This window comes from Martinezella sp. CNPSo 3732 (genome assembly GCF_057784515.1).
On the sequence record NZ_JBXSOO010000001.1, the window covers coordinates 1 to 57671 of the forward strand.

The 57671-nt window shown below is 59.3% G+C and carries 50 protein-coding genes (1 of these 50 running past the window's edge); 21 read left to right on the forward strand and 29 right to left on the reverse strand.

Annotated elements, in window-relative coordinates:
- Positions 1-295: 295 nt before the first annotated feature.
- The 6 genes from glnT to AC13RM_RS00030 all read right to left on the reverse strand — a co-directional run bounded on the left by glnT (position 296) and on the right by AC13RM_RS00030 (position 6465).
- Entirely contained in the window at positions 296-1603 is a 1308-nt protein-coding gene (gene glnT / locus AC13RM_RS00005; protein WP_440479006.1) for a type III glutamate--ammonia ligase, read from the reverse strand.
- A gap of 77 nt (positions 1604-1680) precedes the next feature.
- Positions 1681-3009 (reverse strand): FMN-binding glutamate synthase family protein, encoded by a 1329-nt coding sequence (locus AC13RM_RS00010; protein WP_113232288.1) that lies wholly within the window; start codon positions 3007-3009, stop codon positions 1681-1683.
- A 15-nt stretch (positions 3010-3024) separates the two neighbouring features.
- Complete coding sequence (locus AC13RM_RS00015) at positions 3025-3711, reverse strand: GltB/FmdC/FwdC-like GXGXG domain-containing protein (RefSeq protein ID WP_440479007.1); 687 nt, start codon at positions 3709-3711, stop codon at positions 3025-3027.
- A gap of 31 nt (positions 3712-3742) precedes the next feature.
- Complete coding sequence (locus AC13RM_RS00020; RefSeq protein WP_440479008.1) at positions 3743-4651, reverse strand: class II glutamine amidotransferase; 909 nt, start codon at positions 4649-4651, stop codon at positions 3743-3745.
- Between the two features lie 93 nt (positions 4652-4744).
- A complete protein-coding gene (locus AC13RM_RS00025; RefSeq protein ID WP_440479009.1) occupies positions 4745-5428 on the reverse strand; it encodes a helix-turn-helix domain-containing protein in 684 nt (227 codons plus the stop codon).
- Between the two features lie 77 nt (positions 5429-5505).
- Positions 5506-6465 (reverse strand): GlxA family transcriptional regulator, encoded by a 960-nt coding sequence (locus AC13RM_RS00030; RefSeq protein ID WP_440479010.1) that lies wholly within the window; start codon positions 6463-6465, stop codon positions 5506-5508.
- Positions 6466-6553: 88 nt separating this feature from the next.
- Here AC13RM_RS00030 and AC13RM_RS00035 point away from each other — a divergent pair, with 88 nt between their 5' ends.
- The 5 genes from AC13RM_RS00035 (at position 6554) to AC13RM_RS00055 (ending at position 13484) form a co-directional block, all read left to right on the forward strand.
- Positions 6554-7804 (forward strand): sarcosine oxidase subunit beta family protein, encoded by a 1251-nt coding sequence (locus AC13RM_RS00035; protein WP_440479011.1) that lies wholly within the window; start codon positions 6554-6556, stop codon positions 7802-7804.
- 12 nt (positions 7805-7816) lie between these two features.
- Complete coding sequence (locus AC13RM_RS00040; RefSeq protein WP_285177589.1) at positions 7817-8095, forward strand: sarcosine oxidase subunit delta; 279 nt, start codon at positions 7817-7819, stop codon at positions 8093-8095.
- The gene (locus tag AC13RM_RS00045) at positions 8092-11022 is read left to right on the forward strand and encodes a sarcosine oxidase subunit alpha family protein (RefSeq protein WP_374824529.1); all 2931 of its coding nucleotides are present in this window, start codon (positions 8092-8094) and stop codon (positions 11020-11022) included. Before AC13RM_RS00040 ends, AC13RM_RS00045 begins: the two co-directional genes overlap by 4 nt.
- Complete coding sequence (locus AC13RM_RS00050) at positions 11015-11560, forward strand: sarcosine oxidase subunit gamma family protein (protein WP_374824532.1); 546 nt, start codon at positions 11015-11017, stop codon at positions 11558-11560. Before AC13RM_RS00045 ends, AC13RM_RS00050 begins: the two co-directional genes overlap by 8 nt.
- A 202-nt stretch (positions 11561-11762) precedes the next feature.
- A complete protein-coding gene (locus AC13RM_RS00055) occupies positions 11763-13484 on the forward strand; it encodes a peptidoglycan D,D-transpeptidase FtsI family protein (RefSeq protein ID WP_488554408.1) in 1722 nt (573 codons plus the stop codon).
- An 88-nt stretch (positions 13485-13572) separates the two neighbouring features.
- Here AC13RM_RS00055 and AC13RM_RS00060 read toward each other — a convergent pair whose 3' ends face one another.
- Complete coding sequence (locus tag AC13RM_RS00060; protein ID WP_158225485.1) at positions 13573-14253, reverse strand: TetR/AcrR family transcriptional regulator; 681 nt, start codon at positions 14251-14253, stop codon at positions 13573-13575.
- 156 nt (positions 14254-14409) lie between these two features.
- Between AC13RM_RS00060 and AC13RM_RS00065 the strand changes: the two genes are divergently transcribed.
- From AC13RM_RS00065 to AC13RM_RS00080, 4 genes are all read left to right on the forward strand, one after another.
- Positions 14410-15669, forward strand: coding sequence for an HlyD family secretion protein (locus AC13RM_RS00065; RefSeq protein ID WP_488554409.1), 1260 nt, complete (start codon positions 14410-14412; stop codon positions 15667-15669).
- Positions 15666-17249, forward strand: coding sequence for a DHA2 family efflux MFS transporter permease subunit (locus AC13RM_RS00070; protein WP_488554410.1), 1584 nt, complete (start codon positions 15666-15668; stop codon positions 17247-17249). The genes AC13RM_RS00065 and AC13RM_RS00070 overlap by 4 nt, the downstream gene beginning before the upstream one ends.
- A 607-nt stretch (positions 17250-17856) precedes the next feature.
- Complete coding sequence (locus AC13RM_RS00075; RefSeq protein ID WP_488554411.1) at positions 17857-18354, forward strand: HIT family protein; 498 nt, start codon at positions 17857-17859, stop codon at positions 18352-18354.
- A gap of 575 nt (positions 18355-18929) precedes the next feature.
- Complete coding sequence (locus AC13RM_RS00080) at positions 18930-19100, forward strand: hypothetical protein (RefSeq protein ID WP_173004651.1); 171 nt, start codon at positions 18930-18932, stop codon at positions 19098-19100.
- 181 nt (positions 19101-19281) lie between these two features.
- Here the strand turns inward: AC13RM_RS00080 and repC are convergent, their stop codons facing one another.
- The 5 genes from repC to AC13RM_RS00105 all read right to left on the reverse strand — a co-directional run bounded on the left by repC (position 19282) and on the right by AC13RM_RS00105 (position 24728).
- The gene (gene repC / locus AC13RM_RS00085; RefSeq protein WP_488554412.1) at positions 19282-20505 is read right to left on the reverse strand and encodes a plasmid replication protein RepC; all 1224 of its coding nucleotides are present in this window, start codon (positions 20503-20505) and stop codon (positions 19282-19284) included.
- A gap of 187 nt (positions 20506-20692) precedes the next feature.
- The gene (gene repB / locus AC13RM_RS00090) at positions 20693-21727 is read right to left on the reverse strand and encodes a plasmid partitioning protein RepB (protein ID WP_374824550.1); all 1035 of its coding nucleotides are present in this window, start codon (positions 21725-21727) and stop codon (positions 20693-20695) included.
- Entirely contained in the window at positions 21724-22947 is a 1224-nt protein-coding gene (repA, locus tag AC13RM_RS00095; RefSeq protein ID WP_488554413.1) for a plasmid partitioning protein RepA, read from the reverse strand. Before repA ends, repB begins: the two co-directional genes overlap by 4 nt.
- Positions 22948-23557: 610 nt before the next feature.
- Positions 23558-23797, reverse strand: coding sequence for a hypothetical protein (locus AC13RM_RS00100; RefSeq protein WP_374824556.1), 240 nt, complete (start codon positions 23795-23797; stop codon positions 23558-23560).
- Between the two features lie 25 nt (positions 23798-23822).
- Positions 23823-24728 (reverse strand): LysR family transcriptional regulator, encoded by a 906-nt coding sequence (locus AC13RM_RS00105; protein ID WP_374824559.1) that lies wholly within the window; start codon positions 24726-24728, stop codon positions 23823-23825.
- A 90-nt stretch (positions 24729-24818) separates the two neighbouring features.
- On the opposite strand from AC13RM_RS00105, the gene AC13RM_RS00110 reads away from it, so the two are divergent.
- Complete coding sequence (locus AC13RM_RS00110; RefSeq protein ID WP_374824562.1) at positions 24819-25790, forward strand: nitrilase family protein; 972 nt, start codon at positions 24819-24821, stop codon at positions 25788-25790.
- Positions 25791-25817: 27 nt separating this feature from the next.
- Here AC13RM_RS00110 and AC13RM_RS00115 read toward each other — a convergent pair whose 3' ends face one another.
- Positions 25818-26438 carry a class GN sortase gene (locus tag AC13RM_RS00115; RefSeq protein ID WP_374824565.1) on the reverse strand — a complete coding sequence of 207 codons (621 nt, stop codon included), beginning with the start codon at positions 26436-26438 and terminating at the stop codon, positions 25818-25820.
- Positions 26435-28693 carry a marine proteobacterial sortase target protein gene (locus AC13RM_RS00120; protein WP_374824568.1) on the reverse strand — a complete coding sequence of 753 codons (2259 nt, stop codon included), beginning with the start codon at positions 28691-28693 and terminating at the stop codon, positions 26435-26437. The genes AC13RM_RS00115 and AC13RM_RS00120 overlap by 4 nt, the downstream gene beginning before the upstream one ends.
- Before the next feature lie 171 nt (positions 28694-28864).
- Between AC13RM_RS00120 and AC13RM_RS00125 the strand changes: the two genes are divergently transcribed.
- Positions 28865-29626 carry a helix-turn-helix domain-containing protein gene (locus AC13RM_RS00125; protein WP_374824571.1) on the forward strand — a complete coding sequence of 254 codons (762 nt, stop codon included), beginning with the start codon at positions 28865-28867 and terminating at the stop codon, positions 29624-29626.
- Between the two features lie 7 nt (positions 29627-29633).
- On the opposite strand, the gene AC13RM_RS00130 is transcribed toward AC13RM_RS00125, so the two are convergent.
- Positions 29634-30383, reverse strand: coding sequence for a 2OG-Fe(II) oxygenase (locus AC13RM_RS00130; protein WP_374824574.1), 750 nt, complete (start codon positions 30381-30383; stop codon positions 29634-29636).
- Between the two features lie 196 nt (positions 30384-30579).
- On the opposite strand from AC13RM_RS00130, the gene AC13RM_RS00135 reads away from it, so the two are divergent.
- Entirely contained in the window at positions 30580-31089 is a 510-nt protein-coding gene (locus tag AC13RM_RS00135) for a cytochrome P460 family protein (RefSeq protein WP_374824577.1), read from the forward strand.
- Between the two features lie 476 nt (positions 31090-31565).
- Positions 31566-32852, forward strand: a complete 1287-nt coding sequence (locus AC13RM_RS00140; protein ID WP_374824580.1) for an epoxide hydrolase family protein — start codon at positions 31566-31568, stop codon at positions 32850-32852.
- Positions 32853-33008: 156 nt separating this feature from the next.
- On the opposite strand, the gene AC13RM_RS00145 is transcribed toward AC13RM_RS00140, so the two are convergent.
- Entirely contained in the window at positions 33009-34160 is a 1152-nt protein-coding gene (locus AC13RM_RS00145; protein ID WP_374824583.1) for an MFS transporter, read from the reverse strand.
- A 292-nt stretch (positions 34161-34452) separates the two neighbouring features.
- On the opposite strand from AC13RM_RS00145, the gene AC13RM_RS00150 reads away from it, so the two are divergent.
- Positions 34453-35367: a hypothetical protein gene (locus AC13RM_RS00150; protein WP_374824586.1), complete on the forward strand. Its 915-nt coding sequence runs from the start codon at positions 34453-34455 to the stop codon at positions 35365-35367.
- Positions 35368-35482: 115 nt separating this feature from the next.
- Here AC13RM_RS00150 and AC13RM_RS00155 read toward each other — a convergent pair whose 3' ends face one another.
- Positions 35483-36694 carry an MFS transporter gene (locus AC13RM_RS00155; protein WP_488554414.1) on the reverse strand — a complete coding sequence of 404 codons (1212 nt, stop codon included), beginning with the start codon at positions 36692-36694 and terminating at the stop codon, positions 35483-35485.
- A gap of 11 nt (positions 36695-36705) precedes the next feature.
- On the reverse strand, positions 36706-37530 hold the full coding sequence (locus AC13RM_RS00160; protein ID WP_374824592.1) for an aldo/keto reductase: 825 nt from the start codon (positions 37528-37530) through the stop codon (positions 36706-36708).
- Between the two features lie 168 nt (positions 37531-37698).
- Between AC13RM_RS00160 and AC13RM_RS00165 the strand changes: the two genes are divergently transcribed.
- Positions 37699-38607 carry a LysR family transcriptional regulator gene (locus tag AC13RM_RS00165; protein ID WP_374824595.1) on the forward strand — a complete coding sequence of 303 codons (909 nt, stop codon included), beginning with the start codon at positions 37699-37701 and terminating at the stop codon, positions 38605-38607.
- 75 nt (positions 38608-38682) lie between these two features.
- Here AC13RM_RS00165 and cueR read toward each other — a convergent pair whose 3' ends face one another.
- The gene (gene cueR / locus AC13RM_RS00170; protein ID WP_374824598.1) at positions 38683-39132 is read right to left on the reverse strand and encodes a Cu(I)-responsive transcriptional regulator; all 450 of its coding nucleotides are present in this window, start codon (positions 39130-39132) and stop codon (positions 38683-38685) included.
- Between the two features lie 149 nt (positions 39133-39281).
- Here cueR and AC13RM_RS00175 point away from each other — a divergent pair, with 149 nt between their 5' ends.
- The 3 genes from AC13RM_RS00175 to AC13RM_RS00185 all read left to right on the forward strand — a co-directional run bounded on the left by AC13RM_RS00175 (position 39282) and on the right by AC13RM_RS00185 (position 42568).
- On the forward strand, positions 39282-39470 hold the full coding sequence (locus AC13RM_RS00175; RefSeq protein ID WP_374824601.1) for a heavy-metal-associated domain-containing protein: 189 nt from the start codon (positions 39282-39284) through the stop codon (positions 39468-39470).
- A complete protein-coding gene (locus AC13RM_RS00180; protein WP_374824604.1) occupies positions 39457-40929 on the forward strand; it encodes a multicopper oxidase family protein in 1473 nt (490 codons plus the stop codon). Before AC13RM_RS00175 ends, AC13RM_RS00180 begins: the two co-directional genes overlap by 14 nt.
- A gap of 304 nt (positions 40930-41233) precedes the next feature.
- Positions 41234-42568, forward strand: a complete 1335-nt coding sequence (locus tag AC13RM_RS00185; protein ID WP_374824607.1) for an acetyl-CoA hydrolase/transferase family protein — start codon at positions 41234-41236, stop codon at positions 42566-42568.
- Between the two features lie 157 nt (positions 42569-42725).
- Here AC13RM_RS00185 and AC13RM_RS00190 read toward each other — a convergent pair whose 3' ends face one another.
- The 4 genes from AC13RM_RS00190 to AC13RM_RS00205 all read right to left on the reverse strand — a co-directional run bounded on the left by AC13RM_RS00190 (position 42726) and on the right by AC13RM_RS00205 (position 48369).
- Positions 42726-43817 (reverse strand): porin, encoded by a 1092-nt coding sequence (locus AC13RM_RS00190; RefSeq protein ID WP_488554415.1) that lies wholly within the window; start codon positions 43815-43817, stop codon positions 42726-42728.
- Between the two features lie 389 nt (positions 43818-44206).
- A complete protein-coding gene (locus tag AC13RM_RS00195) occupies positions 44207-45394 on the reverse strand; it encodes an adenylate/guanylate cyclase domain-containing protein (RefSeq protein ID WP_374823267.1) in 1188 nt (395 codons plus the stop codon).
- Positions 45395-45442: 48 nt separating this feature from the next.
- Positions 45443-47065, reverse strand: a complete 1623-nt coding sequence (locus tag AC13RM_RS00200) for an MDR family MFS transporter (RefSeq protein ID WP_374823081.1) — start codon at positions 47063-47065, stop codon at positions 45443-45445.
- Between the two features lie 77 nt (positions 47066-47142).
- Complete coding sequence (locus tag AC13RM_RS00205) at positions 47143-48369, reverse strand: HlyD family secretion protein (RefSeq protein ID WP_374823084.1); 1227 nt, start codon at positions 48367-48369, stop codon at positions 47143-47145.
- Between the two features lie 136 nt (positions 48370-48505).
- Here AC13RM_RS00205 and AC13RM_RS00210 point away from each other — a divergent pair, with 136 nt between their 5' ends.
- Complete coding sequence (locus tag AC13RM_RS00210; RefSeq protein ID WP_374823087.1) at positions 48506-49408, forward strand: LysR family transcriptional regulator; 903 nt, start codon at positions 48506-48508, stop codon at positions 49406-49408.
- A gap of 30 nt (positions 49409-49438) precedes the next feature.
- On the opposite strand, the gene AC13RM_RS00215 is transcribed toward AC13RM_RS00210, so the two are convergent.
- The 3 genes from AC13RM_RS00215 to AC13RM_RS00225 all read right to left on the reverse strand — a co-directional run bounded on the left by AC13RM_RS00215 (position 49439) and on the right by AC13RM_RS00225 (position 53167).
- Complete coding sequence (locus tag AC13RM_RS00215) at positions 49439-50446, reverse strand: ABC transporter permease (RefSeq protein ID WP_374823090.1); 1008 nt, start codon at positions 50444-50446, stop codon at positions 49439-49441.
- Positions 50447-50566: 120 nt separating this feature from the next.
- Positions 50567-52108 carry a sugar ABC transporter ATP-binding protein gene (locus tag AC13RM_RS00220; protein WP_488554416.1) on the reverse strand — a complete coding sequence of 514 codons (1542 nt, stop codon included), beginning with the start codon at positions 52106-52108 and terminating at the stop codon, positions 50567-50569.
- Between the two features lie 102 nt (positions 52109-52210).
- The gene (locus AC13RM_RS00225) at positions 52211-53167 is read right to left on the reverse strand and encodes a sugar-binding protein (protein ID WP_113232299.1); all 957 of its coding nucleotides are present in this window, start codon (positions 53165-53167) and stop codon (positions 52211-52213) included.
- Between the two features lie 373 nt (positions 53168-53540).
- Between AC13RM_RS00225 and AC13RM_RS00230 the strand changes: the two genes are divergently transcribed.
- Together AC13RM_RS00230 and AC13RM_RS00235 are read left to right on the forward strand one after the other, a co-directional pair.
- Positions 53541-54683 carry a LacI family DNA-binding transcriptional regulator gene (locus AC13RM_RS00230; RefSeq protein WP_374823096.1) on the forward strand — a complete coding sequence of 381 codons (1143 nt, stop codon included), beginning with the start codon at positions 53541-53543 and terminating at the stop codon, positions 54681-54683.
- 91 nt (positions 54684-54774) lie between these two features.
- The gene (locus AC13RM_RS00235; RefSeq protein ID WP_374823099.1) at positions 54775-56070 is read left to right on the forward strand and encodes a hypothetical protein; all 1296 of its coding nucleotides are present in this window, start codon (positions 54775-54777) and stop codon (positions 56068-56070) included.
- 33 nt (positions 56071-56103) lie between these two features.
- Here AC13RM_RS00235 and AC13RM_RS00240 read toward each other — a convergent pair whose 3' ends face one another.
- The 3 genes in view from AC13RM_RS00240 to AC13RM_RS00250 are tightly spaced (each overlapping or abutting the next) and all read right to left on the reverse strand, a layout consistent with a single transcriptional unit that may run on beyond the window.
- Entirely contained in the window at positions 56104-56676 is a 573-nt protein-coding gene (locus AC13RM_RS00240; RefSeq protein ID WP_374823102.1) for a hypothetical protein, read from the reverse strand.
- Positions 56666-57229: a DUF4352 domain-containing protein gene (locus AC13RM_RS00245; protein ID WP_374823105.1), complete on the reverse strand. Its 564-nt coding sequence runs from the start codon at positions 57227-57229 to the stop codon at positions 56666-56668. Before AC13RM_RS00245 ends, AC13RM_RS00240 begins: the two co-directional genes overlap by 11 nt.
- Positions 57226-57671, reverse strand: the 3' portion of a protein-coding gene (locus AC13RM_RS00250; RefSeq protein ID WP_374823108.1) for a hypothetical protein. 145 nt of this gene lie beyond the right edge of the window; only the last 446 of its 591 coding nucleotides appear in the window; its start codon lies beyond the right edge, outside the window; its stop codon occupies positions 57226-57228. Before AC13RM_RS00250 ends, AC13RM_RS00245 begins: the two co-directional genes overlap by 4 nt.

Sequence of the window (57671 nt, forward strand, 5' to 3'; positions counted from 1 at the left end):
CTGATTTTCCTCCGCCGTCCGCGGCCAAAACTCCGCCTCATGTGTCCCAGGCAATCGCATATGGGGCAGGTACGCTGCCGCACACCCCTTCTCCCCAGCGGGAAGAGGGTGCCGTCAGGCGGGTGAGGGGGTACCCGCCACGAGCACGAAAGTCCATGAATTCAAATCGGAAAGCCCCCTCATCCGGCCCTTCGGGCCACCTTCTCCCCGCTGGGGAGAAGGAGTTTCCGAGGATGATCCCGCCATATGCGATAAAGCGCGGCATTTGGGTCAATTCTCGTGTCTTTTTGCGCACTCAGATATCGAGCGTGCTGTCGCGCTCCCACTGCGTGAAGTGCGAGCAGTAGGCGTTCCATTCCTGGTGCTTGAGCTTCAGATAGGCTTCGGAGAATTCCGAGCCGATCGCCTGCTTCAGCCCCTCGTCCTCGTCATAGGCCCGCAGCGCATCGAGCAGATTGAGCGGCAGGCGCGGTGCATTCTTCACCAGGTGACCCTCAGCATACATGTCGATATCGTGATGAGGTCCGGGATCGGCCATGCTGCGCAGGCCATCCAGGCCGGCAGCGATAATCACCGCCTGCAGCAGGTATGGATTGACGGCACCATCGGGCAGGCGCAGCTCGAAGCGGCCGGGACCGGGCACGCGCACCATATGGGTGCGGTTGTTGCCGGTCCACGTCACGGTATTGGGAGACCAGGTGGCGCCCGATGTCGTGCGCGGCGCATTGATGCGCTTGTAGGAATTGACCGTCGGGTTGGTGATCGCCGCCAGCGATGAGGCATGTTTCATGATGCCGCCGAGGAAATGCTTGCCTTCGACCGACAGGCCGAATTCGGCTTCCCTGTCGGCAAAGACATTGGTCCTGCCGTCATTGCTCCATACGGAAATATGGCAATGGCAGCCGTTGCCTGTCAGGCCCTTGAAGGGCTTCGGCATGAATGTCGCCCTGAGACCGTGCTTTTCGGCGATCGACTTGACCATGAACTTGAAGAAGGAGTGCTTGTCCGCCGTCTTCAAGGCATCGTCGAATTCCCAGTTCATCTCGAACTGGCCGTTGGCATCCTCGTGGTCGTTCTGATAGGCGCCCCAGCCGAGCTCCAGCATATAGTCGCAGATCTCGGCGATGACGTCATAACGGCGCATGACGGCCTGCTGGTCGTAGCAGGGTTTTTCAGCGGTGTCGTATTCGTCCGAGATCTTCGAGCCATCGGCGGTGATCAGGAAGAATTCGGCTTCGACGCCGGTCTTCACCCGCTTGCCTTCGGCCTCGGCTTGGCTGACGAGCTTCTTCAGCACGTTGCGCGGCGCCTGGGCGACGATCTCGCCATCCATCAGCAAATCGGCGGCGACCCAGGCAACATCCTTCTTCCATGGGAGCTGGATGACGGAGGAAGCATCGGGTACGGCAAAAAGATCGGGATGGGCGGGTGTCATGTCGAGCCAGGTCGCGAAACCGGCAAAGCCGGCGCCCTCTTCCTGCATCCCGGCAATTGCCTGCGCCGGCACGAGCTTGGCGCGCTGACCGGAAAAAAGATCCGTATAACTGATCATGAAATATTTGATGCCTTTGTCCTTTGCAAAGGCAGCAAGATCCAGTGTCATTCTCGTTCCCCTTTGGATTTCTTCGAGACACTTCGATGATGCATGCAGCGGCCGGGCCTCTTAGCCCGGCCGAAATCTTAAAAACCTCCCTTGCCCGGGTACCAATTGGTGCCCGCAAGTGGAATCTGCGCCATGGCGGCAGCTTCCATCGTCAGCGCACAGAGGTCCTCAGGTTCCAGATTGTGCAGGTGATTTTTGCCGCAAGCGCGCGCGATCGTCTGCGCTTCCAGCGTCATCACCTTGAGGTAATTGGCAAGGCGCCGGCCCGCAGCAATCGGATCGAGCCGGCTTGCCAGTTCCGGGTCCTGCGTCGTGATACCGGCCGGGTCCTTGCCCTCGTGCCAGTCGTCATAGGCGCCGGCCGTCGTGCCGAGCTTCTGGTACTCTTCTTCCCACTTGGGATCGTTGTCACCGAGCGCAACCAGCGCCGCCGTGCCGATAGCGACCGCATCGGCACCGAGCGCCAAAGCCTTCGCCACATCGGCGCCAGAGCGGATGCCGCCCGAGATGATGAGCTGCACCTTGCGATGCATGCCGAGATCCTGCAGCGCCTGAACGGCGGGACGGATACAGGCAAGCGTCGGCATGCCGACATTCTCGATGAAGACATCCTGGGTCGCGGCCGTGCCGCCCTGCATGCCGTCAAGCACAACGACATCGGCACCGGCCTTCACGGCAAGCGCCGTGTCGTAATAGGGCCGCGCACCGCCGACCTTGACGTAGATCGGCTTTTCCCAATCGGTGATCTCGCGCAGCTCCATGATCTTGATTTCGAGATCGTCGGGGCCGGTCCAATCCGGATGGCGGCAGGCCGAGCGCTGGTCGATGCCCTTCGGCAGGTTGCGCATATTAGCGACGCGATCGGAGATTTTCTGGCCGAGCAGCATGCCGCCGCCGCCGGGTTTGGCGCCTTGGCCAACCACGACTTCGATTGCGTCGGCGCGGCGCAGATCTCTAGGGTTCATACCGTAACGCGACGGGAGGTACTGATAGACCAGCGTCTGCGAATGGCCGCGCTCTTCATCGGTCATGCCGCCGTCGCCTGTCGTGGTCGAGGTCCCTGCGATCGTCGCACCGCGGCCCAGTGCTTCCTTGGCGTTGCCGGAAAGCGCACCGAAACTCATGCCGGCAATGGTGATCGGGGTCTTCAGCGTGATCGGCTTCTTGGCAAAACGGCTGCCGAGGACGACGGTCGTATCGCATTTTTCGCGATAGCCTTCGAGCGGATAGCGCGAGATCGACGCGCCGAGAAAGAGCAGATCATCAAAATGCGGCACCTTGCGCTTCGTGCCGGCGCCACGGATATCGTAGATACCGGTTGCCGCCGCACGGCGGATTTCCGCGAGCGTATGATCATCGAAGGTCGCCGACTTGCGGGGTGGCGTATATGGATTGTGGTAGCTCATGAGGTCCCCTTCGTCTCAATACGCATCGGCATTGTCGATGTTGAAATTGTAGAGTTTGCGGGCCGATCCGTAGCGCTTAAATTCCTCAGGCTTGACCCCGCGCACGCCGGCCTTCTCGAGAAGCTCGGCAAGCTTCTCCAGATGCTCCGGGCGCATTTCCTTTTCGATGCAGTCCGAACCGAGGCTTTTCACCGAACCACGAACGAAAAGCTTGGCTTCATAGAGGCTGTCGCCCAGAGCATCGCCGGCATCGCCCAGCACGACGAGATGACCGGACTGGCCCATGAAAGCGGACATATGGCCGATATTGCCGTAGACGACGATGTCGATGCCCTTCATCGAGATGCCGCAGCGCGACGCCGCATTGCCCTTGATGACAAGCAGGCCGCCGCGGCCGGTCGCGCCGGCATACTGGCTGGCATCGCCTTCGATGACGACGCTGCCGGACATCATGTTTTCGGCGACGCCGGGACCGGCGGAGCCATGCACGGTGACGTTACCACCGTCGTTCATGCCGGCACAGTAGTAGCCGACCGAACCCCTGATATCGACAGTAACGGGCGCATCGATACCGGCGGCGACGGCATGATGGCCGCGCGGGTTGACGACTTCGAAGGCGAGATCGTTGGCGCCCGGGGGAAGGCCATGAAGAGCGCTGTTGAGTTCGCGCAGCGGTGTGACGGATAGGTCGAAAACTGGCATGTAAGATCTCTCTCGATTGCGGCGCTTCTGATCAAGCAGCCTTTTCGTGATCCCAGAAATAGACGGTCGCCGGCTCCGGCTCCCAGATGCGGGCATTTTCGATGCCAGGCAGGTTGACCAGCGCCCGGTACTCCGAGCCGAAGGCGACATACTGATCGGTTTCGGCCATGACCGCCGGCTTGCAGGCGATGGGGTCGCGAACGACGCCGAAACCGGACTTGGTGCCGACGACGAAGGTGAAGAAGCCATCGAGATCGTCAACCGCGCCTTCCAATGCCGCGCCGAGATCCTTGCCCTTTGCCATTTCAGCCGTCAGATAGGCGGCCGCGACCTCGGTATCATTTTCCGTCTCGAAGGTCATGCCGACGCGCTTAAGCTCGCGACGCAGGTTGTTGTGGTTCGAGAGCGAACCATTGTGAACCAGGCACTGGTCCGAACCTGTCGAGAAGGGATGAGCGCCAAGCGTCGTGACGGCCGACTCGGTCGCCATACGGGTATGGCCGATGCCATGCGTGCCGGACATGGCAGCGACGCCAAAGCGCGAGACCACATCCTTCGGCAGGCCGACTTCCTTGTAGATCTCGACGGTATCGCCGCTACTCATGACGCGGATATTCGGCCGCGAGGCCGTCAGGGCCACCCTGCCCTCGTCCAGCTTATCCTTGGCAAGAGTGATGACCGCATGCGTGCTCTTGACCACGACAGATACCGGGACGTCGAGCGCGCGCCGGAGTTCATATTCCAGCCCGTCGAAATCCTTGAGCGGATCGGCTGACTGGACGGTTATCTTCGCCGTGTTGCCATTATCGTTGCCATAGATCGCAATGCCCGCGCTATCAGGTCCGCGATCGGTCATCGTGATCAGCATGGAGGATAGAAGCGCGCCAAGTTTCGGCTCCAGCGCCTTATCCTTCAAGAAGAGACCGACAATTCCGCACATGCCCAAACCCTCCGTTTTCGCATCTGCAAAAATGGCTATCAGGTCCAATGCGGTTTTTCAACTCAAAAGAATAAATTTTTCTTTTTAGGCAAGTTAATCAGTCTTGCCCCGCTGTGGATAGCTGATGATCGACAGGTATTTCGCCGGCAGTTTCACCAGCACTTCCGGTCCATGCGGCGCATCTGCATCGAAGAAGAGGCTGTCGCCCGGCTGCATGGGATAGAGCTGGTCGCCATGACGGTACATCACCTCGCCCTCGAGCATATAGAGGAACTCCATGCCCTCATGCTGGAAAGTGGGGAAGACATCGGAATCGGCCGTCAGCGTAATGAGATAGGGCTCGACGATGACGCCGCTCGAATTGTTGTCGATATGGCCGAGCACATTATACTGATGGCCGGCACGCGTGCCGCGGCGTTCGAGTTCGACGCCTTGGCCAGCCTTGACGAAGACAGCGTTGCGCGGCTCTTCGTAACGACGGAAGAAAGCTGTCAGCGGCACGCCGAGTGCGCGCGACAGCGATTGCAGCGTCGTCAGCGACGGCGAGATATTGCCATTTTCGATCTTCGACAGCATGCCGAGCGAGATGCCAGTTGCGGCGGCAAGGTCCGTCACGGTGATTCCGAGCTTCTTGCGATAGGCGCGAACCTCGTGGCCGATCGCCATCTCGAGATTGTTTTCCTTCGGCTCGCGCACCGCATGCGGATTTTGTGAAAAAGCTGACCGTCCGCCATGAGACTGGTCGTCGGCCGATATGTTGTCTGCCTTGGTTTTCATTTATGATCCTTTTTGCCGGCAGGGCTTGCTGCGGCGATCCTATCCTCCGAGTGAAATTTTCTCAACTGCGGCGAAAATCACGCCTGACGGGTATCACCGGGCGCAATCCCATAAAGAGAGCGATAGGCCCGGGCAAAATGCGCGCCGCTTGAAAAGCCGGTGGCGATGGCGATTTCGGAAATTGAAAGCGGGCTCTGCTCGAGGAGCCGCCGGGCATGCTGCAGCCGTATTCGCCGATATTGCTCGAGAAACGTCGAGCCGAGGTGAGCGGCAAACAGCCGGTCGAGATGACGCGGCGTGACGCCGGCAATGCGCGCCATGGCGGCACGATCGAGCGGCATCTCGATCGTTTCCTCCATTTTTTCGAGCACGCCCAGCAAACCCGGATGGTGAACGCCGTAACGCTCGGCGAGCGAACCGCGTTGCGGCGCAGTCGGCTCGCTCACCTCCGTATGCAGGTACCAGTCGCTGACGCGGCGAGCAAAATCGGCGCCCATGCGCTCTGATATCAGCACATGCATCATGTCCAGCGGCGCAATACCGCCGCCGCAGGTGATACGACTGCCGTCGATGACGAAGCGTGCCTGACGTGGCGCAAGTGCCGGAAAGGCTTCCAGCAGAGCCGGAGCATGTTCCCAATGAATGGTGAAATCGCGCTCGGCCAGAAGACCGGCGGCGGCCAATAGATAAGGACCGCCCGAGATGCCGCCGATGCGCACGCCCTCGCGTGCGAGCTGGCGCAGGCAGGCAAGAACCGCTGGATAGTGCCAATCGCGCGGCGAGCCGCCGGCGCAGACGAAAACCGTGCCAAGACCTGAGCCTCGACCAGGAAGAGGTTCGGCCGGCACCGGCACACCGCCCGACGAGACCGCCGGGGTGCCGTCCGGCGAGAAGATCGACAATCGATAGATTTCCCGCCCGGCCAGGAGATTGGCCGCCCGCAACGGCTCGCTTGCCGAGGCAAAGGACATCAAGGCGAATCCCGGGATCAGGATGAAACCAATATTCTGGCTATTTTTGCTATCGATCGCCGTCATGTCCCTTTTCTATCGAAATAGGTCCTAATTTTGCAAGTCGGCGTTTTCCGCTCTGTCATCATGAACGCAATTCAAAGCGGACCTGACCATGCGCTATTCGGCTTTTTCTGTTTTTCTCAACGGCCTTCGCGGCAATACCGGCTGGGCGCCTGCCTGGCGCCAGCCGGAGCCGAAGCCACATTATGACGTCATCATCGTCGGTGGCGGCGGCCATGGGCTGGCGACTGCCTACTATCTCGCCAAGACCTTCGGCATCACCAATGTCGCCGTTCTGGAAAAGGGCTATCTCGGCTCGGGCAATATCGGCCGCAATACGACGATCATCCGCTCGAACTACCTACTTCCCGGCAATAATCCCTTCTACGAGCTATCGATGAAGCTTTGGGAAGGGCTGGAGCAGGATTTCAACTTCAACGCCATGGTCTCGCAGCGCGGCGTGCTCAATCTCTTTCATTCGGATGCGCAGCGCGATGCCTATACGCGACGCGGCAATGCCATGCGCCTGCATGGAGTCGATGCCGAATTGCTCGATCGCGAAGCCGTTCGCAAAAAGCTGCCCTTCCTGGATTTCGAAAACGCACGATTCCCGATCATGGGCGGCCTGCTGCAGCAGCGCGGCGGCACGGTGCGCCACGACGCAGTCGCCTGGGGCTATGCACGCGGAGCCGATAGCCGTGGTGTCGACATCATCACCGGCTGTGAAGTCACAGGCATCCGCACCGACCAGGGTCGCGTGACAGGTGTCGAGACGACGAAGGGGTTTCTCGGTTGCGGCAAGCTTGCGCTGGCGGCGGCCGGCAATTCCACCGTCGTCGCCGACATGGCGGGGCTGCGTTTGCCGATCGAAAGTCATGTGCTGCAGGCTTTCGTCTCGGAAGGCCTGAAGCCGTTCATCGACTGCGTCGTCACCTTCGGCGCCGGACATTTCTATGTCTCGCAATCCGACAAGGGCGGCCTTGTCTTCGGCGGCGATATCGACGGCTACAATTCCTATGCCCAGCGCGGCAATCTCGCGACTGTCGAACACGTCGCCGAAGCCGGCGTTGCGATGATCCCGGCACTGACCCGCGTGCGCTACCTGCGCACATGGGGTGGCGTCATGGATATGAGCATGGACGGCTCCCCGATCATCGACCGGACCCACATCGACAATCTCTATCTGAACGCCGGCTGGTGTTACGGCGGCTTCAAGGCCACGCCGGCCTCGGGCTACTGCTACGCCCATCTGATCGCCCGCAACGAGCCGCATGAAACGGCGACACAGCTGCGCCTCGACCGATTCCGACGTGGCTTTCAGATCGATGAAAAGGGCGTCGGCGCCCAGCCGAACCTGCATTGAGGACATGACGACATGGCAAGCCTTATTTCCTGCCCTCACTGCGGCACACGTCCCAAGGAAGAATTCACCATCAAGGGGGATGCAAGTATCAGCCGCCCTGCCCCAAATGCCGACGCTGAAGATTGGTACGACTACGTCTATCTGCGCGACAACCCCAGGGGGCGGCACAAGGAATTTTGGCACCATTCTTCCGGCTGCCGCCGCTGGCTGATCGTCGAGCGCGACACGGTCACTCACAAGGTTCACGGCGTCAGCGACGCGGCACTTGCCAAGCTCGGAGGTGAGGCATGAGCAGCTATCGCCTCTCCTCCGGCGGCCGGATCGACCGCTCCAAAACCGTTGCCTTCAGTTTCGATGGCCGAGATTTGACCGGCCATCCGGGCGACACGCTTGCCTCCGCGCTTCTTGCCAACGGCATCCAGCTTGTCGGCCGCAGCTTCAAATATCACCGGCCGCGCGGCATCCTGACAGCGGGTGCCGCCGAACCCAATGCGCTCGTCACGACCGGCACAGGCGGCCGCACCGAGGCCAACAGCCGTGCCACGATGATCGAGCTTCATGACGGGCTGATCGCCCGCAGCCAGAACCGCTGGCCGTCGCTTGCCTTCGATTTTGGCGCCGTCAACGGGCTGCTCTCGCCATTCCTGAGCGCCGGCTTCTACTACAAGACCTTCATGTGGCCGGCCGCCTTCTGGGAGAAGGTCTACGAACCGCTGATCCGCAAGGCCGCCGGTCTCGGCAAGGCCTCCTATGAAGCCGATCCAGACTCCTACGAGAAGTGCTGGGCACATTGCGATCTGCTCGTGATCGGCGCTGGGCCCACGGGCCTTGCCGCGGCGCTGACAGCGGGACGTGCCGGAGCGCGCGTCATTCTCGTGGACGAAGGCTTCGCTCTCGGCGGCAGTTTGCTCTCGGAGAGCAGCTCGTCACTCAAGGATATGTTGGACGAACTCGACAGCCTGCCGAACGTGCAACGACTGCCGCGCACGACTGTTATCGGCTGGTATGACGATAACGTCTTCGGTGCGGTCGAGCGCGTCCAGAAGCATGTGGCAGCGCCCGACCCGAGCCAGCCGGTCGAACGCCTGTGGCGCATCATCGCCAAGCAGGCGATCCTTGCGACCGGCGCCGAGGAGCGGCCGCTTGTCTTCGGCGGCAACGATATTCCAGGCGTCATGATATCAGGCGCCATGCGCAGTTATCTTAATCGCCAGGCTGTCGCGCCCGGCAAACGTACGGTCGTCTTCACGACCAACAGTTCCGGCTATCGCACTGCCGCCGACCTTGAGGCCGCAGGCATTGACGTCGCCGCCATCGTCGATACGCGCACCACAGGTGAACACTGGAACGGCAAGGCGCGGGTGCTGACCGGTGCATGCGTTCTCGATGCGGTCGGCCCCAAGCAGGTCCGCGGGGTCAAGATTGCGAGCGGCTCGGGCATGCAGGAGATCGATGCGGATGCTTTGGCCATGTCCGGCGGCTGGAGCCCGATCATTCACCTTGCCTGCCATCGCGGCGCCAAGCCGGTCTGGTCGGAAAAGCATGCAGCCTTCCTCGCGCCGGAAAAACAGGAAGGGTTGACGATCGCAGGTGCCGCCGCCGGTCTTGCCTCCACCGAAGCATGCCTCGGCGATGGCGCCAGCAAGGCCGTCGCGGCGCTCGAGGCAATTGGTCTTGCCAAAGTGGAACCGGCTTTTGCGTCGGTCGACGATACGAAACAAGCCGCATCGCCTCTCTGGTTCGTCAAGGGCGGCAAGGGCAAAGCCTTCGTCGACTACCAGAACGACGTGAACCTGAAAGATCTGGGGCTCGCCGTGCGCGAAGGTTATGGCGATGTCGAGCTTGCCAAACGCTATACGACAAACGGCATGGCGACCGACCAGGGCAAGCTTTCCAACATCAATGCCATCGGCATTCTGGCCGAGGCCCGTGGTGTTTCCCCGGCCGAGGTCGGCACCACGACATTTCGGCCGTTCTATACCCCTGTTTCCTTCGGTGCTTTGACAGGTACTTCGCGGGCTAAGCATTTTCAGCCGGCGCGAAAATCCCCCTTGCACGAATGGGCAAAGAAGAACGGCGCAGTCTTCGTCGAGACCGGCCTCTGGTACCGCTCCTCCTGGTTCCCGCGCGAAGGCGAGAAGACCTGGCGCGAAAGTGTCGATCGCGAAGTCCTGAACATTCGAAAAAATGCCGGCATCTGCGATGTTTCGACGCTCGGCAAGATCGAGATCTTCGGCAGGGACGCCGCCACCTTCCTCGACCGTATCTATTGCAACGGCTTTGCCAAGCTGCCCGTCGGCAAGGCGCGCTACGGTATCATGCTGCGCGAAGACGGCATGATCTATGACGACGGCACCACCAGCCGCTTGAGCGAAGACCATTTCTTCATGACCACGACGACGGCGCTGGCGGCCGGCGTGCTCACCCATTTGGAGTTCTGCGCCCAGACTCTATGGCCCGAGCTGGAGGTCTATTTTGCGTCGTCAACCGATCAATGGGCTCAGATGGCGGTCGCCGGACCGAAATCGCGGACGATCCTCTCCGAGATCGTCGACGAAGATATTTCCGACGCCGCCTTCCCGTTCATGAGCGCGCGCGCGGTCTCATTGTTCGGCGGCGAGCTTGAAGGCCGCCTCTTCCGGATATCCTTTTCGGGCGAGCTCGCTTACGAGCTCGGCGTGCCGGCGGCCTATGGAGAGTTCGTCGCCGACGCCATCATGGAGGCGGGTCAAAAACATGAAATCTGTGCCTATGGCGCCGAGGCGCTTGGCGTCATGCGTATTGAGAAGGGCCATGTCACCCATGCCGAGATCAACGGCACGGTAACACCAGGCGATCTTGGCTTTGCCCGCATGGTTTCGGCAACGAAGCCCGATTTCATCGGCAAGGCGATGCTCGCGCGCGAAGGTCTCCAGGCCGCCGATCGGCCTCGCCTCGTCGGTGTCAAACCGATAGACCCGGCGACCAGCTTCCGTACCGGTGCTCATATCCTCGCGGAAGATGCGGCGGCGACGCTCGAAAACGATCAGGGCTATGTGACATCGAGCGCCTTTTCCCCCAGCCTCGGCCATACGATCGGGCTCGCTCTTATCAAGAACGGACCGGCGCGCGTCGGCGAAAAGGTCGTCGTCTGGAACGGGCTTAGAAACGAATACACGGATGCAGTGATCTGCAGCCCGGTCTTCATCGACCCCCAGAATGAGAAACTCCATGCCTGATTTGCCGATATCAAAGCCGGTCCTTGCCGGAAAGGCCGTTCTGCAAGGCGGGACCATCCGGCTTGAAGCCCTGCCCGAGGGCCATCTCCTGCATGTGATGGGCGCAACCACGAGCGAAGAGCTTGCGGCCAATCTTCCCGCGGCCGGCCTCAAGCAAAGTTCCGTACGCCCGGCGGGATACCGGCAATGGTTCATTGCCGGCAATGAGCCGCTCGCCGAATCCGAAAGGCAGGCTCTTGCCGATGCCCTGGCCGGCCGTGCCTTCATCTGCGACCAGAGCCACGGCCGTATCCGCATCCTCATTTCCGGCCCGAACGCCCCCCAGGTGCTCAACAAAGGTACGGCCGTCGATCTGCATCCATCGAGCTTCCCGGAGGGGTGCAGTGCCGTGACGCTTTTCGGTCATATCTCGGTGCAGCTCACGCGCACCAACATGAACGATTTCGAGCTGACTGTGCTGCGCAGCTTTGCGGAATCTCTTTATGAGGAGCTCGAGGCTCTGGTTCGATCTCAGGGTGCCGAGCAGCTCGCGGTCTGAACCACATCCAAACAGTTCTGGCGCGGATATAGTCAGGCAAGCCGTCTGGCTGGCAATCGTCATGCGCGCAACGCGCGAGGTACGCCTCAAACACAACGTTAGTAAGAAAAACTTATAATTAGGCCCCTGTTAACCATCTTGAGCTTAGAGATTGTTGATCCAGAGGCACGTCCGCCTTCCCCGTTTTGCGAATAAATCGTTCATGTCGATCATCCACGCCCTCGGCGCAAATAGCGGTCGCCTCATCAGAATCACCTTTGGTCCTGGCGGACGCGAGCGCCCGCCGGTACGCGCGACGGGCCAAGCAAAACTCGCCAAAGCGCGCATCATGATGCTCGCGGGTGGGTTGCTCGTCTGTTATGTGGCGATCTTTGCCAGGCTTACCTATTTCGATATGGAGCCGAGGACCGACACCTCGGCGATTCCACCGGATCATGTCAGCGCCGCGCGCCCGGATATCGTCGACAGAAACGGCGAACTGCTCGCAACCGATATCCGCACCGTCTCGATGTTTGCCGAGCCCAACCGCGTGATCGATCCGGACGAGGCAGTGGAAAAAATCGCCTCGATCTTTCCCGATATCGATCGCAAGTCCCTTTATAAGAAGCTTGCCGATCGCCGCTCGCATTTTGCCTGGTTGCGCCGGCAGCTGACGCCGAAGGAACAGAGCGAAATCCTGGCGCTCGGCATTCCGGCGATCGGTTTTCGGCCCGAGGTCAAGCGCTTCTATCCGGGCGGGCGAACCGCCGCCCATATTCTCGGCTATGTCGATATCGACAATCATGGCGTTGCCGGCATGGAGAAATATCTCGACATGCAGGGCCTGTCGGATCTCGCTTCCACGGGTCTGACGAGCCGCGACCAGCTGGAACCGGTGCGGCTTTCGATCGACCTGCGCGTCCAGAATGTCGTCCACGACGTGGTGTCGGATGCGATCGGCCGCTATCAAAGTCAGGCGGCCGGCGCCGTCATTCTCGACATTCATACCGGTGAAGTCCTGGCCATGGCCTCGGCCCCCGATTTCGATCCGAACGATCCGCAGGCTGATGTCAAAGGCTGGCTGAACCGCATGTCGAACGGCACAGACGAGATGGGCTCGGTGTTCAAGACCTTCTCGATCGCAATGGCCATCGACACGGGTATGGTCAAGCTGACGGACACCTTCGACGCCAGCTCTCCCTTGCATTACGGCGGCTTCACTATCCATGACGACCGCGACGTGCCGCGGCGTATTCTGTCGATCCCTGAAATCTTCCGCTATTCGTCCAACATCGGCACGGCCAAGATGATGGACAAGGTGGGCATGGCCATCCAGAAGAGCTATCTGACCCGCTTCGGGCTGTTGACGAAGATGCAAACCGAACTGCCCGAGGTGAAGGCGCCCAGCCAACCAAAGGTTTGGAAGAAGCTCAACTCCATAACCATCGCCTTCGGCCACGGCGTCGCCACCACGCCGATGCAGACCGCCGTTGCCGGCGCAGCCCTCATTGACGGCGGCAAGCTGATCGAACCCTCCTTTCTTCCGCGCACGCAGGAAGAGGCGGAAAAGACCGAGACGATGATCGTCAAGAAGAGCACCAGCGACACGATCCGCTATCTCTTCCGGCTGAACGGCGAACAGGGCACAGGCCGAGCCGCCGACGTCCCCGGCTATCATGTCGGCGGGAAGACGGGCACCGCAAACAAGGTCATTCACGGCGTTTACTCGCACAAGCTCAGCTTCAATTCGTTCCTGGCCGCATTCCCTATGGATAACCCGAAATACGTGGTGCTGGCCTTCATCGATCAGCCGCTGACGGGCGTGCACAACCTGAACCTCGCTGCAGAAACAGCAGCACCCATGGTCCATGATATCATCAGCCACGCCGCGCCGCTGCTCGGCGTCGAGCCCGATTTCGGGTCGAACTTGCTCGCCGCCTATTGAAGATTGGAGCAGTTCCAGGAAGAGAGCGCAGCGATTTTCCGTCCCGAATTGCTTGAAAACAAAGAGCTGGAGCGGTTTGGAGAATCCGTCAAACGCCGCTATAGCCACAGCCGCGCAAGAAAAAAGTGGCAGCCTCGCGTGCATGATCTTCCATCTGCGACTTCACGGGCGTCAGATCGGCATGAAACAGCGAGGATATCATCATCGGCAGCAACACCAGATCGATGAAGTATCGAGTGGTGGCTTCAAGGTTAGCCGGCGCGAAGGCAGGCAATGGCTTGAGTTCTTCGGCCTCCGCCAATTCTGCCACGAGTTTCATTGCGGTAGCCGTTCCATGTGCCCGCATGGCATAGTGGATCGTCGTTGCTAGATCCGGATGGCGGGTCGCTTCACCGATCACGCTGCGTATGAGCCCGATGGTCTCCGACCTTATGGCGCGCTGGACGATCAAGACACCTGCGGATTGGAAGCGTTCAAGGATGCTGCCCGACGTGGCTGAGGCCACCATTTCACCGGATTTTTGCGCCCAGCGGATGACGACTTCTCTGAACAAGGTCTCCTTGTTGATGAAGCGCGCATAGATGCTCGGCTTGCCGGCTCTCGCCACCTCGGCAATCTCGTCAATACTGGCGCCCTCATAACCTCGGGCGATGAAGACCTGGAGGGCGGCCTGCAGAATTCTGTCCTCGACCTCTCCGGCCCTCTCCCGCGGCGGACGGCCACGTCGCGTTGCATTTGTCTTTGCCGGCGTAATCTGGGGTTTTGCCATTTCTCGCGGCATGACGGACCTCACTGCTTTTTGATCGGCTTGGACGCGGTTTAGCACCCTCTGCAGCTCTTGACTAACATCCCGATCAGTTCTACGTCAATATTTAAATTGAACGTTTCGTTTCAATTTATACCCTTGTGATAGAAGAGGTAGAAGATGAGCACGCCTCAGGATGAGACTCTCGGAAAATTGATCGTGCTGGAGCCGAAGGCGCCTGGCGGCGGCAAGGTAAATCATGAGCAAGGCGGCCTCTCGGCCCCACAGGAAAGGGCAGAAGCGCCGCAACCCGGCGACAAAACCCGAATTCCCGACGAAACCGAGACGCCGGATGATCCCGGCCAGAAGGACGCGACTGGCAGCCCCTCCCGACGCCTGCGTATGCTCCTGATCGGCGGAGGTGCGCTCGCTGCCGCAGCCGTGGTGACCTTTATCTATTGGGACAACGCCTCTCATTATGAGAGCACCGACGATGCCTTCATCGCTGCGCGGCAATATGCCATCACTTCGCGGGTAGCCGGTTATATTTCTTCCGTCCCTGTCACCGACAACCAGCACGTCACGAGCGGCGAAGTGATCGCCCGGATCGATGATCGTGACTATCAAACAGCTCTGGAGCAGGCACAGGCTCAGGTCGCTGCCGCAAACGCCAACATCCAGAATACAGAGGCGCAGAAGCGGGTTCAGGAAGCGAATGTGGAAGAGGCCAAGGCTCAGGTCGCGCAGGCCCAAGCCAATCTCGTCTTCGCCCAGCAGCAAAACGACCGCTATCAGGGGCTGGTAAAGAGCGGCTCCGGCACTCTCCAGGAAGCGCAGCAATATACCTCGCAATTGCACCAGCAACAGGCTGCACTGAACACCGATCAAGCCTCGCTGACCGCTGCGCAGCGTCAGCTCGATGCCTATGACTTCCAGATTGCCAACGTTCAGGCCACTCTCAAGCAAGATCAAGCCCAGCTCGACCAGGCCAAGCTCAATTTTTCCTACACGACGATGACAGCAGCTCAGCCCGGTCGAGTAGTGCAGCTGTCGGCCGGCGACGGCGAATATGTGCAGACGGGCACGAATCTGGCGATGTTCGTGCCGGACAAGCTCTGGGTCACGGCCAACTTCAAGGAAACCCAGCTCGATCATATGCGCCCGGGCCAGCCGGTAACGCTGACTATCGACGCTTATGGCGGCCGCACGATCTATGGCCATGTCGCGAGCGTGCAGCCGGGATCGGGAACGGCATTCTCATTGCTTCCGGCAGAAAATGCCACCGGCAACTATGTAAAGATCGTCCAGCGCGTTCCCGTGAAGATCGAGCTTGATGACGTGCCGAGCGATGTCGCATTGGGCCCGGGCATGTCCGTCGTCCCGACGGTCCGCACCGACGCCAGCCCCTCCTTATGGGAAAGCTTGAGGAACGTGTTGTGAGCACGAACGCTGTCGTCAGATCGGTGACAAACCCCTGGATCATTGCGATCGTCGTCGCGCTTGCCAGCTTCATGGAAGTGCTTGACACAACCATCGCCAACGTCGCCCTGAATTATATTTCCGGCGGCCTCGGCGTCAGCCAGGACGAAGCGTCCTGGGTCGTCACCACCTACCTCGTTTCCAACGCCGTGATCGTGACGGCCACAAGCTATCTCGTGCGTCTTCTCGGGCGCCGTACTTTCTTTCTCAGCTGCCTTGCGCTCTTCACCATCAGCTCCGTCATGTGCGGCTTTGCGCCCAATCTGCAATTCCTGCTGCTCGCCCGGATCCTGCAGGGCATCGGTGGCGGCGGCATGGTGCCGGTTGCGCAATCCATTCTGGCCGACAGCTTTCCACCTGAGAAACGAGGGCAGGGCTTTGCCCTGTTCGGCGTCGCCGTCGTCGTTGCTCCTGTGGTCGGGCCGACATTGGGCGGGTGGCTTTCGGATAATTTCTCATGGCACTGGTGCTTTCTGATCAACGGCCCCGTCGGCATCCTGACGCTTGCCGCCGTTGCCATGCTGATCAAGGAACCGGCAGGAGCAGCGCAAGAGCGCGCACAGAAGCGCAGCCACGAGCCCGGCTTCGATTGGATCGGCTTTGGACTCGTCGCCACCTTTCTTGGAATGCTGGAGCTGATGCTCGACCGAGGCTTGGAAGACGATTGGTTCGGCTCCAGCTTCATCGTTGCGGCAGCCGTGATCTGCGCGCTTGCCTCCCTGCTGATGATCCCCTGGGAACTGAAGCACAAGAATCCGGCCGTCGATATCAGGATGCTGGTCAGCCGCCAGTTCGGCACCTGCTTTCTGGTGATGATGGCGACGGGCGCGCTGCTGCTCGCCACGACGCAGTATCTGCCGCAGCTGGTTCAGCAGAATCTCGGCTACACCGCAACCTGGGCGGGGCTGATGCTGTCTCCCGGCGGTGTGGTCACCATGGTGATGATGTTCGTGGTCGGCTTCCTATCATCGAAAGTACAGCCGAAATATCTGATCGCGATCGGTGCTGGCTTCGTTGCCCTGTCGATGTATCAGGTGACCAGCGTCTACAGCGCCGTGGGCTTCTGGTATCTCGCAGAGGCCCGCATGCTGCAGGGGATCGGCCTGCCATTCATCTTCCTGCCGATCACCTCGGCTTCCTATGACGGGATTCCTGCCAGCAAGACCGACCAGGCGTCCGCGCTGCTGAACGCCGCTCGCAATACCGGCGGATCAATTGGCGTGTCGCTCATATCGAACGTCATCACCCATCGCGAACAGTTCCATCAAAGCCGCCTGGTCGAACATATCATCCCGTCGAGCGGTTCCTATCAGGATACCTACGGCCAATTGAGCAACTATTTCATGGCGCAAGGAAGCTCACTTCCGACCTCCCACCAACAGGCGCTTGCCTGGATCGATCAGCAGATACAGAGCCAAGCTTCGTTTCTCTCTTATGTCGATGCCTTCTGGGTCCTGACGCTGATCTCGCTCGCTGCTATCCCCCTTGCCTTGACGCTGCGTAACGTAACGCTCGGCAAGAAGGCATCCATGGGACATTGATGGACTGACTTTCCCAGTCGGAGCTTTCGATACGATGGAAGTCCCGACCGGGAAAGGAGCGGCCACCCCCACCGCCAGCTACGGCAATCCATCCCACGATCGCGATGCGTCAACGGAACCCCGCGGGCCAAAACCCTGACAGCTGTCAGGCTTTTGCCTGCACTTGCGGGAGGGGTAACGCAACGTATATTGCCTCTCCGCCAGTCGCCGGGCGAGACAAATCTCATGAGACTGCCTCTCCAACATCCGCTACTTGGAAAACCCTGACAGCTGTCAGGGTTTCCTGGCGAACACCGAAAGCGGATTAGGCTGACTGCCAGCGGCAAAGAGCTTCCCGATTGGGCGCTGAAGGTCTTCCCGCCCATCCACCAAGACCGTCGCTTGCGGATATTGCCATCACCGCTACCTTCCACTCCAAGGAGTTCCGACTGCCGCCAGCTTGCCATGGGTTAGACAAGCTTCGTACTCAACATATTTGCTTGCCCCCTCAGCTGGGGCCATCGAAAAGCGACGAAAACTTCAACTTTCTGGCCATCGGCGATATTATTTTTGGCATGGCAGGATGCGTAGGTAGCCGACGAATAATAGCTAGCATCAAGGAGAGGAAATGACGACTGCTCCACAATTTCTCATTGCTGAGAGCGACGAATGGCTTGTGAGCCATCGTGCAAATTCGGCCCTCCCCGGCTATCTCATCATTGCGTCCAAAAGATCCGCCAATGATCTCTTCGATTTACCCGATGGCGCCCAGCGCGAGATCGGTCCACTGCTGGCACTATCTCAAGCAATCTTGAAACAGGAGCTGAGCGCTTCACGCGTCTATATCGGTCGGTATGGCCACATTTCCGGCCTTGCCTTTCACCTCCATATCATCCCCATTTACGATTGGGTGGAGAAACTTTTCTGGCAAGATGCCCGGTATCGGATCCTTCAACAATTTGCCGAAGGGGAGTGGGAGACAGAAACGGACGGTGCGGAACTGACCCTGTTCGTCTGGCGGGAATTCTGCGAACGCCGGCAGCCGCCTCCAATCGAAGGACCGAGCGTACCCGAGACCGTTGAGCTCTTGCGCAAGGCGATGCATTCCCGTCTGCAGCCCATTTGACCGAGCTTGTTGACCGACAATTCTCTTGACTAATCGGTCCGCTTAGCGTGCTATATTGCATGAAACAGACGAAATGCTTTGCTTTTCATGCCCAACTTCGGCGCTGTCTAAATATCGAATATTTCAAGGAAAATTTTTGATTGTGAAGCTATATTGGTATTAGCTTCCACCAGCCGTACAGTGTTGCTGGAGCTTTCGAGCCTGGGAAAGGTAGCGTTCCGCAAGAGGCGATCTTGCCTTTAGGAACAGGGTAAAGCATCCTCCGGATGAGCGTTTTGATCAGCTTTTCGGATGAGTTTCCCGCCTAGATTTGCCGATCACGAAATATCCAGAACCAATAGGATCTCCGGGAAGCTCGCGACTGCGGCCCCGCTGAGCCGGGCCTAGTCTATCTAGCTCAAAGCCAAAGTTAGCTGCTCTCGCATTTGCCGCGAATGGGCTCCTCAAATGGCGGCGATCTCCGAAACGCATTACAAAATTGTAAGGGTGCTATTCATTTTCGGTTAAGTCTCAATCGGTCATCAAATTCATGCGTAAACACGCAGCATCAACCCCCAATGCTTACGAGGTTTAACATGAAAAGCCTGCTTCTTTCTTCCGTTATCGCCCTTGCTTCGGTTGTCGCCGTCAGCGCTCCCTCTCAGGCAGCTCCCTTCCATCGTCACCATCACGATTGCTTTGTGAAAACCGTGAAGCACAAGGTTCATGGCCACTGGGTCATCCGTAAGGAACGCGTCTGCCGTTAATCCAACGCGCAGGTCACGCCGCCGGCAATGTTCGACGGTCAATGGACGGCCATAGCTGAAGGATTGGCTTTGGCCGTATCATTTTATGGAAATAGCACATCTCGCTGCCTGTTCGTTCGGTAGCGCCTGAGGCTTATTCCAATTCCAGATCGTCGATATGCTGGAAAGCGATGCAATCCCATCATGAAACCCTCAATATGACATCGCTGTCTCCGCCGTTCGCTCGAAGTAATGCCATAAGCGCGGGCCTGAGCGAAAATTCGCCGCGTTTCGCCTTGGATGTAAGATCCCGCAGATAAGCGCCAGCCGAATTGATATGCCCTGATCGCTCGAGAATACAAGCCATCGTCGCGGCAGCGTTTTCCGGCCCCATTATCTCGCAAGCATACTGATAGGCCGAAGCACTGACGCCCAGCATCGATCGTACAACGACAGCCGCAGACATCAGGTCCCGCCAGTTGTTGATAATGCGCGTCGGTCCGTAGGAACTTATTTCCGGGCATGCCTTCAACACGAGAGCTAACGGGAAGATCTGCATGGGTTCTTTCTGCGACCCGCCTCTTTGCGAGGATCTCATTTCCAGCTTTGTTCGAAAGCTTGGTTCAAGTTCATTAAGGGATTCGGGATTCGAACTCTGTATGTGCTGCTCATTATGGGCGTCATTGGTGCTACAATTTTCAATTTTTTGCTGGGTTTCCAGAAGGTTGATGATCTCGCCACGAAGAAGTTTCATCTCTTCGAGAACGGAGATGATGTCGGACATTGTTGGGGAACGAGGAATGCGTGCCACAAGGGCGTCATAGCTGTCTTCGATCAGCGCCCACTTGCCCCCGATGCCTTCCGTGACTGCCGCCGTAATCAATTTGCGGACGTCGCGCCGGCAGATTGTCAGGCTTTCTTTGGCACGGCGGAATGCGATCCGCTCTGCTACGACCTGCTGAGCCATGATCGCAAGCTCCTCGGCACGCAGCAGCAGCGGTGAGACATCGAAGCCGAATGCATGCTCGATCTCGCCGGTCCTGCCTTTTCTCGCGTAGCGCTTGCCGTTAGCGCTATCCTTTCTGACGATCAGGCCAGCCTCGACAAGAAGCGCAAGATGCCTGCGAAGTGTAGCGCCCGCAATGCCGTGAGCACGCAAAGTCAGCTGCGCATTAGACGGAAAGACAACGAGCTGCGCGTCCGGCCGGAGTTCATTTTCGGGATAGAAGCTCAACAGAGCGTCAAGCACAGCAAGGCTACGATCCTGCAATCCGAGCTTTTGCCGTGCTTCGGATGCATCGCGAAAGACCTTCCATTTATCGACCGACTTGTTGGGCTCGATCCTGGTCACGGCGATCTGTTGCCGAAGCAGGGCAAGCGTCATCGGCCGCCGCCCAAAAGGCGTCGTTACACTTCCATTCTGCATTTTCCTCACCTTCAAGAGGCAAAAGAAATACGATCACCAAAAACGGTGCCAAAGACTCTTGACTGTGATTCGGGGAAATGCGATTCTTCAGTTGCTACATTGAAGAGAAGGCTTCCACGACGGCAACGTTTGGGGGCCTTTTTTCTTTTGCTAGGTTTCCTTTCCAATCAGAAAACCCTGACAGCTGTCAGGGGTTGCGTTTGTTTCTGGAGTGAGTGAAGCGCTCGACAAGATCGGGCAGCTCTTCCTCGATAAATCTTACGAATTCCGTACCCAGTTTGCCCTCGGCAGAGATCCGAACCTCCCGAGGCGACGTCATAAACACACCCAGCCTGGTTCCTGATGTATCGGAAATCGCGATCTGGGTGTTGCGCGCTTCAGGCGGAGGCTTGATTGCCTTCAACGCCACCTGAAAGCGTTGGTCAGAAGTTTCATTGGCCTCATTCGCGTCTGAGAGAGCGGCGCGCACCACTTTAAGAGCATTGGGCGCGGCGGATATTGTCTTCGCTAGGTCCAGCCAACGCGGCCGACCGACCTTCGGAGCCCTGCCGATCGCTTCAATGATATCCGCCGGAATCGTGCGGTAGACGCTCCGCATTCTCGCGAGCTCCGCATCTTCGATAGAAAGAGCCGCATAGATGTGGCGTGCCTTGATGCCCGCATCGTCCATGCGCGAGGCAAACAAGGCGCGTTCAATCCATGTCAGATCTTGACGGCCCGCATTTTCAATACCCTGAGCCAGAACCAGATCGAGATCGGATATCTCGACCTCTATGGCACGGACGGTACGGCCGAGCTCCAGAGCGGCCCGCCATCTGCGATGGCCATAGACAACCTGATACCGATCGCTTGAAGAAGGGTGCCGTCGAACCTGGATCGGAACCTTCTGGCCTTCCTCCTCGATGGAGCGCTTGAATCTCTCGAAATCATGGGGATCGTCGTCGGGCAGGCGATCCGGATAGGGCGACGCATCGATCACATGCGGATCGAGATCCTGAATCCAGCCTTCGCCGGATTCGACAATGGCGCGCAGCCGATCGCGCTCGGCGCGTATGTCGCCGATTGCGCGATGTGCGGCGCCGATCACGCCAGCACCGACGCGTCCTGACTGCGCAGGGGAGGGAGTGGGGGGCGCCGGGTCTGGTTTGTTTTCGCTGCTTTCCAATTCGGCTGATAGCAGGCCGAAACTGGCGACGATGGATTTTCTCGGGCTTTTGCTCATCCACGCCCCCAACTTGTATTGATGAGATGAACGATGGCTTCGTTGACGGCGTCTACCGCCTCGCGGGCGCGCTTGTGTGTGTCTCGGCCGATCTGCCCCATTTCAAGTTCGTAGAGGGAGCGCTTGGCAAGCCCGGCAGCCTCGACCGCGGTGCTCTCAATTGCCGTCGGCAAGAGGACATCAGTGCCGAAGAGATGGCGCAGCATCGCAACGACTTGCGATTGCGGCGCATCGTTCGGGTCGTGGCGCGTGATCAGATAGCGGATGAAATCCTGATCGAGCTGCGCGCCGCTTTCGTCGAGCACGCTGATAAGGTCGCCCATCATGAGCAGGAACTGGCTCATCGATGCCACATCGAGCATGGCCGGATGCACCGTGATGATCATGCTTGTAGCGGCGTAGATGGCGCTAAGGGTCAGAAATCCGAGCGACGGCGGCGTGTCGAGGATGACGATGTCGTAATCCTCTTCGACCTCGGCAAGCGCCAGCTTGAGGCGCTCGAAAAAGATGGCGCCGGAGCCGGATCTTTGGGCAAGAACGCGTGGCGTCTCGTGCTCATACTCCATGACCTCCAGGTTGCCCGGAACGAGATCAATGCCGTCAAAATAGGTTTTGCGGATGATTTCGCGGATCGAGCGCCTCTCGGTCGCGTCGTATCTGAGCGCCGCATAAATGGTTTCGTTGGCGCCGACATCGATTTCCGGCTGAGCGCCGAACATAGCCGAAAGCGAGGCCTGCGGATCGAGATCGAGTGCGAGCACGCGATAGCCATGCAGCGCAAGATAATGTGCGAGGTGAACGCAAGTGGTCGTCTTGGCGCTGCCACCCTTGAAGTTGGCGATCGCCATCACCTGCAGATGCTCGCCCGGCCGACGCCGAGGCAGGAAGCGAAGGGCTTCCGCTGGCTTCTGCTTGGCAAACAGCTCCCGCAATTCGTTGATCTGGGCAAGCGTATAGACCCGATGATTGTTCTCCAACCGGCTGGGAACAGGACCGCGGCCTTCGCTCGACATCAGCTTCAGGGTCGAATCCGGGATCGAAGTCAGCTTGGACACTTCGTTGGTCAGGAACTGGCGCAGCATCTTCTCGGATTTCGGCGGATACATCCGCGTTCTGAGCTGCTGGAGCTGACCAGACAACACCGTTGCATGCCGCGCGATTTTGCTGGCTGCATTTTCCTTCGAAGGAGCTACAGTCTCCGTGCGGTTCGCTATCGCCATTTGTCCCTCTTGGCGGCCTGTCGCCGGTTTGCCGACCTTTGCCCGCCAGAAGATAGAACACGATTCTGTCAGGCCGTCCAGAGATTAACGGTTAATGACCGGTTAACGTGTGACAGCCAAGACTCTGTCCTTCGCCACTTAATATGCTGCTTTTCCTATATTTTCTGCAGTAAGTCGCCGAAGGCGGCCGCAGCGATGACTCACACCTTTTGATAGCAAGTGCGATTACCATCGATCGCCCGACGCCTACCCGGCTAAGATTAGCGACGATTGTCGCAATGAAAATCACTATATCGGTCCGGGTGAGTCGACCCACTACGGGGGATCTCCCGCGAAATCTCAGCCTTCCTTCGCGGCCGATACAGGTGAAACGCATGGTGAAGAATCGCGTCGTTCGGCATCCGGGACGCTCAGGCGCGACAGTCTGCCTTTCTGCACCAACGGTTTCTCCCGAGGGTTTTCTCCTGGCCATCAGATGGTTTCGACATCGCCTTAGTCGAAGTATCGCGGAAATATCCGTTGTGGACGAATCATCACCATCCCTTGTCGAAAAGCGGGTCGGCTCTAGTTTGCGAATCATTAATGATTTGTGAGGGTTAGTGATTTTGAGTTATGATTGGAGCGGCGTCAGGACACGACGCATCAAAGCGATCAAGATGGCAGTTTCGGTGATGATTGCCGTTGCAATTCTCGGCACCCCAACAATGCTTTGGCTGCACGGTTCGTTTTGACCATCAAGCGGCTTGAACTGTCCGCTGACAACGTCGGGTAGGTTCATGTTTAGTGCCTTTCGGACAATGGGGTTGAAATGCATAACCCCATTGTCGGCGATGAGAGCGATCGCTTGCATCGCAGAACGCCGATGCGTCAGGCCTTTATCTCGATTGCCACTCGGCCTGCGAGCGGTCGAATTTCAGATTCTTCGATACATGATCGATGAAGCGGGCCAGCAGGGGGCTCGCATGTTTGCGGTGCCAGCAGATTCCAACCGGCCATCTTGATTCTGGTCCTGAGAGAGACTGCTTGTGGCTGGATCCTGCCAATGCCTGCACGCCACGCCAGGGCAGGAATGCGGCGCCCAGGCCGGCAGAAACGATAGCATGCACCGTCAGTATATCGTCGGCATATTGAACGATGCGAGGCTCGAAATCGGCAAACGAACACCAGCGTCTGATCTGATCATCCAGTCCCGGTCCGCGCGAGGGCGAAAGTGCCACAAAGCCGAGTTCATTCAGCTCCGTCAGCCGATCCTGGGTCGGCATTGCCATCCCACTCGGGAGTACAAGGGCCAGATGCTCTTCGAGCACGGGCATGAACGCCAGACCGCTATCGTCTTCCGGCGCCCGGCAGAAGCCGATATCAAGCCGGCCGTCGAGCAGGCGCTGATGCTGTTCTCGCGATGGCATGTCATTGAGCGTGATGCCGCAATCCGGCGTCGCTGCACGAAAGCCGGCAATCAGCTGCGGCGCGACGACGAGGGTCGATATTCCAAACCCGATATCGAGGTATCCGGTAAGGCCGGCCATCGCGCGATGCATCTTCCGGTCGACATCGTCGTTCAATTGAAGAAGCGGGCGTGCTTCGCGCTGCAGGAGCTCTCCTAGCGGCGTCAGCTTCGCACCATGACGACCACGTTCGAACAACGCTCCGCCCATTGCGGCTTCCAAAGCTTGAATCTGCTTGGTCAGGGTCGATTGGGTGACGAACAGTTTTGCCGAAGCCTTGCCGTAGTGGCCGGTGTCGATCAATTGAACGAAGGATCGGAGGAGCTTTATTTCCATTCTATCCAGGAATAATTTCAATCGATAAAGTCATTTTACGAAAGAGAGGTCGCATGGTCAAATTGCTTCATGGCGAAAGGAGCAATCGACATGGCGCTCAAAATTTCATCCGTGCAGTTTCAGCATCGGGCCAATGACAAGGCCTACAATCTCTCGCGTATAGAGCATTTCACGGAAGAAGCCGTTCAGGCTGATAATCAGCTCGTCGTCTTTCCCGAAATGTGCATCTGCGGATATTGGCATGTTCCCAAGCTCGATGGTCCCGCGCTGCAGGCGCTGGCGGAGCCGCTCTCGGGGCCTTGGATCAATCGGGTCGCCGCCCTGGCGCGGGAGAAGGGCATTGCGATCGGTGCCGGTTTCCTGGAGTTGGGTGAAAACGGAAAGCTCTATAACAGTTACGCGGTCTGCATGCCGGATGGGAGCGTCCATTGCCATCGCAAACTGCATGCCTGGGAGCATCGCCTCATTTCCAGCGGTGATGCCTTCACGGTCTTCGATACACCTTGGGGAATTCGTGCTGGCATCCTGATCTGCTGGGACAATAATCTGGTCGAGAATGCGCGCGCCACCGCATTGCTCGGCGCCGAATTGCTGATCGCGCCGCATCAGGCCGGCGGCGGGCATTCGGTTAGTCCGCACGGGCTGAAGCGAATACCGGTCGAAAAATGGATCAATCGCCACGAAGATCCAGAGGCGATCGAGGCCGAATTTCGAGGTCCGAACGGCCGGGAGTGGTTCATGCGCTGGCTGCCGTCGCGCGCCCATGACAACGGAATGTTCCTCGTCTTCAGCAATGGTGTCGGCCAGGATGAAGACGAGGTGCGCACCGGTAATGCCATGATCCTCGATCCCTATGGTCGGATCCTGGCCGAAACCTGGGCGGCCGCCGATGCGAGGGTGAGCGCTGAAATCGACCTGGCCTTGCTCGACAAGTGTACGGGCCAGCGCTGGATAAGAGGCCGCCGCCCCGAACTCTATGGTATCCTGACACAACCCAACGCCAACGGCCTCGCGCCCATGGACGCGCGTTACTCGGAAGCGTCTACCCGCACCGGCGGGTAGGGGAGGCTCCATATGGCTGGCCATGGTCTATTTCGCCATCGTGTCTTCGAGATCGGCATAGACCAGATAGCGGAGCGGCCCCGAGGTCACGGCGTCGAAGGGAAAGCACGTCGCCAGCACGAGATGGACGCCATTGGCATCGGGGTCGATTTCCGCCTCGTCCCAGCGGGCAACGGCCATGTGGGTCACGCGGAAAGTGAAGGCCCTGCCATCGCGGCGTGTAATGCGGATGCGGTCGTTCTCCTTTATGTCTCTCAGGAAGGTAAAATGGGTATCGCGGTGTGCCGCATAGACCGCTGTACCCTCTTCGCCGGCCTGCGGCGTGTTGTCGAGATGGCCGGGGCCGAAGGCAAGCGCCTGTCCGCTTGCACCCTTTAGCGCGATAGCGGAAACGCCAAGTCGCGGAACCTCGATACGCGCCACCGGCCAGGTGTCGGCCCAGCTCCATGGCTTGACCGGTGCGCCTGATGTCACGCTTTCGGCGAAGGCACGTTCCAGCAGGACTTGCGCCAAAGCCGCTTTGGCGTAGATCCATCCTCCTTGTGCGGCGAGGAAGAGACCGGCGGCGATGAAAATGCCGGCCGCAAAAATCAGAAGGGAGCGCGCTGGCGCGCTCCCGATGGTTTGGAGGCGAGTGGCGGCGATCATGCCCGGCTCCTTCGCGATGCTAGGAACAGCAGCGAAGCTCCGCACAGGAGAGCAAGCAGTCCCTGGAGGATGAGAAGCATTCCCGGCGTTGCCGTCTGAGGTAGCGGAACGCTGGCCTGAGCCGGTGCGGAGATGGGTTCAAGCTCCGCATCGCCATCGGCACCCTGCAACTTATCAGCTGTCTGCTGATGTTTGCTGTCGGCTTTCGCATCCCGCGTTGCACCGATGCCGAGGAGCTTGTTGTAATCCCAGCCCGCGGGAAGCTGCAATGGAATGTCGGCCTGTGTCAGCGGCGCGTTTGTCGGCCGTAGGCGCTTGGTGTCGACTGCGACGAGACTTGTGAGGCGTGTGACCAGATGATGGTCGAGTGCCAATTGCAGGATGCGCTTGTCGGCATCGGCCTGCGAGATCTTGCCGAGCGTGAGATTGATCTCGGCATCATCGATCTGGCGCCGCGCCCAGATCTTGGAGATACCCTTGGCATTGCTTGCCTGATCAAGCGGCAGGGAGATCGTCCATGGCCGATTGCCGACCATGCCGCTGACGGTGAGCGAGCCGACAGCTTTGCCCATCCGGGCGGCAAGCACCAGCGGTTCGCCATGGTAGATGTCGGGCAGGAGGTTGGGTGACAGGCTGACATTCCTCTCCGAAAAGGCAGCCGCGACATCGGTGACGGCCGGATTCTCCAGCCTGTCGAACAGGGCGCGCATGCGCTCGTTCACTTCGGCGACCGAACCGATGTGGGTGAAGCTGCCACGGCCAAGTTCCGCGGCGCGGCTCATCAGGTACGTATTCGGCGCCGAGCCGATGCCAACCATGAAGATGCGAGAGCGTCCGCGCGACTTCGTGATGGCATCGAGAAGCTGCTGCTCGTTGCTGACTTCGCCGTCGGTCAGGAACACGACCTGGCGCAATCCGTTGGCCTGGTGGCTGTCGTCGAGTGCTGCTTGGAGCGGCGGCAGCATTTCCGTTCCGCCTGCAGCTTCCAGTCCGGTGACGAAGCGGCGGGCCGAGGCGATATTTTCAGCCGTCGCCATGACCGAATCGGGGAAGAATTTGGTCATCGTGTTGTCGAAGCGGATAACGTTGAAGCGATCGTTCGGCTCGAGCCGGGACAGGGCATAATCGAGGCTCGCCCTTGCCTGTTCGATTGAGGTGCCGCCCATCGACCCGGAATTGTCGATGACGAAGACCACTTCGCGACCCGCCTTCTGCGGCGTTGCCACCGCCGGCGGCATCACATAGGCAAGCATATAGTCATCCTTGCCGACATGCTCACGGAAGAGACCGACGCTCGGCATATTGCTTGCGACCGCGCTCCATTCGAGCACGAAGTCGCGATCGGCAGTCGCATCACGGTCCAGGACGATCCGGCGCGCGCTATCGCTTACTTTGTCGATCTTGACCACGTGATAGAGGCTTTTGACGTCATCAAGAGGAAAGCCGGCGTTGAGATTGACCTTGAGGGTGACAGGGTTGGCGCGGTCGCCGCCGGGGGCCATGAGCGGCGCGGAGATGGGCTGGTCGCTGTCCTTGCGCGATGGGCTCTGTTTGGTTTGACCCCAGCCGGCTTTCAGGTCGGCCTGCTGGGTGATGGGCGACGCGTCCTGCGGGCTGTAGCGCGGCGCGACGACCAGCGGCACCCGCAGGGAGAAGCGGCCGTCCGCCAGGCGGACCGACTGCTGATATTCGATCTGAACGACGATCTTTTCATGCGGGCCAATGTTTGCGACCGCATTGGTAAAGACATTCGGGCGCTGCTGTTCGACAAGGGACGCCTTTTTTCCTTCCCTGCGCGCTTTCTCGTAGATGGCGCGCGCAGCCTGCTTCTCCTTGATATCGGCGACAACGACCCGGTTGCCGACGATCATCTTCAGGGAATAGACGGCGCTGTCTTCCGGAAGAGGAAATACGTAGAGGGCTTCGACCCACTTGTCGGTCGTGTTCTGGAAGGCTTGCGTGAGGACTGCGCGTGCCGTCGGTCCATTGACGTCGAGATCGACATCGGTCGCAAGGCGGGGCGCCTCGATATATTTTCCGTCTTCCTTGGTCTGAAGAAGAAGGCTGCCGGTGCCCATTTCGTTCGGCGTGACGAAGGCTGTTGGTTGCGCGTGCGATTCCAGGGGATGCAGCAGTGCGAAAATGACGGCAAGCACCGGCAGCAGGATGGCATTGCTGAACCAGAGCAACAGGCCGAATCTGATGAGGAAATTTTGCCGCTTCTGGTAGCGCGAGACGTTTGGCGAGGCTGACATGACAGGCTCCTTATTCGCTGGTGGAATGACTGAAGCCATTGTGAACAAAGGCTATTTTCTCGCCAGCGTAAGCTTTGCCCTGTTTCGTCCGCATCTTGCCGCAAACGGTCTTGCCGGTTACGGCCATGTGTGGAATTGTGAAGAAAATTACGCAAACAGGAAAACGAATGAATGGTCCAGGGCGACCCTTATTTGTCCGACAGTCAGAACAGTGCCGTGGCGGCGCGAGTTCGCGAAGAGATCGCCCGACGGCGCATTTCGAGGCAGCGTCTTGCCAATGACGCGCGCATCAGTCTTTCGACGCTGGAGAAGGCTCTTTCCGGTCATCGCCCTTTTACTCTTGCCACCCTTATTCGCCTGGAGCAGGCGTTGGGCGTCGTCCTGCGGGAACCGAGCGGAACGCAAGCACCTGTCGTCAACGACAAGCCCGGCCATGCTCCTGAAGAACTCGGTGCCTATTCCCGCGCGTCGGTTTCCTGGCTGGAAGGTACCTACCTGACGCTTCGTCCGTCCTTCGGCGATGCGAATGCGATTTTCGCCTATTGCACCGAGATCGCCTGGGATGGAGAACGGACCTGTCTGAGTTTCCGGGAACGCGAGCGCAGCGATGCCTCTTTTTCACAGCAGGGCTCGGTGTCGGTGCCGCACCTGTCGGGGCATATCTATCTGGTGACGAATTCCTCCGGGCAATATCGCATGGCGATATTGTCGAAGCCTAGTATCACCGGCGAAATGTTCGGTCTGCTGACGACATTGCGCGCGGGGCAGGGCTCACATCTCACACCCGTTTCGACGCCGCTCGCCCTCCTGCCTATGTCGGCTTTGGCGCAGCCGTCGCTGGGGCGTGTCCTGGCGGGCGACCAGAATCATGAGGCATACTCGGCCATCATGCACAGAATTACCGGAGAAAATTACGCCGGCTTCGTCGGATAGCGATGCCTCAGCGGGCGTCGTGAAAGATGATGCCGACGGTGTGGCGCATGCCGGAGCGGACGCGGCTTACCCCGTGCCTGAGATTGACGCGGTAGCTTCCCTTCGTTCCCCGCACGGGGCGATTGTGGACCGCAAAAGCGACGGCATCGCCCTGTCGAAGCGGCACGACTTCCACGCGGCTTTGCATGCGCGGCCGCTGCTCGGTCAGGACAAACTCGCCGCCGGTGAAATCCCGTCCCGGCTCGGAAAGCAGAATGGCCACCTGAATCGGAAAGGCAAGCTCGCCGTAGAGGTCCTGGTGCAGGCAATTGAAGTCTCCCGGCACATATTGCAGCAGCAGCGGTGTCGGGCGCCTCTGACCGAGCTCATGGCATTGCCTCAGGAAGGCTGCATGTTCATCGGGATAGCGTTCCTCGACGCCCATGCGTTCATTCCACCGGTTTGCGATGCCGGCGAGGTGGGGATAGAGCGCTGTGCGCAATCCACCGAGAAGCCACGGCAGCGGATAGTTGAAATAGCGATATTCACCTCTTCCGAAGCCGTGACGCGCCATGATGATGTGGCTGCGGAAATGACGTTCCTCGGAGTAGAGCCCGGAGACCGCAGCGCATTCATCGGGTGCCAGAAGCTTCGGAAGGACGGCGCAGCCGAAGCCGTCAAGCTCTCTTGCCAGCGACGGCCAATCATAGGCGTCGATCCGAGCCTCTATAGAGTTTTCCGTGAAAGCCGGTGCGGAAGTGGAGATCGATGTGTTCATGTCGGGTCCTCGGAAGCCGTGATAAGCTGAAGCCTAGCGTCCGAACCGGAGCGGTAGCCACCCGATTTCCGATGAGCAGCTCACACGAATGGGTTTCCCTGGCTACATTGCGATACAATCGAGCCGTTTCCTGAAATTTAGCGGATACAATTCCCGGCGATCTTCTGCGGGATCATCCGTCAGGCAGGAGTCTAAAATGAAATTTGCATTCCTCGGTGCATTTGCCGTCTCAAGCCTTGCCGTCGGCATCGCCGCGTCTCAATCGGCAGGTTCTGCAACGCCGCCGGAAAATGCATCGCCGATCTACGGCGTGACCATACCGGAAGGCTATCGGGACTGGAAATTCATTGCGCCGGCGCAGGAGGCTCCGCCGCTCGACGAGCTTCGCGCCGTGCTCGGCAACGATATCGCCGTTGACACCTATAAGAAGGGCACCCTGCCTTTTCCCGACGGCTCGGTCCTCGTCAAACTGGCCTATAAGCGCAAGCAATCGACGGAGTTCGCGCCGGCAACCGTGCCGGGTGCGCCGACCACGGTGCAGGTCATGGTGAAGGATTCCAAGAAATATCCCGATAGTCACGGCTGGGGCTTCGGGCGGTTCGTCGATGGCAAGCCGGTCGATATTGCTCAACATGAAACCTGTCTCAGCTGCCATGTCGGCAACGTCAGGGATCACGACTACGTCTTTACGCGCTATGCGCCGTAAGGCGCTGCAACGCGATTAAGTGAAATTTGCCGGCCTTATCTCATCATATCGCGGCCGGCCGGCTATCCATGGTTTCTCCTCCCGCCAGGATAGCCGCCCTTATTTTACCCATAGACGAGCGCAGCTTCGAGCAGGTAGCCATCGAGCCGTTTCCATCATCATGGAAGAGGAACTTCGTAAGCCCGCGCCATCTCTATGGGGTCGCCGCAGGGCTTGGCAGCCCCGCATTGCCTCATCTCGCACCCCAAGATTCTCCAAAAATTCTTCTTCACTGGCTACTCGGCCAAGTTCCATATTTTTCGGGTGCATTTTGCCGCTGCCAAAGTCAAAGCGCGGAGTTCTATATTCTATTGTAGCCTCGGTCGATCCGGACACGGAAAGATACAATTTGACGCGGTTGAGGACACAACCGGGATACACGCCGAAAGCAAAACTTCGCGGCATTCAACAAACCTCCCAAACATTTGGAGATTCTGATGTCGCCTTTATCCTTCTCAATGAACAGACGCGCCTTTGTGACTGCGGCCGCTGTCGCTGGAGCGGCCTCGCTCTTGAAGCCTGCCATGTCCTTTGCCGCATCGGACACCTTGCCCGACGGTGTGAAGCCGTTCAAGGTCCATATTCCCGACAGCGCGATTGCCGAGTTGAAGCACAGGCTTGCGACGGCACGCTGGCCGCTCAAGGAAAATGTCGCTGACGACTCCCAGGGCGTGCAACTCGAACGCCTGCGCGATCTCGTTGGATATTGGGCCGACGGTTATGATTGGCGAAAGGTGGAACAGAAGCTCAATTCTCTGCCGATGTTCATGACCGAAATCGATGGGCTGGATATTCACTTCATTCACGTTCGCTCCCCACACGAAAACGCAATGCCGCTGATCATGACCCATGGTTGGCCGGGCTCGATTCTGGAGATGCTCAAGGTCATCGATCCCTTGACGAATCCCACCGCTCATGGCGGCAAGGCCGAAGACGCCTTTCATCTCGTGGTGCCATCGATCCCCGGTTTCGGCTTCTCCGGCAAGCCGACGACGCAGGGCTGGGGTTCGGATCATATCGGTCGGGCATGGGGCACGCTGATGAATCGGCTCGGATATGAGAAGTTCGTCTCGCAAGGTGGTGATTGCGGCTCGGTCATCTCCGAGCGCATGGCGCATCAAAAGGTGCCGGGATTGCTGGGCATTCATCTCAACATGCCTGCGATCGTTCCAAAAGAAATCGTGCCGATTTTGGCTGCAGGTGCCCCGGCGCCCGCAGGTCTCACTGCGGACGAACGGGCTTGCTTCGACAAGCTCGCGATTTTCTACCGAGACAGCGCTGCCTACGCGCAAATGATGGTTACGCGTCCGCAGACGATCGGTTACTCGCTCGTCGATTCACCGATCGGAATGGCCGCGTGGATGTACGACAAGTTTGCCGAGTGGACGTATAGCAACAAGCAGCCGGAAAAGGTTCTCACTCGGGACGAGATGTTGGATGACATTTCTCTCTATTGGTTCACGGAGACCGGTACCTCGGCAGCCCAGATCTATTGGGAAGACCACACCAACAATTTCAACGCTCTCGAAAGGATCCCTTCCGTGCCGGTCGCGGTTAGTGTCTTTCCGGGAGAAATCTATCAGGCACCCAAGTCGTGGACGGAGCGTGCCTTCGGCAATCTGATCTACTTCAACAAAACCGAGAACGGCGGGCATTTTGCGGCCTGGGAGCAGCCGGCGATTTTCACCAACGAAGTCAGGGCGGCATTCCGCTCGCTGCGTTAAGCGAGCCAAGGCTTCTGACTCGGTGAAAGCACTGCAGGCGAGCGATGCCCCACGCTCGACTGCGGAAGAGGGGGAAGCGTACAGCATTCCCCCTCACAACGAATAAGGGATCCCGGCGAATTTAATGCAGGAGACTTTTGCCGGATCGCAGAGTCCTTACGCGAAGGCGCTGCGACGGGCCGAAAGCGACCCGATGCCCATCAAGGCGGCGAGGATGACCGGGATGCAGACAAGGTAGGCCGTGCGAATCCCCGCATGTTCGGCAACGAATCCCAGCAGCGGCGGAGCCAGGAAGAAGACGACGAAGGACATTTGTCCAAGTGCTGCAACATTGACATGGGCCGGACGGTCGGTGCGTTGGGCGGCCGCCGAAACCGCCAGCGGATAGACCGCGCTGCAGCCGGCGCCCATGAAGGCGAAGCCGAGTAGCGCCACATTGGGGTGAGGCGCCAGCCAGACGGCGCAGAGACCGGCAGCTGAAAGAAGCAGTAGGGAGAGTGCAACGGAGCGGGAGCCGAAGTGATCGACGAACCGGTCCGCAAACAATCTTGCCAGCGCCATGAAGAAGGTGAACAGCGTCAATCCGAGCCCGCCGACGAACGGTTCGACGTGAAAGACGTCGCGCATATAGATCGCCGACCAGTCGATGCCCGCGCCCTCGACCAGGAAGGCAGCAATGCCAATGACACAGAGAGGCAGCAGGCCGAGTGTCGGCAGCGCGACATGCCCGGCCTCCGGATGATCCTGTGCCGGGCGGGCGGGCGCATTGCGCATGCCGGCAATGACAAGCGAACCCACGATCAGCACGAAGGTAAATGTCAGGGCAAGGTGCAGCTGCATCGAAATGCCGGCCTGGCGGATCGCCGACGATACGAGGGCGGTGACGAAAAAGCCGAGGCTCCAGAATCCATGGGCGCGGTTCATCACGCCCCGGCCAAGCTGCGCCTCGATGCGATCGATCTCGACGTTGAGATTGATTTCAAGCGCTCCGGCCAGCAGACCTTCACAAAGCAGGATGGCAAAGACAAGCGGAGCAACGCCCATCCAGGGCACGAGCGCCAGGGATGCGGACGTTCCAAGCACGGTGATGAATGCGGTCTTGCGCGCGCCGAGACGTGCGACGATCGGGGAGGCGAAGGTGAGCGATATCAGCGCGCCGATAGCCGCGCCGATCAGCGTCAGGCCGAGCTCCGATTTGTCGATCTGCAAGGCGTCCTGCAGATCGGGGAGGCGCGACAGCATTGCGCCCATCGATACCGCAAAGAGGAAGAAGCAGACATAAATTCGCTGCTGCGGTTCAAGACGCATTTTTATGCTCCGGAAAATCTGAACACAGATGAGATGGAGAGGGTCTATCCGAAAGCAACTAGTGCTGGCAATACGAGCCCATGTCAAATGATCAGACGGTTAGGGCCAAAAGCCGATTTTGTCAGCCTGGTCCCACGCCACCAGAAACAAAATCGACCGTCTGGACAAATAAGTTCGCCGACCTAACTCCCCCGGTTGGACACGCATAAATCGTATCGCCGCTGCCTTTCAGCGGCATGGCGATTTGGGAATTTCATCCTTCGTCAACGGATCAGGAAACGGCAGATCAGATATGGGATTAGCACCGCTCACAAGGCCGACGGGCCAGACGCCGCAAACGGATTTGAACAGCTACAGGCTGATACCGCTCTCCAGCTGCCCCATCCTCGGGAGTAGTGCGGCATCGGGACTGCCGTCCGGCGTGCTTTTTTCCGGCCGGTCCTTCGAAGCGGTGAGCGACAACGCACTGTCCTGCTGCGGTCGCTATAATCTGAGGAACAGCCTGCATCAGGGCGTAGCCGCAATTGGCGATGACGGGCATCTGATCTTTGCCGTCAATAGCTGGGTGAGTGGCCAGCGCTGCACGGTCATGGGTGCCTTCGACCCCATGGGTAAGCCCGTTGCGCCGACCAAGCCTCAGCAGGATTTGCTTGGAAAATACTTCCAGTCGCCCGAGCGTCCGATCGTTCTCGATTCAAAGGCGAAGAGCGACATCGGCTTCAAGACGAATGGGCTCAATCCGAACGTCGGCGTCTATGTCGGCAACAAGACGATCATTTTCGACGTCAACGCACGGTCGTTTGATGGTAATATCGAAGGCAGCGCCACGATAACCACCGATTTCAACGGCAAGGTTCAGGATCAGCTTTATAAATTGTCGACCAAGGATAAAAATTCCTCGCTGAGCGGCAGCTATGAGCGCAAGGGCACCGAGACAACCGAAACCGTGGCGGCGTCATGGGAAAAATGGTCCTTGGCGGGCAAGCATTCCCGGGATGGTGCAAGCAGGAGCCGCGAGCTTGATCTTTCCTATCGCGCCACCGACAAAATAACGATCAAGGCGTCCTGGAGACCGGACGTGAAGCCGCCATCCACGGCTCCGCGCATAACCGATTATTCAATCTTCTCGGCCACTAGCCCTAACCTCCCGCCGGCCCCGCCCAATTACAGCAACTATATGATCACGCTTGAAATCAAGCTGCCTTGAGCATGGCTGTTTCAATTGGATCGAGCCGTCTGCGGCGACGGACCGTAGACGGCTCGATTTCTGTTGATAGGACATCCGGAAACCCTGACGCCTTTAGGGGCCGCCGGCGGATTGATCAGGCATTGCAATTTGCCGGCAGCGACGATGATCTGCGCGTGCCGATCAACACCAGTACCAGGCCGGCGGCGGCGAGCAGCCCTCCGGCGATCGCAACCGCTGCATAGCCGAAGCCAAGGCTGATCACGGCGGCACCGGCTGCGGCACCCAAGGCATTGCCGAGGTTGAACGCCCCGACATTCATGGAGGAGGCAAGACCAGGCGCTTCGGCTGCCGCTTCCATGACGCGCATCTGTACCGGCGGAACGATCGCAAACGCTGCGCCGCCCCAGACGAGAAGACCGATGGCCGCCCCGATGTGGCTGGTCATTGCCAGCGGCAGCACGAACATGATCGCGGCAAGCAGGCCAAGGAAGATCTTGGTTGCGCCATCAAGCGACCAGTCGGCCAGACGGCCGCCCAGCCAGTTGCCGATCGTGAAGCCGACGCCGATCAACACCAGTCCCAACGTTACGAAGCTGTTGGAGGCGCCTGTCAGTTCGGTGAGCGCCGGAGCGACATAGGTATAGAGTGCAAACATCGCGCCTGCGCCCATGACGGTCGTTGCCATTGCGAGCAGTACCGTCGGATGGGTAAGCACGGCGAGTTCACGCCGGACATTCGGCATCGCGCCGCGCTCGCCTTTCGGTAGGGCGAACCATAGCGCTGCAATGGCGGCAATACCGATCAGCGCCGTTCCTGCGAAAGCCATGCGCCAGCCGATCGCCTGACCAACCCAGGTGGCGGCCGGCACGCCGCCGATATTGGCGATCGTCAGCCCCATGAACATGGCGGCAACGGCGCTTGCCTGCTTTTCCTTCGGCACCACGCTTGCCGCCACGACGGCGCCCAGACCGAAGAAGGCGCCGTGGTTAAGGCTGGTAACGAGCCGGGCGAGCAGCAACGTGAAGTAGCCTGGGGCCATGGCCGACATGAGATTGCCGACGGTGAAGACGCTCATCAGCAGCATCAGCGCCGTGCGCTTGCCGAAGCGGCTGAAGGCGAGCGTCATGAAGGGCGCGCCGACCATGACGCCGATCGCATAAGCGCTGATCAGGAGGCCGGCGGTCGGGATCGAGACGTCGACCCCCTTGGCGATGACCGGGAGAAGTCCCATCGGCGAAAACTCGGTCGTGCCGATACCGAAGGCTCCGATCGCCAGGGCGAGAAGCGCCCACCGTGCGTGAGAAGATGTTTGGGCCTTTTCGGCCGTCGAGATCCTGGTGTCCATGTTAAAACTCCTTAGGCGTCCCATTCGGGCGCGAGGCCGGGCGGGCTGACGATCCGGCCATCCGGGCGAGCGAGAGTGGCGATGGCGGCCATATCCGCCTCGTCGAGATTGAAGTCGAAGATCGCGATGTTCTCCTTGACGCGCTCCGGATTGGCCGTCTTGGACAAAGCGATGTGGCCTTGTTGGATCAGCCAGCGAAGACCGACCTGCGCGGCGCTTTTGCCGTATCTGGCGCCGATCCGCTGCAGCACCGAATCCTTCGGCACCGCACCGTCGGCCATGCCGTAATAGGCGGTGATTGCAACATCATTCGCTTTCGCCGCTGCGGTAAGGGCATGTTGGGACAGATAGGGATGGATCTCGACCTGATTGGTCACGATCGGCGTGCTGGAAAGTCTGACCGATTCCCGCATCTGCGCGATATTCTGGTTGCTGACGCCGACGAAGCGGGTCTTGCCGGCGGCCTGGACGGCATTCAGCATTTCGATCTGCTCCGCGATCGGAACCTTGTCGCCCGGCCAATGCAGAAGGAGAAGATCGACGCGGTCAGTCTTCAGCCTGTCGAGGCTTTCGTCGACCGAAGCTGCGAACTTCTCGTTGCTGTAATTGTCGACCCAGACCTTGGTGGTCAGGAACAGTTCGTCCCGTCGCGCGCCGGCGGCCTGGAGGGCCTGTCCAAGCGCTTCCTCGTTCTGGTAGATCTGTCCGGTGTCGAAATGACGGAAACCGGCCTCCAGTGCGGCCGGGATGACGCGTTCCACTTCCGCGTCCGACATGCGGAAGACGCCGAAGCCGAGCGCGGGAATTGCAGCGCCCTGGGCGGTAACGGTGAGCATCGAAAACTCCTTTTTGAATACCTCGGCGGCTTTGGCCGCCCTGAATGGGTGACGCGCCGGATTTGAAGGCGCAATCTCTTCGGCCTATGAAATAGAGAGAGCATACGCACTTGATAATTGGGTAGCTTTTCACATTATTTGTGAAATTAAATCAAAAATGGGTGCTCCATGGACAATCGCGTCGGCGAGATGCAGGTATTTCTTCGCGTGGTGGAAGCAGGCAGCTTTTCCGAAGCAGCGCGCCTGTTGCGCATGACGCCCTCCACCGTCAGCAAGCTGATCTCACGTATCGAATCCCGGCTCGGCGTGCGGCTTGTCGAACGCTCGACACGACGGCTATCGCTGACCCTGGAGGGCCGGATCTACTATGAGCGCAGCCAGGCCCTGCTGCATGATCTCGACCAGGTCGAACAGGAACTGGCACAGGGTGCGACGACGACGGGCGGCACGGTCCGCGTCAATATTTCCGTTGCCCTGGGCGTACTCGGCCTCGAACCTCTCTTGCCGGAATTTTGGCAGACCTATCCCAATGTTGTCGTCGATCTGTCGCTGTCCGATGAAATCGTCGATCTTTATCTCGACCGCACCGACGTTGCTTTTCGGGTTGGGGCTTTGCCGGCTTCAGGCATGATTGCACGCCGCCTCGGCATTGCTCGCCGCAAGATCGTCGCCGCGCCCAGCTATCTCGATCGCCATGGAATACCACTGAGTGTTGATGACCTCTCCCGGCACAATTGCCTGGGATTCAATTTCCGCCGTCTTGCGCCCGTCTGGCCGGTGAGGGAAAGCGGCCGCATCGTCGATCGCGCCATGCCGAGTTCGCTGCTTGCCAATAATGGCGAAACCGTGCGGCGCATGGCGCTGGCAGGTGTGGGGCTTGCGCGTATGGGTGATTATCACGTCCGCGCCGACCTCGCGGCGGGTCGTCTCATCGAGGTGCTCGCCGATGTCGTCGAGCCGGATGAGGAGCAGATTCACGCGGTCTTCCTGGGAGGGGCTCGCATGCCGCAGCGCGTGCGCGTCTTCCTTGATTTCGTCGTGCCGCGCCTCCGGCAATTCCTTGACGGGGAAGCCTGAGCAGCCTTGGCGGGGATTTATCCCGAGCAAGCTATGATGTCGGTGCCGCGCCGCAAAGAGGTCGGCGGGCAGAGATCACTGCAAGGGCCGCGATATCGCGCCGGGTCGAGGCTGGATCGGCAGATTTTCGTCTTCCTGATCGGTCTCGAGCCGCTGCAGGATCGGGCAATGCGGACGATGGTCGCCCTGACAGGAATTAACGAGCATGCTGAGTGTGTGCTCCATGTCCTGCAGGTCGGCGATCTTTTTCTTCAGTGCCGCGATGTGACCCTGAGCGAGGCGCTTGACCTCGGCGCTCTGGCGGCTTTCGTCGCGCCAGAGTTCCAAAAGCTCGCTGATTTCCGCAACGGCAAAGCCGAGATCGCGCGCTCGGCGGATGAAGCGCAGCATGTGCACGTCGGTATCCGAATAGTCGCGATAACCCGATGCCGTTCTGCCGGCTGCCGGAATGAGGCCGGTCTCTTCGTAATAGCGGATCATCTTGGCCGAAACGCCCGATGCCTTTGCTGCCTGTCCGATATTCATGAATGTTCTCCTGACAGGCACCGCCTGATGTTGCCGATGGAAGATGGGCCTTCCAACCATGGGAAGGTCAATAGCATATTTTTGGCTGTAGGACACTTGACCTTACCATGGTTGGAACCCCCACCTTAAGCATCATGAGATCAAAACAGATGAGAGTTCTCCTGGAGCTGAGACTTGAAAACATGACCTGCGGCTGCTGCTTGAGATCCGTCACCGAAGCAATCCAATCCGTCGATCCAGACGCCGGGATCGAGACCAGTCTGGATGCGCGCACGGTGGTGAGCGGCCTTAATGAGGATATCGCTCAGCAAGAGGAAGCAATCGATGTACAGACGTAATTTTCTTGCGGGGCTGGCGGGCCTTGCGATTTCCGGGCCTGCCTCGGCCCAGATGATGCACGACATGGGCAACATGAACGGCGCTCACAATATGATGCCTGTCGCCGGCAACAAGCCCGTCCTGCCGGAAGGGCAGCCTCTACGGGAGCTGCCGCGTTTGATGAACGAGGCCGGCGAAGCCGGTTTGTTCAAGACAAGACTTACCGCAGAGCAGGGGCTAGCTCGCTTCGCCGAAGGGCTCGATACGCCCGTGCTCCTCTATAACAGCGGAAATCCCGTGATCGAGGCGCATGAGGGTGACAGGATCGAGATCAGCTTCAGGAACGGCATTCCCGGCGAACCGACGACGGTCCATTGGCATGGGATGCCGGTGCCGGCCGATCAGGATGGCAGCCCCATGGAACCCGTCGCTTCGGGCAGCGAGCGCCTCTATGCTTTCGATCTGCCGCAAGGCAGCGCCGCATCCTATTGGTTCCATCCCCATCCGCATGGTCTCACTGCCGCACAGGTTTATCGCGGGCTCGCAGGCATCTTTCTCGTGAAACCCAAGGATGATCCGATCCCTGCCGAATATGGCGATACGGTCCTGATGTTCACCGATCTTCGGATCGCCGAAGATGGAAGCATGCCGGCGAGCAACATGATCGATCTGATGAACGGGCGTGTCGGCGATCATATTCTGGTCAATGGTCAGAAGAATCCGGTCCTGGCCGTCGCGAAAGGGGAAAAGCGTCGTGTGCGCCTCTTCAATGCGACCAATGCGCGATTCCTGCGGTTGACGTTCGAGAATGCCGCCATGATGCTCGTCGGAACGGATGGCGGCCTTATCGAGGCTCCCGTCGGCATCGACGATTTGCTGCTTGCGCCCGCCGAGCGCGTCGAACTCATCATCTCCTTCGACAGGCCGGGAGCGGCAAAGCTCGTCACACTCGCTTATGAGCGCGGATGGATGGGGCCGGGCAAGCCCGATGAAGCCGGCATGACCTTGCTGACGGCAAGTATTTCAGAGGAAGCTGCACCTATTGCGCCTCCGCTTCCCGCGAAGCTGCGCACCATTGACAGCCTCGCAGAGCCGTCAGTCACGCGTCGCTTTGTCCTGACCGAATCCATGGACGGCATGGAGATGAAGTTCCTCATCAACGGCGCCAGTTTCGATATGACGCGCATCGACGCAGTTTCGAAGGTCGGGCAGATCGAGCTATGGGAAATCGTCAACCAGGCGGATATGGACCATCCGTTTCACGTGCATGGGACGCAGTTCCAGCTTGTCGAACGGGAAAAGGATGGCGCGGTCACCAAGCCATCCTACCGGGCCTGGAAAGACACTGTGAACGTTGCCGCCGGCGAGACGGTACGCATCCTGCTGCGACAGGATTTGCCGGGGCAGCGCATGTATCACTGCCACATCCTCGAGCATGAAGATCTCGGCATGATGGGCACGGTCGACGTCAAGGCCTGACGAGCTCCATCATCAATCGCAGCCGTGGAAGGAAAATTGATAGTGTCCTTCCCTTTATCCTCGAGTCTCGAAGCTTGCGCTCTATGAGTTGCGGCGTCGATGCCGATTCGAGGGTTGAGGCCGATTTCGCTTTTGCCGGTGTGAGCATGATGTTCGGGTCTTGCGCAAACAGCAGGTTAGGCGCTTTTATGTAAGTGCGTCCTACTGCAGCGAAGGCGTTCGCAGCAGCCTCGGAGGAGGGCTGTATGCGATCACGCAGTGGAGGCCAAATTGTGCTGACGGTGGCATTCAAGGGGAGGACTCGATGGCCGCTAATCATCAGACGCAATACCGCGAACGCGTGCGCTCTGCCTATGAGGCCGTTGCCTTGATACCATCCGGCGCGAAGATCGCCATGCCGATCGCTGCAGGCCAGCCGCCTGCAATCCTTGCGGCATTGGCCGAACGCGCGCGGGCCGGAGCGGTGGACAACGTCCGGCTTTATTACCTGCTCTGCACGGGTGTCGCCGGCTCCAGCGTGCTCGACTTCGATCTGCGCGACCGCATCGTTCCCATGAGCTATTTTCATGGAGCGGTGGATCGTGCCTTGGATAAACGGCGAATGGCGGAGATGCTGCCCGCCGCCGAGATCGTGCCGTGCCATTTCAGTCAGGTGCCGCGCTCGCTGGTGGAGCATGTCGGCGTCGATACATTGATCGCTACCGTCTCGCCCATGGATGCGGACGGGAATTTCAGCCTTGGCGCCAGTACCGATTATGCCCTGGCGGTTGCCCGCAAGCCCGGCGCTCGCCTCATCCTCGAAGTCAATCCCAGCATGCCCTATGTGCGGGGCAATTGCATGATCCCGGTCTCGAGCGTCACGGTTGTTGTCGAGAATGACGCAAGCCTGCCGGCGCTCGCGGCGGCGCCTCGCTCAGAAGTCGATGATGCGATCGGCGCCATCGTCGCGGGGCTTGTGGATGATGGCGATTGCCTGCAGATGGGCATCGGTGCGCTGCCTGACGCTGTTTGCGCCGGTCTCTCACAGCACCGCCACCTGGGCATTCATACAGAAATGATGACATCGGGACTTGCCGCTCTGGTCAGAGCTGGCGTGGTCGACAATAGCCGCAAACAGATACATCTCGGGCGCACCATCTTCACCTTTGCGCTGGGAGACAAGCCGCTTTACGACTTCCTGAACGATAATCCCGATGTCGAAGCGCATCCCGTTGACTATGTGAACAATCCGTTCGTCATTGCGCAAAATGACCGGATGGTGTCGGTCAATGCGACGCTGCAGATCGATCTCAATGGCGCGTGCAATTCCGAATTCGTCAATGGACGGCAATTCAGCGGCTCGGGCGGGCAGGTGGATTTCGTCCGTGGCGCCTATGGCTCACGCGGCGGCCGCTCGATCATCGCCTGTCATGCGACGGCGGCCAAAGGAACGCTTTCGCGTATCGTTCCGACGCTGACAGGTCCAGTAACGACGTCGCGTAACGATATCCATATCGTTGTTACGGAATATGGCTGGGTGAACCTCAAGGGCAAATCGGTGGCAGAGCGGGCAAAGGCGATGATTGCGCTTGCCCATCCCGATTTCCGGGAGGAGCTGGATCGGGCTGCCCACCAGGCGGGATTCTACGCGCCGGATTGACGTAATCATCGTTGATCTTGCAGGGGGATAAGAAGGACCCGGAGGGAAATCGGATCCTTCCGGTTTCGATCGGAGGTCAACCGATCGCTTTGAGAAGCCTGATGGATCGATACATCAGGCTTCCCGTACCTGGCCCCAGGAGACCAGGTAAGCACTATCAGAAGCTACGCTGGAAGCGCAGGATACCAGCCCACTGATCCTGGTTCACAGAATCGAAGTTGGTGTAGGAAACTTCCGGCTCGATGAGCAGGTTCTTGACCGGGTTCCACTTGACGTTCGTCGTGGCGGCAAAGATCTTCGAGTCGGTGTAGGCGAGCTGGAGGTTCCACTTCAGCTTTTCGTTGATCGGAACGCCAACGCCGCCCCAGACAGCCCAGTCACCCCAGCCGCACTTCGATGCATCGTTAGCCGGGCAAGAAGAACGAGCCAGGTTGGTGCCGGCATACTTGTTCAGGTTGTCGCCATCGGTGTTCCAGCCGCCCATCAAGAAAGCCGAGAAGACGCCGAAGTCAGCATCGACGCGAGCCTTGATGGCGCCTTCCGACTTGATCGAGTCGTAACCACCGACGACCTTGAAGCCCCATGCACCGGACTTGAAGCCGGCACCGGCAACGACGTCAGGAGCGTAGTGGTTGGCCTTGTCGTCGCTTGCCCAGCTGGCGCCATAACCAGCGCCCGAGCCGCTGGAGTTGCTGTCTTCAACCGAGACGACAGCCGTGAAGCCGTTGCCGGCATCGTAGCTGTAGGTCAACTGGTTGAGTTCATACGGGCCGTCATAGATCACGTCGTCGTTGATGACGTCGCCGGCATAACCGATGTAGTAGTTATACTGCGAGTCAGCCTTACCGACCAGGAAGCCGCCGAGGCTGATGTTGGCGAACAGCAGCTTGCTGGAGGTCGAATTGCCTTCCTGCCAATCCCAACGGATGACCGTGTTGGTCTTCAGCGGGCCGTATTCGGTGTCGGTCGCGGTGTCGAGGCTCAGCTGAGCGCGGGTATGCCACAGAGTGCCGTTGTGACTGTTGGCATTATAGGCATCGTACCACTTGCCTTCGGTACGGACCATGCCGCCGACCTTGAGGCAGGTTTCGGTACCGGGAATGAAGAAGTAGCCAGCACCATATGCGTCGCAGATGCGAACGTATTCCAGCGGCTCGGGCTCAGCAGCGACGATCGCGTCAGCAGCATGAGCACCGGATACTGCTGCCAGCGCAGCAGCGGAGCCGAGAAGAAGGCTCTTGATGTTCATAATAACTCCTTGTCGTAATTATTCCTACGTAATCCAAGGAGCGAGCATAATAGGCTATCCTGGAAGTGCTTCCCGCAAACAGAAAGCCAAACCAGGCACTAAATCTATAATAGACTGCCGGTACTATCCCCACCCCGATGGAACCTCGTTAGCTGGCGGCTGAAACAACACCCCACCAGATCGCAAGCTAAATAGGTCCTGCTGACAGAGCTATATACATTCAGATTGTTTGTAAATCCGAACCGGAGCCATTCGGAAACGGAAAAACTGGTTGTTGATTTAATGCAACACATGCTTCGCGGGAAAATTCGGATAGGAAAGCCCATCTTAGAAATCGACAGATCGAGAGAATGCGTTGATGGCTCATCTCTCTTGTCTCATCGCCAGCGTCAACGTGTGATCGCAAATAGCTCCATCGCCTCGGCGAAGCCCTTCAGCGGCTGCCGCCCGATCGAGAGCGCATCGGTGATATCGGCCTTTTGCTGGAATGGGCCTGATATCAGGAGCGCTTCGCCGCTCTCGCTGCAGACGTTCTGGATGCGGCTGACGATATTGACGTCAGGGCCTATCAAGGTGAAGTCCAGGCGGTTGCCGGAGCCGACATTGCCGTAGCTCACCTCGCCATAGTGCAGCGCGATACCGGCCTTGACGCGGATGCCTTCATATTCGAAGCCGCTTATTTCATCGAGGATTGTCTTTGCTGCGCTCAGCGCGGCATTGCAGGCGCCTGTCGCATCGGCGCCTGGAAAGAATGCCAAAACCGCATCGCCCATGAATTTCAGCACTTCTCCGCCTTCGTGGGTGATCGCCGGTATCACCTTGTCAAAATAAGCGTTCAAGAGCCCGAGCACCGTGCCGCCAGGTAGCCGATTGGAAAGCTCAGTGAAACCGCGCAGGTCGCACAGCAGAAGTGCAGCCTCCATCGATTCGATTTCCCCACGGCGGATGTGCCCGGCAAGGGTGCGGCTCGCCGTCATCGGGCCGATATAGGTGTCGAGAAGGCTGAGTTCGCATTGTCTGAGGACGCGGAGTTCGCACGTGTTGCGCAATGCCGGCAGGATGCGCTCGATCAGATCATGCTCGCCGGATGTGAAGCCGCCTGGCCGCCGCGTGGCGAAGACGGCGCAGCTGATCGGTCCGTCGGCGTTGCAAAGCGGCGCCACGATCAGCTGCACCAGTCCCCGGCCGGAAAATATGTCGATATGCTGCCAGCGCCCATGCAGACTCTCGCCTGGACCGACGACGAGCGGCTCGCGCATCTCCTGTGCCTTCATGAGCGGCGTATTGGCAAGCGCGAGACGCGAGCCATGTTCGCGATCATGGATTTCGACCGGCTCGCCGGGTGCCCAGGCGAAGGTGCGCCCGATGAATTCAGGATGCAGCGTCGTCAGGTGCAGTGTCAATCGATCGACGGGAAGGTCAAGAGCCCGCAAGCGGCGGCCGAGCCCGGCGACGAGGCCCGCCTCATCGAGAGCGTGGCATTCGTCGCCCGTCAGCCATTCGATCAGGCTCAGGGTTGCCCCGGTATTGACGCCACTATGGCCCGCTCTGGAATTGACGCTTGCGGTCTTCGGCATGTCGTGCAGCAGGGTCATGGCTATCTCCTCCTCTTTGAAGCGCGGCGCTCAGTGTGCCGCACCGCCGGAAAGGTGGCCGGGTTTCTTCAGAAGCAGGCTGGCGGCAAGGGCTATGACCAGCGCGACGCCGAGCAGATAGAAGGTGTCGCTGAAAGCCATGATATTGGCCTGCTTGCGAAGGCTGGCGGCGATGGCGACGATCGCCTTGTGCGTGGCAAGCGCCTGATCGCTCACCCCATGGTTCATGAAGTAGCTGGTGAGGTTGACAACGCGGGTACGAGTAGCCTCTTCGAATACCGTGACCGAATTGGTGAGAATGTTCGAATGGAACTGCTCGCGCTTGGTAAGGAAGGTCTGCAGTGCCGCAATGCCGACCGCGCCGCCAAGATTGCGCATCATGTTGAAGAGCGCCGAAGCGGAGCCGGCATTTTCCTGCTCGATGCCGGCGGTCGCAATTGCGGTCAGTGGCGTGAAGGCGAGCGCCTGGCCGACGGCACGCACGATATTCGGCCAGAAGAGCTGGTCGCTGGCATAGTTGCCGGTCATGTGAACATTCATGAAGTTCGAAGCCGCAAAGAGCGCGAAGCCGACGATGATCAGCAGTCGTGCGTCAACACGCTTCATCAGCCGCGGCACCAGCGGGATCAGGATCAGCTGGGGAATGCCGGTCCAGGCAAGCACCATGCCGATCTGCTCGGAATTGTAACCCTGGATACGCGTCAGGTAGATCGGCAGGATGAAGACCGAGCCATAGAGGGCGACGCCCATCAGGAAATTGGCGACGATGCCGAAGCCGAAATTGCGGCGCACCAGCAGACGCAGATTGAGGAGCGGATGGGCGGCGCGAAGCTCGATGATGAGAAAGAGCGTCAAAGAGATCGCGGCGATGACGGAGAGGCGGACTATGAAAGGGGAACCGAACCAGTCGTCCTTGTTGCCTTCCTCAAGCACGGTCTGCAGCGCGGCAAGGCCGACCGCCATGGTGATAATGCCCGGCCAGTCGCCCTTGGCGAGCAGCGAAAGGTTCATCGGGGCGCGATCGAGCGACGCCCAGAGCATGCCGACCATGAGAATGCCGGGCACGAGGTTGACGTAGAAGATATATTCCCAGCCCCAGTTTTCTGTGAGGTAGCCGCCGATGGTCGGGCCGATGGCCGGCGCGAAGGTGGCGGAAAGAGCAAAGAGGGCAAGACCCATCGGTTGCTTGGGCTTCGGCAGTAGCGTGATGATGATCGTGAAGGCCATGGGGATCAGCACGCCGCCGGAAAAGCCCTGTATGGCGCGCAGAATGATCATCTGCTGCAGATTGGCAGCAAAGGCGCAGGCGACCGAGAAAAGGAGGAAAAGGATCGCGTTGGTCAGCAGATAGATGCGCACCGAAAAGACGCGGGCAAGCCAGGCGCTAAGGGGAATGACGACAATCTCGGCGATCAGGTAGGAGGTCGAGATCCAGCCGCCATCGTCCGTTCCGGCGCCGATTGCGCCCTGGATGTCGGCAAGCGAGGCATTAACGATCTGGATGTTGAGAACGGCCATGAAGGCGCCAAGTGTCGAACCAACGACGGCGGTCCACATGCGCAGCGGGCTCATGGCGGGTCGGGCAACCGGAGCGGTGGGAGTGCCCTGGGATAAGGCTGAATTGTTGTTTGCGGCGATCTGAAGAGTGGCCACGACGCGTCTCCTTCCGGCTCATGCCGGAATAATCTCATGACGATGCAGAGGTGATAATCGATGAAGATCGGGAAGGATCATCCAGCGTGGCTGGATAATCCCTGTGTGTCGGCTGTCGATGTCTGAGCCGCCTTGGTGTCGATTTCCGGCTCCACCGACATGCCGGAGCGTAGCAGCCCGGCCAGATTATCGTCATCGATGACGATCTTCACCGGTATGCGCTGGACGATCTTGGTGAAATTGCCTGTCGCATTGTCCGGTGGCAGCAGCGAGAATTCGAGCCCGCTTGCCGGCGAGAGGCTGTCGACATGGCCCTTGATGGTGACGTCCGGGAAGCTGTCGACCTTGATTTCGACCGACTGTCCGGGACGTACATAGGTGAGCTGCGTCTCCTTGAAGTTCGCGACGACATAGACCGAGTGCAGCGGCACCACCGCCATCAGCTGCGTGCCCGATGTCACATACTGCCCGACGCGGATCGAGCGGGCGCCGACCGTGCCGTCGACGGCGGCGACAATGTTGGTATAGGAAAGATTGAGCTCGGCCTGCTGAACGGCCGCGGCGGCCCGATCGCGCTGGGCGGCTGCCTGGTCTCGCTGGGTCTGCAGCACCGGTACCTTGTTCTGAGCGGCGACGAGCGCGGCTTGGTCGCGCTCGACGGCGGCGGCGGCCTGCTTTCTGGCCGATGCCGTCTCTTCGGCGCGCGACTGTGTGCCGACGCCGTTGGTGATCAGACGAGCCGAACGCGCGGCATCCGATATCGCATAATCCAGGGAGGCTTGCGACGCGTCGACCGTTGCCTTGGCCTGCCCGATCAGCGATTGCTGCAGCTGGATCTGCGCATCGATGTTGGAAATCGCCGCGTCAGCGGCCTTGAGGTCCGCCTTCGCCTGGGAAAGTGCGGCCTGGAAATCGCGGTCGTCTATGCGGGCGAGCACCTGGCCGGCCTTGACCTTGTCATTGTCGTTGACAAGCACATCCTTGATATAGCCGGCGACCTTCGGCGCGATCGTGGTGTAATCGGCCTTTACATAGGCATCGTCGGTGGACTCGATGAAGCGGCCTACCGTCCAGTAGCGGTAACCGAAATCCGCCGCGATCGCGACGCCAGCCAGCAGTGCGGCGATGAGCACGCCGCGCTTGATGAGCTTTCTGCCAGCCTTGGGCGTGGCCGAAGCGACAGGCGCTTCGACGGTCACGCTCTGCGGGGCTTCAGTTGCCGGAGACCTGGCGATCTCGTTCGCCGGAGCAGCATCGGCTTGGCTCGCGTTCTTGAACGCTTCGTTGCGGGGGAGTTCCACCATTGTCCGTTTCCTTCAATGCGCCACCCCTTTGTCCGGGGCCATTTTGATGCGATGAAGATGCGTCCGAACCGTCCTTCTGATAATCTCCTCAAATCGGGAAGGATCATCAAGTCACAGTGGATAATCCGAGGACAATATGGATCGGTTGACCAGCCTCACAGTCTTTGGCCGGGTGGTGGAATGTGGCGGCTTTTCCGCCGCCGCCCGCCGGCTCAACATGTCCGTCACCATGGTGGGCAATCACGTGCAATCGTTGGAAGACCGCTTGGGCGCGCGGCTCCTGAACCGGACGACGCGCCGGATCAGTTTGACGGAAACCGGCAAATATTATTACGAGCGCTCCTTGCAGATCCTGGCCGATCTCGAGGAGGCCGATCGGGCCGCCGGTGCGCTTAGTACCACGCCGCGCGGCACGCTGAAGCTCTACACCAGCGGCGCCATCGTCCGTTTCCTGCTCCCGGTCGTCAACGAATTCATGACGCAATATCCTGCGATCTCGCTCGATTTCAACGTCGGAGAACGGTCGATTGACATGGTCGAGGAGGGTTACGATCTGATGATCAGAACCCTACCCGCGTCTGATTCGACGCTCGTTGCGCGCAAGCTTGCGCCCTGGCGACACATGCTTGTCTGCTCGCCCGAATATCGTGACACACATCCGATGCCGAAGGTTCCGGCCGATCTCGTGGAGCATAATTGCCTGCAATATACCTATTACCCCTATGGCGACGAGTGGCGTTTCGAGGATGCCGATGGTAAGCAGGTGGGGGTCAAGATTTCCGGCAATGTCGTCTCCAACAGCGCGGAGACGCTGCGCTTTCTCCTGGCGAGCGGGCAGGGCATCTTTCTCGCGCCGAGTTTCATCGTCTTCGAAGAGGTCGCCGCCGGCCGTCTCGTGCGCGTCATGCCCGACTATCGGGCCGTGGAATTCATGATCAGCGCGATCTATCCGAACCGTAGCCATCTGCCGACGAAAGTGCGATTGTTCATCGACCTTTTGGCAGAGCGCTTCGTGGAACACCGCAAGTGGATGACCTGAGCGGCTTACCGGGAGCTGATAGCCGCTCGGCTAGGCTTGCGGCTGCTCGGCCGGTTGCCGCGCTTCCGCCTGTCGCGCCGCCGATACCAAGCGCCGCTGAGCGCGAATGGCACTCCATTGCTGATCGATCAATACGCCGATCAGGATGACGCCACCCATCACGGCGAAGTTGAGCGAGGAGGGAATGCCGAGCAGATTGACGAGGTTCTGCAGTTCCTGCAGCAGGATCGTGCCCAGCACCACGCCGATCAGCGATCCTTCACCGCCGCGCAGCGAAAAGCCGCCAAGAACCGCCGCCGCGATCGCGTAGAGCTCATAGAACTGCCCGTGGCTCGCCGGCGAGATGGAGCGGGTGTACATGGCAAAATAGATCGCCGAAAGCGCCGTCAGCACGCCGCAGATGATGTAGGCGACCGTTACCATCTTCGTGGTGCGGATGCCGGAATATTTTGCCGCCTCCTCATTCTTGCCGATGGCGTAGAGATAGCGGCCATAGACGGAGCGATGCAGAACGATCCACATGACGGCGGCAATGATCACGAGCGCGATGAAGGTATTCGGCACCCCATAGAAGCGGCCGGCAGTCAGGAATTCGAGGGTCGGAAAGTTCTGGCCGAAGGCGAAGCCGGCCGTCCCGTCTGCCGTGTAGAAGCGCGCAGCACCACGATAGATCAGGAGGCCGCAGAGTGTCACGACGAAGGGCTGGAGGTTGAGCCGAGTAATCAGCCAGCCATGGATCGCGCCCAAGACGCCGCCAAGAATTAGGATCAAGGGCAGGGCAATTGCCCAGGGCATGTTCTGAACGGCGATGAAATCGATGAACAGGACGCCGAGCAGGGCAACCAGCGAGCCTACCGACAGTTCGATGCCGCCGGTGATAATGACGAAAGCCTGGCCGATCGACAATATCCCGAAAAGGCCGATGAGGTTCGACGTATTGGCGAGGTTGATCGGCAGAAGGAAGCGCGGATTGATGATCGTCACGACAATGCCGACGACGATGATCAATAGAAGCAGGCCCAGATCTTTCTTACTCATCGATATCAATTCCCATTGACCGCAGCCGTTAGAGCAATTCTATGGAAAGCGCCAAGCGTCTTTCGTTGGAAATTGCGTAAAAACAATGAGATAGGGCGGTTCAAGATTCCATGAACTGCTCTAGTGTAGCGTCTTGCCGACAGCCAGCAAAAGCACGTTTTCCTGACTGAACCGATCCTTATCAAGGATGCCGGAGATCCGGCCTTCATGCATGACCGCGATGCGATCGGAGACGCCGATTACCTCTTCCATGTCGCTCGAGATCATCAGGATCGCCACGCCGGCATCCGCAAGCTTGCGCATCAGGCTGTAGATTTCGCTCTTCGCGCCAATATCGATGCCGCGGGTAGGCTCGTCGAAGATCAGCACCTTCGGGTGCATCGCCAGCCATTTGGCGAGCACGACCTTCTGCTGGTTGCCGCCCGAAAGCGTGCCGGTGCGGGTTACGACTGATGGCGTCTTGATGGCGAGCTGCCTGCGCTGCGTTTCGGCCGTGGCATTTTCTCGCTCAGTCGACACCATGGAGCGGCGCGCAAAGGCCGGAAGGTTGGGCAATGATATGTTCTGCGAGATCGGCATATCGAGCAGGATGCCATTCAGCTTGCGATCCTCAGGCACGAGAAAAATGCCATTGGCGACGGCATCTCCGGCGGATCGCAGTTTCACATCCTGTCCGCCGAGGGCGATGTTGCCGCCATAGCTGTGGTCGACCCCGAACAGGACGCGGGCAAGCTCCGTCCGGCCTGAGCCGACGAGGCCGGCAAGGCCCTGGATTTCACCGTAACGGATATCCAGGTTGACGGGCTGCGTCGGATAGGCGGCGGTGCGAACGGCTGCGACCTTCAGCGCGATGTCGCCCGGCGGACGTGCCGCTTCCACGGAGCGCGCGGCCAATGCCCGCCCGATCATCAGCTTCACCATGCGATCGTGGTCGATCGCGTCTTTCGGCAATGTGCCGACGAGCGTGCCGTCGCGCAGAACGATGACGCGGTCGGCGACACGCTCAACCTCATGCAGGCGGTGCGAAATGAAGATGACGCTGATGCCTTCGGCTTTCAGCGAGGATATGACGGCCAGCAATTTTTCCGTTTCAGCAAGCGGCAGGCTTGAGGTCGGTTCGTCGAGAATGACGAGGCGGGCATTGATGGACAATGCCTTGGCGATTTCGACCATCTGCTGCTGAGCAAGCGATAGTGATGCTACCGGCGTATCCGGCGAGAAATTGGCACCGACGCGCTTCAAAAGAGGAGCGACCATCTCACGCAAGCGGGCGCGGTCGACCAGTTTCAGGGCGCCGCCGCGCAGCGGTTCGCGGCCGAGGAAAATATTGGCCGCAACGTCAAGATTTTCAAACAGGTTGAGCTCTTGATGGACAAAGGCAATCCCGGACGCGATGCTGCTTTCGACTGTGAAGGCGCCGTGCTCGGCTCCATCGAGCCGAATGCTGCCATGATCCGGCCTGACGACGCCGCCAAGGATTTTCATGAGCGTCGATTTGCCGGCGCCGTTCTCGCCGACAAGACCGATCACCTCGCCGGGGCTGACATCCATCGAAAAATTATCGAGCGCTACCACGCCCGGGTAGGTCTTGCCGATTCCCGAAAGGCTGAGAAAGGGCATCGTGGTTTCAGTCGATGCCAATGTATCCGAACGCTGGTTCATAACGAATATCATGCCTGTGCGATGTGGCTTCGAAAGCCGCGGCGACGTGAGCAATTGCATTCGAGCAGCGCCGGTCCTCGCAACCGGCGCTGCTGGCTGGCCTCAATTGCCAGCCATAGCCTTCAGATTGGCCGCATAGGCATCGACATCGTCCTTGCCGATGATTTTCGTCGGGATGATGATCAGCTTGCCAGCGGGAATGCCCGATTTGTCGCCCTTCAGATAGGCGGCCATCAGCTTCATGCCCTGATAGGCCCAGAGATAGGGCTGCTGCACGACTGTGGCGGCGATCGTTCCTTCCTTGACGCCGCCGAGCGTGATCGGATCGTCATCGAAACCGACGACGGTGATCTGGCCGAGTTTGCCGGCTTCGCGCAGTGCTTCATAGATGCGCGGCGTGTTGTAGGAGTAGAAGCCCACCATGCAGGTGACGTCAGGGCTTGCAACGAGCGCATCTTCGACATTTTTCTTCGCTCTCGTCTGGTCGATGTCGTCGCCGCGCACGTCGGTCAATTCGATCTTCGTGCCCGCTAGGCCGTCCTTCATGCCCTGAATGCGCTCCTTGGCATTGTCGGCACCGAGAAGTCCCACGAAGCCGATGCATTTGCCCCCGTTCGGCATGGCTTTCTTGGCGATTTCGGCGGCCTGTTTGCCGGCATCGATGTTCGATGAGCCGATATAGGCGACGCGGTTCGTATCCGGTGCGTCGCTATCGGTGGTAAACAGCGCAGTTTCCGAACCGATCTTGTTTAGCCCCTCTGTCGAGGTCTTGGGATCGACGGCGGAAACCATGATGCCCTTGACGCCGGCCGCCACGAGATCTTCCATCAGTCGCTGCTGGATCGCGACCGATGATTGTTCAGGATATTTCAATTCCATATTGAAGTCCGGCAGTTCGGCCTGAGCCTTCTTGACGCCGGCTTCGGCCGCCTTCCAGAAGTCAGATGCGCCGTTGACCACAAATGCGAGAGTGGGCTTGTCGGCGGCGTAGGTCGCCGTCGCATAGCTCAGCAGCAACCCTGCCGCAAAGGCGGCAGCGCCCCGTGTTAGGTACTTCATGATCATCCTCCCATAGATCCGCTTGCGAGATCTAGTTGCAACTCGCGGCAGGCCGGCCCTGAACCCCCTCCTAGGGTTTTCTCGCTAAGCGAGATACGGCACGTACAACCACGCGAGCGACGGTATACGACTAATTTCAATTAGTAAATAGTATTAGTAATACAGTTGCGCGTATGCGAAGTGGGGGAGCCTTGAAAATCTGGCTATTTATTTCAATTGCCAGCAATCTTGGGTTCGAAGATGTGGGTGGTGAATCTATGCGTGCCTGCACCGGTTGCCCAGATCGTGCAGTTAATGATAATAAATATTAGCGCATGAAAACGGCCGTGGGGATTGTAGGCCGATTTCGCTTCAGGGGAGATGAGACGCAGTTATGAAGAAGATATCGGCCGCAAACGGCGATCGCACGGCCGTCGACAACAGGATATCCAAGCGAAGTGGCCGTCGGTCCGGCAGCAGGGTCACGATGACCGATATTGCCAAGGCGGCCGGATGTTCGCAGAGCGCAGTATCCTTCGTCCTGAACAATACGCCCGGCATGCGCCTGTCGCAGCAGACCCGCGAGAGGGTCATCGAGGCAGCTCGCCAGCTTGGCTATGTCGCGCCCGTGCTTGCCACGCCGCCGGCGCTCCTGTCGCCATCGAAGCTCGATGGCGTCATCGGCTTTGCCGTCGACCAGCTTGCAACCAGTCCGGAGGCGGTGGTTGCGATCGAAGGCGCGCGTGAGGCTTGCTGGAATGCCGGAAACGTTCTGCTCGTCGCACAGACCATGAGCGATCCCATTATGGAGCCGAGAGCGATCAAGGCGCTCAGCAACAGCGGCATCTCGGCGCTCATTTACATGACGATCTTCACGCGCGAGGTGGAGGTGCCGGATTATCTCTACGATCTCAATATCCCGATCATTCTTCTGAATTGCTATACGTCCGATTATGCCTTTCCGGCCGTTGTTCCGAGCGAAATAGCCGGTGGGCAGACCGCGACGCGGCATCTGATCTCGCATGGTCACCATCGCATTGCGACGATCACGGGCGAACCGTGGATGCAGGCGGCGCAGGATCGATTGACCGGCTATCGCCGGGCCTTGGCCACGGCCGACATTCCATTCGATCCAGAGTTGGTCATAGAGGGCGACTGGTCGGCGAGCGCCGGCTATTCCGGCACCATGAAACTGCTTTCGCTTCCCGAGCGTCCGACGGCGATCTTCTGTCAGAACGACCGTACCGCCATTGGCTGCTACGAAGCGTTGAAGGAGGCTGGCCTCCACATTCCGGAGGACATGTCGGTCATGGGCTACGACGACGAGGACATCTGCCGTCATCTCGTGCCGCCCTTGACGACCTCGATCCTGCCCCACATGGCCATGGGCCAATGGGCGATTGAGCATCTGGAAACGGCCGTCTTGCCAAGAGAGCGCCGCTACCAGATCACCAAGCTCGAATGCTCGCTTGTCAAACGTGCGTCGGTTGCCGCACCGGCTGGCGTCAGAACCGAGCGCAAGGTGCGAAAGGTTTGATGGATCCCGCGGGCAGCCGCAGGCGATCCGTTCGCTTGGCAGGTTGAGCGGCGTCTTGGCGACTGGCGGTTCGATTGCTACTATATGCGCCATGACGGTTCTCTCCCAGGATACCCGCCCGCCGCTCCGGCTTCCGTTCCGGCTGCCATCGCTCACCTTGCAATTGCTGTGGCGCTTCTGGCCGCAGCTGATGGCGCTGTGGCTGCTCGGGCTGATTGGAAATTCGCTTCTCAACGAACTGGCCGTCATGATCGGCCGGCTGAATGCACTGGCTGGGCTTTCGACGCTTGCCCTTGTCGTACTCCTGAAGCTTGTCATCATCGTCGCGCTGTTCGAGACCGTGCGGCCCGGACTACCGTCGCTTGATGCCGCCTCGCGCATTGCGGCCGCCCGGCCGGAAACCGATACCGGCGAGGGTTCTGCCACGCCGGGCTTCACGTCGATACTCGCGCTGACGCTCGTGCCATTCTTCGCCTACTACGCCGCCTGGGGCTTTCTCGGCGACACGGTGAGGGAATATTCCAGGCTGTCGCTCGACCTGATGCTGTTCGGGGAAAGTTACAATCCTCTGAAATTCGGCAGCAGTGCCTGGCTCCTCGTGTCGGTTGCCGTCGCCTGGGCAGTCAGGCGCTTTGCCAAATTCATGCATGCGCGCTCGAAAGCGCCGGTCTGGGCCGTTATCATCGTTATTTGCGAGGCGAACTGGGCCTTCATCGGTCTCTTTGTCATTTCGACCTGGGAAGGCGACATCCGTTCCTGGGTCGCCAAGCTTCCCGAAACGATCGGGCATTTTTTCGGCTTTCTCAATCCGGTGGGCGATGCCGCAGCGGCCACCATCTTTCCGCCGACGGCGGAGGACGCCTCGTTTTCCTTTTCCAGGCAAATACTCGGTCTCTTCTTCTATGCTCTTTATCCCGTCGTCTGGCTGACCCTTGCCGCCTTGGTCTATGGCTACGACATCAATGGCGAGCGCCCGCTGACGGAAGGCCGGTTGGCGCGCGCGATTTCGCGCTGGCAGTCGCTGCCAAAGGTGATCCGTGATTTCATTTCGCATTTCATCGCAGGCACGGCAAAACGCTATCGCGCATTGGCCGAGGGCGTTGGCCTGACCCTTGGTTCCGGTCTCGGGCTGATGCTATCGGTCATTCTGCTGTACCGGCTGCTGGATTGGGGCTCGGCTTGGGCCTGGTATGGCATCTCAAGGCTCATCGGTCCGCACGATCTGCCCTTGTGGCAGATGATTGCGCAGGCCATTTCGCTCGTCTTCGGCAGTCCCAGTGCGCCGGGCGACGGCGTCCTCATCATGCCGATCAAGATTTGCCTGCTGGCTGCAGCTCTGGAAATCGGCTTCGCGCAGGGGCGGGAATGGCGCCGCGGCGGAAGCTGATGCCTGAAGCGGTTCGGCTTTCCATGGCCCTGCTTAATTCAGTCGCAACGGGAAGGATATGGCGTCCGGTCTCGTCGAAGCGAAGCTCAGCCGCGCCGATAAAGAGGTAATTGCGTCGGCCGGCACGACGAATTTTTCCTCCATGAGCGTGTTTGCACTTTTGGCAGGCGGCTGGCGGGATACGGTATCGCAGCCATCGATTGGGGTGGCTTGTGGATCAAGGTCGCGGCTGAGATCCTTGGAAAGAATGAAATTGAGGGGCTGCCAGCGGCGCCCCGTCGGGTCCGTCAGGGTCAGGCTGCATTGAGCCCAGGACTGCCCGATATCGTCTTCGGCTTTCGCAGCCAGCCTTACGATCACCAGGCGCATCTGGCCGGGGAAGGTAATTTTCCCGTCACGCCCATCGCCGATCACCCTTGCCTGATTGAGCGTCCAGGAGGCCTTGGCATAGGTCTGTCCGCCGACATTGTCGCTTATGCGCAGCTCGTTTCGCTTGATGTAATCCTCGGCATTGCGCCAGGCGTTAATGGTGTAATTGCCCGCCAGCAAGAAGGGCAGGCTTAGCAGGGATGCCAACCACAGCCGTCTCTCCCGTCTAGACGCCATTATTGCCGATCTCCACGCGGTCGCGCGTTTCGACGCTTCCGCCGTCGAGCTTGACGCGAATTTCCGAATCCAGCTGAGGGGACGGCTGCCTGGAAAGCACCAGTGTCATATTGCTCGTTTCATCTTCCGGCAGCTCGAAGATGAAGATGCCCGTCGTCGGCAGCCCCGGCTGCAAATCCTTGGATGACAGAAGGCGAGGGGCACCATCGGCACGATGAGTCTGCCGGTAGGAACGGCCGGAAGCTCCTTCAATCGCTGCGGCCTGGATGGTCATGGTATCATATTTCGACTGCAGTTCGACACTGACGATCAGCCAGACCCCTTCGGTCTGCCGCTCGACTGGCTTGCCATAAGATGTAAACGCGATCGTCTTCGCGCGCAGAAGCTTGGCGACCTTGACGCTGAACGTCTTGCTCGACACGGTGTCCTTCTGCAGTCCTGACGTTTCGATGGGGCCGGTCAGGACGGCATAGCTCGGTGTCGTCGATTGCAGGAACGCCAAGAGCAGGGCGGTCATGCCGACGAGCAATAAGGAAAGTAAAAGGCGTATCAAGGATTTGCTCCTTGTCCCACCGAAAGCGGCAAGCCGACGCGCGCCACGTCGTTCGGGTTGAACCAGCCCGGTGCCGCGTAGAGATTGTCCTTCGGCTTATAAGTGGTTCCGACGATCGCGACGTTCAGGACTTTCGGGAGCGTTTGTGTCGCAGGCAATTGCCAGACGACCTTGACCTTTTCCGGCATCATCGGCTGGAGGTCCCAAAGCAAATCATTGTCCCGGACAAGATAGAATTGTGGGGCCGGGGGGTTAGCAAGATTTTCGAGCTTCAGCGTATCCCGATACAAGTTCGAGCTTTCCGCTGTCATGTTCTCAAGGGTCAGATCGAGTGTCAGCGCTTTCTTGCCATCGGGAAGGCGTCGGTCATCCGGCGTTTCGGTAGCGACGCTGCCGGAATTGAGAATAACCATCCATTGACCCGCGTCGACGGGTTTGCCGG

Coding starts and splice junctions, on each gene's coding strand:
- glnT (WP_440479006.1), bottom strand. CDS start 1,603: ATGACACTGGATCTTGCTGCCTTTGCAAAGGACAAAGGCATCAAATAT.
- AC13RM_RS00010 (WP_113232288.1), bottom strand. CDS start 3,009: ATGAGCTACCACAATCCATATACGCCACCCCGCAAGTCGGCGACCTTC.
- AC13RM_RS00015 (WP_440479007.1), bottom strand. CDS start 3,711: ATGCCAGTTTTCGACCTATCCGTCACACCGCTGCGCGAACTCAACAGC.
- AC13RM_RS00020 (WP_440479008.1), bottom strand. CDS start 4,651: ATGTGCGGAATTGTCGGTCTCTTCTTGAAGGATAAGGCGCTGGAGCCG.
- AC13RM_RS00025 (WP_440479009.1), bottom strand. CDS start 5,428: ATGAAAACCAAGGCAGACAACATATCGGCCGACGACCAGTCTCATGGC.
- AC13RM_RS00030 (WP_440479010.1), bottom strand. CDS start 6,465: ATGACGGCGATCGATAGCAAAAATAGCCAGAATATTGGTTTCATCCTG.
- AC13RM_RS00035 (WP_440479011.1), top strand. CDS start 6,554: ATGCGCTATTCGGCTTTTTCTGTTTTTCTCAACGGCCTTCGCGGCAAT.
- AC13RM_RS00040 (WP_285177589.1), top strand. CDS start 7,817: ATGGCAAGCCTTATTTCCTGCCCTCACTGCGGCACACGTCCCAAGGAA.
- AC13RM_RS00045 (WP_374824529.1), top strand. CDS start 8,092: ATGAGCAGCTATCGCCTCTCCTCCGGCGGCCGGATCGACCGCTCCAAA.
- AC13RM_RS00050 (WP_374824532.1), top strand. CDS start 11,015: ATGCCTGATTTGCCGATATCAAAGCCGGTCCTTGCCGGAAAGGCCGTT.
- AC13RM_RS00055 (WP_488554408.1), top strand. CDS start 11,763: ATGTCGATCATCCACGCCCTCGGCGCAAATAGCGGTCGCCTCATCAGA.
- AC13RM_RS00060 (WP_158225485.1), bottom strand. CDS start 14,253: ATGGCAAAACCCCAGATTACGCCGGCAAAGACAAATGCAACGCGACGT.
- AC13RM_RS00065 (WP_488554409.1), top strand. CDS start 14,410: ATGAGCACGCCTCAGGATGAGACTCTCGGAAAATTGATCGTGCTGGAG.
- AC13RM_RS00075 (WP_488554411.1), top strand. CDS start 17,857: ATGACGACTGCTCCACAATTTCTCATTGCTGAGAGCGACGAATGGCTT.
- AC13RM_RS00080 (WP_173004651.1), top strand. CDS start 18,930: ATGAAAAGCCTGCTTCTTTCTTCCGTTATCGCCCTTGCTTCGGTTGTC.
- repC (WP_488554412.1), bottom strand. CDS start 20,505: ATGCAGAATGGAAGTGTAACGACGCCTTTTGGGCGGCGGCCGATGACG.
- repB (WP_374824550.1), bottom strand. CDS start 21,727: ATGAGCAAAAGCCCGAGAAAATCCATCGTCGCCAGTTTCGGCCTGCTA.
- repA (WP_488554413.1), bottom strand. CDS start 22,947: ATGGCGATAGCGAACCGCACGGAGACTGTAGCTCCTTCGAAGGAAAAT.
- AC13RM_RS00100 (WP_374824556.1), bottom strand. CDS start 23,797: ATGCAAGCGATCGCTCTCATCGCCGACAATGGGGTTATGCATTTCAAC.
- AC13RM_RS00105 (WP_374824559.1), bottom strand. CDS start 24,728: ATGGAAATAAAGCTCCTCCGATCCTTCGTTCAATTGATCGACACCGGC.
- AC13RM_RS00110 (WP_374824562.1), top strand. CDS start 24,819: ATGGCGCTCAAAATTTCATCCGTGCAGTTTCAGCATCGGGCCAATGAC.
- AC13RM_RS00115 (WP_374824565.1), bottom strand. CDS start 26,438: ATGATCGCCGCCACTCGCCTCCAAACCATCGGGAGCGCGCCAGCGCGC.
- AC13RM_RS00120 (WP_374824568.1), bottom strand. CDS start 28,693: ATGTCAGCCTCGCCAAACGTCTCGCGCTACCAGAAGCGGCAAAATTTC.
- AC13RM_RS00125 (WP_374824571.1), top strand. CDS start 28,865: ATGGTCCAGGGCGACCCTTATTTGTCCGACAGTCAGAACAGTGCCGTG.
- AC13RM_RS00130 (WP_374824574.1), bottom strand. CDS start 30,383: ATGAACACATCGATCTCCACTTCCGCACCGGCTTTCACGGAAAACTCT.
- AC13RM_RS00135 (WP_374824577.1), top strand. CDS start 30,580: ATGAAATTTGCATTCCTCGGTGCATTTGCCGTCTCAAGCCTTGCCGTC.
- AC13RM_RS00140 (WP_374824580.1), top strand. CDS start 31,566: ATGTCGCCTTTATCCTTCTCAATGAACAGACGCGCCTTTGTGACTGCG.
- AC13RM_RS00145 (WP_374824583.1), bottom strand. CDS start 34,160: ATGCGTCTTGAACCGCAGCAGCGAATTTATGTCTGCTTCTTCCTCTTT.
- AC13RM_RS00150 (WP_374824586.1), top strand. CDS start 34,453: ATGGGATTAGCACCGCTCACAAGGCCGACGGGCCAGACGCCGCAAACG.
- AC13RM_RS00155 (WP_488554414.1), bottom strand. CDS start 36,694: ATGGACACCAGGATCTCGACGGCCGAAAAGGCCCAAACATCTTCTCAC.
- AC13RM_RS00160 (WP_374824592.1), bottom strand. CDS start 37,530: ATGCTCACCGTTACCGCCCAGGGCGCTGCAATTCCCGCGCTCGGCTTC.
- AC13RM_RS00165 (WP_374824595.1), top strand. CDS start 37,699: ATGGACAATCGCGTCGGCGAGATGCAGGTATTTCTTCGCGTGGTGGAA.
- cueR (WP_374824598.1), bottom strand. CDS start 39,132: ATGAATATCGGACAGGCAGCAAAGGCATCGGGCGTTTCGGCCAAGATG.
- AC13RM_RS00175 (WP_374824601.1), top strand. CDS start 39,282: ATGAGAGTTCTCCTGGAGCTGAGACTTGAAAACATGACCTGCGGCTGC.
- AC13RM_RS00180 (WP_374824604.1), top strand. CDS start 39,457: ATGTACAGACGTAATTTTCTTGCGGGGCTGGCGGGCCTTGCGATTTCC.
- AC13RM_RS00185 (WP_374824607.1), top strand. CDS start 41,234: ATGGCCGCTAATCATCAGACGCAATACCGCGAACGCGTGCGCTCTGCC.
- AC13RM_RS00190 (WP_488554415.1), bottom strand. CDS start 43,817: ATGAACATCAAGAGCCTTCTTCTCGGCTCCGCTGCTGCGCTGGCAGCA.
- AC13RM_RS00195 (WP_374823267.1), bottom strand. CDS start 45,394: ATGCCGAAGACCGCAAGCGTCAATTCCAGAGCGGGCCATAGTGGCGTC.
- AC13RM_RS00205 (WP_374823084.1), bottom strand. CDS start 48,369: ATGGTGGAACTCCCCCGCAACGAAGCGTTCAAGAACGCGAGCCAAGCC.
- AC13RM_RS00210 (WP_374823087.1), top strand. CDS start 48,506: ATGGATCGGTTGACCAGCCTCACAGTCTTTGGCCGGGTGGTGGAATGT.
- AC13RM_RS00215 (WP_374823090.1), bottom strand. CDS start 50,446: ATGAGTAAGAAAGATCTGGGCCTGCTTCTATTGATCATCGTCGTCGGC.
- AC13RM_RS00220 (WP_488554416.1), bottom strand. CDS start 52,108: ATGAACCAGCGTTCGGATACATTGGCATCGACTGAAACCACGATGCCC.
- AC13RM_RS00225 (WP_113232299.1), bottom strand. CDS start 53,167: ATGAAGTACCTAACACGGGGCGCTGCCGCCTTTGCGGCAGGGTTGCTG.
- AC13RM_RS00230 (WP_374823096.1), top strand. CDS start 53,541: ATGAAGAAGATATCGGCCGCAAACGGCGATCGCACGGCCGTCGACAAC.
- AC13RM_RS00235 (WP_374823099.1), top strand. CDS start 54,775: ATGACGGTTCTCTCCCAGGATACCCGCCCGCCGCTCCGGCTTCCGTTC.
- AC13RM_RS00240 (WP_374823102.1), bottom strand. CDS start 56,676: ATGGCGTCTAGACGGGAGAGACGGCTGTGGTTGGCATCCCTGCTAAGC.